Origin of the sequence: uncultured Sulfuricurvum sp. (assembly GCF_937936435.1) — a bacterium.
Taxonomy (GTDB): Bacteria; Campylobacterota; Campylobacteria; order Campylobacterales; family Sulfurimonadaceae; genus Sulfuricurvum.
The window spans coordinates 1-42,417 of sequence record NZ_CALDDG010000021.1; the positions used below are offsets into that span (position 1 = coordinate 1).

The window sequence follows — 42,417 nt, forward strand, 5'->3', positions numbered from 1 at the left end:
ATGTTTCCGTAAAGAGGCGGGAAGCGGCGGACGTGATGTGCGCGGTATGATCCGTCAACACCAGTTCCATAAAGTCGAGCTAGTCGCAATCAGCCGAGCCGATCAAAGCGACGCCGTATTCGAAGAGATGGTTGCTTGCGCCTCTGATCTTCTCGCCGCTCTTGAACTCCCGCATCGTCTTGTCACCCTTTGTACCGGAGATTTAGGTTTCGGTGCGGCACGTACCGTCGATCTGGAAGTATGGTTACCGGGGCAAAATACCTACCGCGAAATCAGTTCGGTCTCCAATACACGGGATTTCCAGGCACGCCGTGCAAAGATCCGCTACAAAGAAGAGGGAAAAAATCTCCTCGCCCACACCCTAAACGGTTCAAGTTTGGCGGTCGGACGGACGATGATAGCTATCATGGAAAATTTCCAGCAAGAAGACGGTTCGATCCGACTTCCCAACGTCTTGAATAAATATCTATAAAATCCAGGTAAAGAGGCTTAATGGCGGAGCAAGAAGAGATAATCATTATTGAAGAATCTGACGCTGCCGGCATTCAGGAAAAGCCCTCTGCAGATGCTGATGCATCAGCCGATAAACCAAGCCGATTTAAGAACAAGCGCTTCATTCTTATCCTTGTCCTAGCCTCGCTTATCGTTATTATTGCCCTTGCAACCGTTGCATGGGTATTGTTCGCGCCCAAAGGTGAAAAAGAGAGCGTCGAACCTCTCAATGCCCCAATCGCCCAAAAGATTAAAGAACCTGAAACCATTATCGAGCCCAGCGAACTCGAAAATATGATCGAACGGGCCAACTATCTCTATTCCAACGGCAATCAAACCGAAGCGCTAAAACTGTACGAAAAAATAGCCCTCTATTCCGAAGCGATCTCTCAGTACAATCTGGGAGTCGTTCAACTCAAAGAAAGTGAATACAAAGGTGCCCTAGAAAACTTCAAACGTTCGATCGACAACAGCGAAAACCGCTGTGTCAGCGCTATAAATGCCGCAGTCTGCTGTTTGCATCTCAATCGGGAAAAAGATTTTAATTACTATATCGATATGGCTCAAGCCTATCTTCCTCAAGAGAGCAGTTCTCCTTTGTATTCGTATTACTACGCTTTGATCAACTACTACAAAGGACGCTATATCGAGGCGCTCAGTGCCTTGAAACACCCCTCTACCGAAGAGTATAAAGGGATACAAAATAAACTGAGAGCCAAAATAGATGCTTTATACGGAAGTTTCGACGATGCCATCAGTAGCCTCGAAAATCCGATGCAGGAAGAAGACTCCTTTACCCTCGGGCTGATGTACGCCAATATCGGTGATTTGACGTTGGCAAAAAAATATTTGAACGATGCAATCATCCAAAACGACACACCTATCCAAGAACAGCTTGCCCTGGCCTTCGTCAATCTCAAATCGGGCTTGCATGAAGATGCGGCCAAACTCATCAAAGATACTACCGACGAATATCCCGATAAAGTCTATACCCCTTATCCGATTAAAGTATTTCTGAAACCTTCTCTCTTCAATCCCGATGACGTCCAACGCATCTATCGTGACCCGAAAAGAGACAAGCACGCCAAAATCTACGAGAGTATTTTTTATTTTGCCCCGTACAAAATTTTCAATGCCGATCAAACCATCAGCTATATCCGCAAAGGAAACGCCAATATCTTCATCGACGATATCGCCAGTGCAAAAGAATATCTCCAAAAAAGTACCCGATCTTCCAGTGTCGACTACGGTATCGCTTTAGCCATCCAAAAAGCATTAAAATTTCGCCTCCGCGATGCGAATGCACAACTTTTGCAATTGCTTAAAACCAATCCGCAACACTCGATCCTCCAATACAATCTGGCACTTACGTATGCGCAGTTGGGAGACATGTCGAAAGCATACGAACACTTTTTGCGCTCCTATCACCTCGATGCCAACAACTACCTTTCCGGTATTTTTGCCGTCATGAGCTCTGAAATGATCGGAAAAAGCAATCCGAAGCTAAGTTCAATCATCAAAGACAACCTCGCCCAAGAGCCGGAAAGCGAAGAGTTTGAACTCTACCGAACATTAATCGATATCACGCAAAACAATATCCCGAGCGCCGGAAAATGGCTCGACACCAACTATAAAGAGCATCCTCTCTATCTTGCGCTCAAAATCGCCCTCGCAACCGAGATGGGAAAAGAGGATATCGCACGCAAAAATGCCGAGCGGTTAACGTACCTCCAACGCGGAGATATCCTCCCGCATCTTATGCTTATCGATACCCTTTACGGCGACCAAAAAATTAAGGTCTTCGCATCCTCTGCGATCAATTACCTGAAAAAGCAATCCTTTCATTACGACGATCTCTATTTCGGACCGCAAATCACCCGTGACAAAATGATTCAAATGGCAATGATGACCGGACAGCTGACTCCGATGATCGAACGGCTCGAGGGGCGCTTGCAGACAAGCAGCGACGATACTTCAGATATCATGGCGGCCTTAGCACAAGCCTATTTCTATAACCAGGATTTTGAAAAGTCTTATACCTTATACAATCAATTGATCGATAATCGCAAACGCCAAGACGAGCGAACATTGTTTATGGGCGCGTGCGCTTCGATCGGTTCGGAACATTACGAAAACGCCATCGCTTTGCTCGAGCTTTCCAAAATCAAGAACCCTAGTTACTTAGAGAGCCGTTACGCACTGAGTTTGTTATATATGCAAATCGAGAACAATCCGGGTGCAATCATACAATTGATGAAAATGGGAAATACCGGTTTTGTTTCCCAATATTTCGACTTTGCAATCAATACAGACAAACTAGCCAATGAACCGAAGAAATATCATCTTCTTTGAGAGATGAGCCGTTTAATCAAATAAAACACGGCCCGAATCGGACCGTACAGCAAATAACCCGCAGCTAAAAGCCCCATCCCTTCGATCGGATAAATAAAAATCCCCATCGAAATCACGATCAAAATGGACAAGAATCGGATAAAATGAAATCCTTTGAAATTAATCGTTTTAAAGCTCGGATAGCGGATATTACTGACCATTAGTATCGATAACAACAGCATAAACGGGAGCATAAAAATTTTCATAAAAAGGTAGTGGGGGTAATGCTGTAGCAAAAGAATCGATATGGCTATCATGATCGCTGCTGTTGGAATAGGCAATCCGATAAATACATTTCGTTCGATTCGAGAAGTCGTGACATTAAATCGTGCAAGCCGTACCGCGCCGAAAATGATAAATAAAGCACTCGCGACGATCCCGATCCGTCCGTAAGTATCTCCGATATAAAGATAAAACAGCAAGGCGGGAGCAACTCCGAAAGCGACAATATCCGCCAGTGAATCGAATTCGACGCCGAAATGGCTTGCCGTGTTAGTCAGACGCGCTACCCGTCCGTCCAATCCGTCAAATATCAAAGCCAAAAAAACGAACCATGCCGCAGGTGTAAACGCATGATCCAAAGACAAAGCTATCGAATAAAATCCGGTAAAAATCGAGGCGGCGGTAAAGAAATTCGGTAACAGATAAGCGATCGGAGGGGGAGACTGACGCATTGTATTCCTTCGTCTGAATGAGGTTCTAGCACGCGAAGCGATGCAAGGCCATCAAGCCGCGTTCAGATAGCCGAGGACACTTTCACCGGCACGGACGGTAGCACCGGCGTTTACCGACACGCGCGTATTTTCCGGTAGATAAAAAATACTGCGCCCTTTTGCGAGAAATCCGTAACGGCTTCCCTCTTTAAGTTTTTGCCCTTTTTCTAATTCAATCCCGATCGGAAAACAGCTTTGCTCACTGAGATGCTCAATAAAAACTTCATCTCCTTTTGACGAACGAAACGAAATGACCGCCTTTTCATTCAAGAGATCCGCCATCGGATTGTAAAGAGGCAACGAAGCGCCATTGCGCATTTTAAAGCCTTCCACGATGCCGTCGAACGGGGAACGGAGGATCGAAACGTCCCACAGTGAATTCATAACCGTAATTTTTTTCATCTTCTGCTCGTCGATCAACGCATCTTCTACCGACAAAACGACACCGTCCACACTGCTGATAATCTGATCGGCTTCATTTTCCGAAGTACTGCGTTCAGGATTGCGAAAAATTACCAGTACAGCCAGCAAGAGAGCACCCGAGATGAATTCAAAAAGATGCAATCCTGTCATCATAAAGAACAGAAAAACCGACGCGATGACTCCGGAGATGAGCCATCCCCGTTTCGATAAGATGAAAGTGTCGCTTTGAACATTCATTTTTGCCCCTTGTACGTTTTAATCGGAGATTACCGTCTCATTCGAACCAAACTCTTTACGCGGCTCCAATTTTGTCTCGATATTATGCTCTGCTTCGTAAGCCGCAATAATCTCACGAACCTGTTCACCCGTAATATTCTCTTTTGCGTACAAAAGTTCGACAATGCTTTCGATCGCACCGCGGTACTCTTCCAAACGGCTTTTGACGGCGATATAGCGTTCCTGCAACGTATCTTTGATAAACGAATCCATACCCTCGGCCATACGGTCGCTGTATTCGCGCCCTTGGGTCATACCGCCGCCTAAGAAAGTGTTACGCTGTTTTTCAAGTACCATCAATCCGGCGACATCGCTCATACCGTACATTTGCACCATGGCTTTAAGGATATCCGTTGTCCGTTCAAGATCGTTTGCCGCTCCGGTCGATATTTCACCGATAAAGACCTCTTCTGCCGCACGTCCGCCGAGTAATACATCCACTTCGGCAATTAGCTCATGGCGCTGCATCAGATATTTATTCTCTTCCGGAGTATTAAGCGTATAGCCTAAAGCCGCAAGACCGCGAGGTACGATAGAAACTTTGGAAACTTTTTTGGCTCCCTTCGTCGTTTCGGCCAATAAAGCATGTCCGCTTTCGTGATACGCGACGATCCGTTTCTCTTTCTCATCGATTCGGCGGCTTTTTTTAGAAAGTCCCGCGATTGCTCTCTCTACCGCTTCGCGCAAATCGGCCTGACGAACGGTTTTTTGGCTTTTACGCCCTGCCAGCAACGCCGCTTCATTCACAATATTTGCCAAATCGGCTCCGGCCAATCCGGCAGTCAGGCGGGCGATCTCTTCTAAATCGACATCGGCATCTTTTTTAATCCCCTTGACGTGAACGTTGAGAATATCGATCCGTCCCTGATAGTCGGGTTTGTCAACCAGTACCTGACGGTCAAAACGTCCCGGACGGAGTAATGCAGGGTCTAAAATCTCAGGGCGGTTGGTCGCGGCGAGGATAATGATCGGGGTATCGGTGCCGAATCCGTCCATCTCGGCAAGGAGTTGATTCAATGTCTGCTCACGCTCGTCATTGCCTCCCATCATACCGCCGGCTGCACGGCTCTTACCGATCGCATCGATCTCGTCGATAAAAATAATCGAAGGGGCATCTTTTTTAGCCTGTTCGAAAAGATCGCGTACACGTGCCGCACCGACACCGACAAACATCTCGATAAAACTCGATCCCGAAACAGAGAAAAACGGTACTTCGGCCTCTCCTGCTACCGCTTTGGCCAAAAGAGTTTTCCCTGTCCCCGGGCTACCGACCAAAAGGACCCCTTTTGGGATTTTTGCACCCAGTTCCACATAGCGATCCGGGAATTTTAGAAAATCGACAATTTCCAAAACTTCTTCTTTCGCCTCTTGCGCTCCGGCGACATCGTCGAATTTTGTTTTCGGTTTTTCGGAATTGATCAGTTTTTTTGAATTACCCATTCCCAAGATACCGCCGCCCATGCTGCGTTGCATGCGTCCGGCGAAAAACATCCATATTGCTATGATTATGAGGAAAGGAAACAGCCATCCGAACATTTCGGTAAACCAGTTGCTTTCGCTGAATCCGTTATAATCGATCTGTTTTTCATCCAGCAAAGGGATTAACGTCGCATCCGGTCCGACAATACGGGTCGTATAGGCGACTTTTCCATTCCCGTCGTTGCCTATCGCACGGATGTAGGTTTGCCCTATAGAGACTTTTTCAACCTGTTTTTCCTGAATCAGTTTTTTCAAGTCCGCATAGGTAATCTCTTGGGTACGAGTGACATTTTGACCGCTGATTTTACCGGCAATATCGCTCTCATCTCCGATAAACGCTTTAAACAAAACGATGACAACCACCGAAAAGATGGCAAAAGTGATTAGAGGGTTTTTGTTAAAAAAATTTCCGTTTTTGTCCGGGTTCGGATTCGACTCGGGTTGGCTCATGTTATTCATTTCCTTTTTTGGTAACTACCAGAGTTACCCATTCGTTTTCTACAATTCGCTCCGTCAATTCAAAACTCTTGTAGGCGCGCAAAACTTTATCCTCATATTTGTCCATAATCCCTGAGAGAATCAAAATCCCTCCGTCACGTAACCGTTTTTTAAGATCACTCGCAATAAAAACCAATACATCGGCTACAATATTGGCGATAATGACATCGTATACAGCATCACTCTCCTGAATCGGCCCTTCCCAGAGGTTTCGGTAAGAAATATCGTTTTGTTCGGCATTGACGAGGGCATTTTCGACCGAGAGAGGATCGGTATCGCATGCATCGACAATAGCCCCTTTTTTGATTGCTGCAATCGCTAAAATACCGCTTCCGCAGCCGACATCCATCACCTCGTCATCGGGCTTAACGTATTTGGCTACGGCTCGAAGGCACGATGCCGTCGTCGGATGATGCCCGGTACCGAATGCGAGAGCGCGATCGATAGCGATATTCAGCATCCCCTCTTTCGGCGCTTCCCATGTGGGATGGATATAAAACGGATCGATCTCTACCGGAGTGATCCCCTGCTGATATTGTGCGATCCAATCGTCGTTTTTTTCTTTGCTTAACGTCAGTTCGACATCAACCACTTCTCCTAATGCGCGTTGTAAGGCCTCTGAAAACTGCTCTATTCCCCAGCTGATTGTTTCGAGGTCTTCTTCGCTTCGGATAATAAACCCATCATCCGTCTCTTCAAACCCTACCGGCAGGATATCAACCAAAAAGTCGCTGAAAAGCTCTAAATGCGATGATGGTTTCACCACCAACATATAATAGAAATCTTGCATTAACCCTCAGTACCGAGAACTGCGGCAAGTTTCTCTTTTAATACCTGAGGAGTAAACGGCTTGACGATGTAGTTATTTACACCCGCTTTGAGTGCGGTGATAACTTCGGCTTTTCCCCCCTCTGTCGTAACCATGATAATCGGCAGATCGGTAAAACGTGCGTCGGCACGTACTTTTTTTACCAATTCGAGCCCGTTCATCTCCGGCATGTTCCAGTCGGTAATCAGCATTCCCATGTCCGGATTTGCATCAAGGACAGTCCATCCCTGCACTCCGTCTTCACCTTCTAGCACATCTTCATAACCGAGTCTGGAGAGTGTGTTTTTAATAATACGGCGCATCGTCGAACTATCATCTACAACCAATAGTTTCAATGTATATCCTTTTATCGATTCTTATATTTCATTTAACGTATAGAATAAATGCCCAATGATAACCTAACCAACTTTGTGAAAAGTTTAAAAAAACTTTTCAAGGTCGATCGTCCCTTCGTAAAACGCTTTTCCGACGATTACGCCGGCAATTTCACCGCTTTGCAACAACCGTTCAATATCACTGTCGTCCTTGACCCCGCCGCTGGCAATCGTAGCGATTCCCGAAGCTCTGGCAATATCTAAAGTAAAATCGACATTTACGCCGGTAAGTGTACCGTCACGTCCGACATCGGTACAAATAATCGCTTCGACACCCGCATCCGCAAACGCACGAGCAAGATCGGTCGCCCTCATGGAGCTCACTTCGCCCCACCCCTCAACGGCGACAAAACCGTCGATCGCATCGATACCGACGACGATCGGATATTTAGCAGCCATCGCTTTGACAAATTCCGGATCTCTTAATGCAATCGATCCTAAAATCAGGCGATCGATTCCTAACTTCAAATAGCGTTGGATCGTTTCCTCATCACGGATTCCTCCGCCCAGCTGAAGCTTCACGTTGCAATTTTCACGGATGGCACGAATTTGTTCGAGATTTTTAGGCTCACCTGCGAAAGCTCCGTTCAAATCGACGAGATGCACCCATGTAGCCCCCATCTTTTCAAACGTTTTTACAAGTTCCCACGGTGTATCGGAGTATATTTTAGCACTCTCCATCGCCCCTTTTGTAAGGCGGACGGCTTTACCGTCTTTGAGATCGATTGCCGGGAAAATAGTCATAAAGGCCCTTTTTTAAAGATTAATAAAATTTTTGAGAATCGAGAGACCGTTTTGATGGCTCTTCTCCGGATGGGGTTGAATCCCCATCACGTTATCATGCGCTACGGCACTGGTAAAACGGTAGCCGTAAATGCTCTCTCCGATACTGTCGTTCTGATCGCTGCACAGTGCATGGTATGAGTGAACGAAATAGAGATAATGAGCTTCATCCAATCCTGCGAACAGAGGATGAGTTTGGGTAAACATCCGATTCCACCCCATGTGAGGTACCTTCAAAGGTGTATGAAATCGACTCGTGTCAAATGCTACGACCCGTCCGTGGATCAGACCGAGCCCTTGGGTAATACCGAACTCTTCGCTCGATTCGAATAGCAGCTGCATGCCCAAACAAATGCCCAAAAGATATTTTCCGCTCACGGCATATTCACGTACCGCTTCATCCATTCCGCGGGATGAGAGATGCTCCATCGCATCGCCGAATGCCCCGACACCGGGGAGGATGATCCGGTCGTACGTTTTCAGTTTATCGGGATCCGATTCAACTGTCACTTTTTCCCCAAGCAGATCAAAAGCGTTTTTGACACTGGCAAGATTCCCCATGTTGTAATCGACAATAGCTATCAATGGCGTTCTCCTAAGTTCGTAAAACGGATGTATACGGCAAGACCGACCAAAAGCAGGGCCACCCCACCAATAATATAAATCGCATTCACCAGCATATGCGGTTCGGTCATCGCAAATTTAAAAACGAGCATCAATGCTTCGATCGAGAGGGCGATAATAATCGAGCCTAAAAAACGGACCATCGTTTTGTGGATACTCGAATCGGGATCGCTTTTCGGACGTCCCAGCACTTCCTCTTCGAAGAGGGTTTTCACCAAATCCAAAATCGCCAGCGAGAGGGTCAGCAAGATGGTCGCTTCGAAAATATCTTTGATTTCAATTTTATCGTACTGTCCCATTCCATAGGACAAAAAGCCTTCTATCCCTTTCACAAACAACAAGAGAGAAACCAATGCGAGAACAAGGGTAAATGCACCGTAAGCAAGTCGGAAAAAACGGCCTGAGAAAGATTCCAATGCCATCGGATGGGCGATTTTAAGCACTTCGCCTAAGGGCATATCCAAACAGGCGACATAAACGATTTCGCCGTTTTCATCAAAAATCGGTTCCGATGCGGTAACGGTCAATTCATCATTCAAAAGCGAAGGATACGGATCGGTAATGGTACAGCGACGTTCGTGCATCGCCCGGTAATAATAGGCGCGAGTCGAACGGCTAACACCGACATCGTCCTCTTTTTTGCCGTTTTTGAGATACGTGGGACCGACCTGATTGCCTTTGGCATCAAGCAGGTAAACCGCTTCCAATCCCTGAAGATCACCCCGTATTTTGAGAAGACGGGCGGTAAGCGATTCTACCGATACCGAGGGAAGATGATTGGGGAGGTTTTTTTGAAACAAATAACAAAAATAGGCACGCGCTTTCGGGCGTATTTCAGCATACTGGCGAATATCTTGAACGACCATTATCTCCCCCTTTTGTCCTCTTAAATTGAGGGGAATTGTAGCTTAGTTGCGCTATAGTTACGCTTATGAAGAGTAAAAAGCTCCGGATAAAGCACCCCGTAGATATCCGCAAGATATATTTGCCTCTGTTGAAAAAGCAAAGGAATGTTTAGCATGATCTCCTATCGCCTGTTTTTAATTTTCGATGCTCTGCTAATGAGCTTTCCACACAGTTGGAGAAAAAATCTTTTTATTTCTCTTGCGAAAATCGCCCGCTTTTTTGCCCCTTCACGCAACCGTGTCATCCGTCAAAATCTGGATTTCGCATTTTCCAAAGGACTCGGTTCCGAGGAATACGCCTATATCGAATCGTACTGTTACCGCAATCTGGCCTTGAATCTGCTGCAAGTTATGGAGAATAGACATTACGTACACGACGACTTCACCCGCCGAGTCGTCTTCGAAAACCGTGAAGCGGTCGATGAACTGCTCTCCCAAGGCAAAGGGATCGTTTTCGTATCGGCCCACTTCGGGAATTGGGAGATGGGGGCAACAGCCCTCTCAGCCCTTGTCACCCCGACAACGTCCATCTACCAAGAATTCAAACATTCCGAATTCGATCCTTATCTGCTCGAATCGCGAACCCGTCACGGTATGGACCTCGCTGAAAAAAACGGGGCCCTGAAACATCTCGCGCGTGCACTCAAAAAAGGCGCTTCCGTCTCTTTGATGATCGATCAGGCCAGTAACCGTACTCACGGAGTAAGCATCACTTTTTTCGGCCATCCGACCTATCAATCCTCTACCCCTGCGATCCTCTCGCGAAAATACAATGCTCCGATCGTTCCGCTCTATATCTTTAGCGAGGATGAAGAACATTTTACGATCCGATTTGACGATCCGATCATCGTTACCGGCGAGGAGGAAGAAGCGATCAAAATTGCGACGCAATTGCAGGCCGATTCGCTCGAAAAAGCGATCCGTTCACGTCCGGAACTATGGTTTTGGTGTCATAAACGGTGGAAAAGCGAATACCGCGGAATTTACGCGGGATAAGCTTTTTTCAACAACTCATACAGCGCTTCGGGTGTTAAATCGCCGTTCTTTTCCCATGCCGACTTCATCACCGTATTATCTTCAAGACCGTTCCAGATTTTAATGTAGTGTCCCTCTTTATAACCGTGATCCTGACGGAATTGGTTCAAAATGTTTTTCCCGACGTACAGACGATAAAGCTGTGTCAGGTTCAACGCCCCCAGATACGCCAATTCGAAAAATTCTTCGATAAGGGCACCGATCATTTCCGGCGATACCGGAATCAAAGAGAGGCGCATAACATTTTCGATTTTCACCATCAACAATTCATCGCTGCCGAAAACGAGATTTTGTTCCGTCGAAAGTTTTTGGTATTCGGGAGTTTGGGACATCCGCAACGCCAACTCTTCAATCGTTTCCGCACCGTTTTTGTAGGTAAACTCTAAAATCAGACTCATCACGAAATGCCATACGTCGACGATTTCGATTTGAAGATTCGCATAGTCCGTTTCCTGGGCAATACTTTTCCAGTGTTTCCATCCGAACGAATCGATCATTTCGGCGGATTCCATATAAATACATCGGCACCAGTTAATCTTTTTCCCTTGTTTGGTGACCCCTTTTTCCCATTCCGGACCGTTTGTCGCGTCATTTAGTTTTTGTTGCAGTTCTAACATACAAAGTAATTTATTCATACAAATCCTTTAAAAAGTTCCTAATTATACGGTAATATTTCATCCATGCAAAAGATCAACTGCCACCGATGTCTCCACTATTTTGTCACTTGGGAAGCACATCAGCCGCACGGATGCAAGGTGTACGGGTTCAAAAGCAAATTTATCCCCTCACAAGTCGTACTCAGTTCCAGCGGCAAACCTTGCACTTTTTTCACCCCTAAAGCGGCCTCTTCCAGCTGAGTTTTTTCCCGAATCCCAAAGTATTATCAGTCAATTTAATCTCGCTCAGACGGATACTCCAAAGAGTCGGATTCATTGCCAGCGCGTACGGAAAATGCTTCATATAGAGGGTTGTTTCCCTTCTCTCTTCGCTAAGCGTCATCTGTGCGCGAAATTGAATCCCCTCTATTTTTCCGACTATTTTAGTTTCCAAGGCTATCGTTCCCGCAACTTCCGTATTGAGCACGACATTTTGCATATGCTGCGTCTGCGGATCGCTTGCAACGATCAAAGCGATATTTTCCGCATCGTATGCATAAAACATCGAACAGCACCATAACCGTTCTCCATACGTCGCCAGAGTGAGGAGGTGATGTTTCCCGATAAAGCGTTCGATGGCAACTAAATTTTCATCCATCTTTGCACCTCTACATAATCCATGCGGCAACAAACGTCATTGCCGCCAATATGCCCAATGCAGCCAGACTTCTCCAACCTACTTTTCGTGATCCGAGCATCAATGCACCCATTCCCTTAAAAAGATTGTTACTTGCTATGGCAATCAAAATCGCACTTATGACCGCGGAGGTATCGATCGGATAGCTGCCGTTTACCAATGAAAGGATGAAAGGATCGATATCGGTGAATCCGATGACTAATGACAAAATATTGAGCCCGGACGTCCCGTAATAGGTGATAAAATAGTGGGTCAACAGCGTCATCACGACAAACATCGCGGCAAACAGCAAAGCGACTTCGAGTTCCAGAGGATTGATATGGTTTTGAACCGCCTCGGATGCATCCGGTTTTTGTTCCGTTTTGATTTTCGATATCGCATATCCCATCAATAATGCGATAAGACTCAAAACGATCAGAGGGAGAAAGAGTTTTTTCATCAATTCAAAATTTAAAAAACCGATAATCGCAATGAGCCGCAGATACATCATTCCTGTCGCAAACACGATGGCAGAGATAAACGTATATTCGTAATCGTCGATATCTTTGGACTGACGGGATAATACGATAGTCGTTGCCGTCGAGGAGTAGATTCCCCCTAAAATACCGTTTAGGATAAACCCTTTTTCTTTGAAAAAATAGCGCTGAAGAATATAACCGATATACGATATCCCCGATACGATAACCATCGCAAGCCAGATTTTGCTAAGCGACACCGGTATCCACGGCGATATCTCGCTCGTCGGCAAAAGAGGCCAAATTACCACGCTAAGCAATACCAATTTCGAAAACGTAATGAGCTCGCTGTTGTCAACCGTTTCCAAAAGCGACTGAATATGGGTTTTGGCATTGACGATAAATACGATCGAAACAAAAATCAGTGCAGTGAACCACAACGGCTGGGTAATGATAATCGGAGCATAGGTATAGACCAACAATGCCGATAGCAGACTGATAATCCCTTTTTGACCGTTTTGAAGTTTGTGATGGTAAAAAAGGGCAAACAGCAAACTCAATACCGCCAAGCCGGAGAGATAAAAACGGTAACTCGGATCAAGAATATAAAGGATATATCCCAACACCCCTATCAACGTATAGGTACGGACAGTTCCGATAAAATAGGGATTATTCAAAGAACGTTTGTATTCGCGCATCTCCAATCCGGTCAGAAAGCTCAACACCAATGTTAAAACAAAACGAAAATACTCCGTCGTGTAAAGATGTGAGAGCATCTCATACATCGTTTCTCCTTTTGAGGGCATCGGATATACGGCCCAGGGCATTTTCCAAAACTTCGGTAGCTACTGCAAAGTTCAATCGCATATATCCCGATCCCTCTTTTCCGAAGCTCAATCCCGGACTGAGTCCTAGATTTGCTTCGCGGACAAAAAACTCTCTGAGTTCACGATCCCCCAATCCCAGCGCCCGGCAGTCCAACCATGCTAGATACGTCGCTTCGCAAGACGACAAAGCGATAAGAGGATGATTGTTTGCCCATTCATTCAGGAGAGTGCGATTTTTATCCAGATGTCCGATCAGCTTTCGGTGCCAGGACGAACCGTGGCGATAAGCCGCTTCAAACGCCGTATGCGACAGTGCCGCTCCATCTCCCCAGTGAACACGTAGACGCTCCGCTTCGTAACGTTCGCGCAATTCCTCCGATGCGATACAGACGGTCGAAATCGAAAATCCCGCCATATTAAACGTTTTTCCCGGCCCGATCAGAGTAATCGTATTTTCCCGCAATGCTTCAGAGAGGGATGCGAAAGGAAAATGGCGATGGGGAGAGTAGACGATATCGCTGTGAATCTCGTCGCTGATAATTACGATACCATGGTTCAGACAAAATTGCCCGAGTTCCATCAATTCGTCACGGCTCCATACTCTGCCGACCGGATTATGAGGGGAACAGAGCAACAACAGTTTTGTCTGCGGTGTGATTTGGGTACGCAAATATTCCAAATCGAATCGGTATACCCCCTCCGCATCTCTGCGGAGAGGATGGAGTATCAACGAACGGCGGTTATCTTTGACCATCGAGTAAAACGGAGGGTAGACCGGGTCCATCACGATCACACCGTCTCCCTCGTTACTGAAAGCGCGAATCGCACATCCGATCGATGCGACGACGGAGGGCGAGTAAGTAAGCCAATCACGTTCGATCCTAAACCCGTGGTGTTCTTTCATCCAGAGAATCTGTGCTTCAAAAGCACTGTCGCTCATCACCTCGTATCCGACAATCGGATGATTCAAACGCTCTTTTACGGCATCAATGACACATTCGGGCGTTGCGATATCCATATCGGCAACCCACATCGGCTCGACATCCTCCGTACCAAACAGCTTCTGCCGAAGTGTATATTTTTCGGCATTGGTCCCACTGCGATCGATTCGGCGAAACTCATCCATACCGTTTTATCCAGTCTGCGTGCATCTTCTCGATACGGGCGTATTTATCCGCCTCGTTTTCACCGCTTCCGACAACGTATCGAAAACCGGCATGCTGGATAAAATGGCGGCGGAACGCATATCGTGACGACGAGACGATCTCGTTGCCCGTCGAAATCCACGATCCCCCTTTCATGAGGTTGTGCTTACCGTCAAACGTCGGCTCAGAGAAGTCGTCATACCATGGATGAGTGACAAATCCCTCAAACGCATCCATCTGTGTTTGCGTCCACTGCCATACATTTCCAACGACGTCATAAAGCTCCCCGTGTTTATACGTATCGACCGGTACGGACGAAGCATAACAAGCTAGGTTGATATTGGAGCGCTGATCGTCAAAAATATTGTGCGCCATATCACCCTCTTCGGCCATTACGGTCCATTCGGCTTCGCTCGGCAGACGATAAATTTCTGTATCGTGAGCACTTTTCCATCGGCAAAAGGCTTCCGCTTCGAGAGCATTGACCTCTACAGGCCAGTTGTACGGCATCGCAATCTCCTGCGTCAATGAGCGATAACGATAGCTACCATCCTCCTGCGGAATCCAAAACGGCGGACATGAGGCATTACGGATCTGTAAATATTTCAACCCCTCCGCATCCCACCATCGCTCATCTTGATACCCGTTTGCCCGAACAAACTCCATGAATTCACCGTTGCTGACCAAGTATTTGGATGCACGAAAATCTTTTACGTCGCACGTCAGGGTTCCGTATTCGTTATCCCATCCGTAAATACCGCCGTCAGCTTCCCCTTTGCCCAGGATTACGTCCCGTCCGATAAAATCGACCAGAATATTTTTGGGCATATCGCCCCGGCTCTCGCACAAAGGGAAATCCTCGTGGGAGAGGATATGTTCCAAAGGCATCTGACGATGGAGAACACTGGAAGTTTCGATATGGATCCGTTCATGCTCAATCCCCATCCAAATCGCCCAGAACGGATCTTCTTTGGCAATCGGCAGATTCATAGGGAGCGTCGAAATCATCCGATCAACCAAAACACGCACTTTTTGGCGATACTCGCGGACTTCATCGATCTTCGGCCATTGCAGCGAATCGCTCGACGCATCCCATGTCATTTCATCGACTCCGACGGCAAACAATGCTTCAAAACGGGGATTAATCCGCTCTGTTAACGCACCCGAAGCGACCAGTTTATTCACATAAAAAATAGCGGTATGACCGTAATAAAAAATCATCGGATGGCGGGTCGGTTCGGATTGGCGGTAAAAAACTTCGTCGGATTTCAGCAGTTCGAAGAGCGATTCAAACAGATCGTAACTCTGATGAAAATAATCTCGCAGCTCTTCACGTTTGACGGACACATCGTCTCCGTCCAATCGTACCGATTTCATCTGTCTGTGCAACACGCTGAATCCTTGTTCCGTTTTTCTGTATTTTACCGCATTTACCCCAACCAAGCCTTCATCTCTTTCAAAATCGGTATTCGGCTTGCCATTTTTTCATCCCTATTCGTCGCACATAGGTGACGGTTTACCCGTATAATAGCCTTGGGAAAAATCGATTCCCAGTTTCTCGACAGCATGATAAACCTCTTCGCAGCTGACGAATTCGGCGATCGTATATGCTCCGATTTTTCGGGCAAAGTCAACGATCGTTTCGACAATAATCCGATAGCGGCTGTTATCGACGATTCCGCTGATAAGCGATCCGTCGATTTTGATGTAATCGACATTCAGTTTTAAAATATGCTCGAAATTCGAATATCCCGTTCCGAAATCGTCAATGGCAATTTTTGCACCGAGGGCTTTCACCTGTTTGATAAATCGCCCCACGGATGCATAATTTTCGATACCTTCGGTCTCCAGTATCTCGAAAATAATCTGTTCGGAGGTTCCCGTATCGATGATAATTTTGATAATCTCTTGAACCGTATAAGGGTCATTGATATCGTCGATGGAGAGATTGACGGAAAAGTGATCGGAACGCGACGAAAAGCATCGGCATGCTTCATGGATCACTTTATGGGTGATCCGCGGATACAGCTTCGTCTTTTTGGCGATAGGGAGAAAATCCATCGGAGGGACAAGATCACCGTTTTCATCGATCATCCGAACCAAAGTCTCGTATTTCGTGATCTCTTTAGTCTTGAAATTGACAATCGGCTGATAATGACAGATAATCCGCTCTTCGGCCAAAGCCCGATGTACCGATCCCGTCATCGCAATATTCTTTTTATAGATATCTTCGATATTCTCTTTCTCTTCGTAAAAAGCGATGGAGAGTTTTTTCTCTTTTGCCATATGCAATGCAATGTCGGCACGTGTTAGCAGTTTTTCGCTTCCGAGTGCCACGCCGACGTTCATTCGTATATTGATCACCTCATCGGCAACGGTAAAGGTCATCTCGTGTAAACGCAAAAGGATTTGGTTGATCTGCTCTTTAAGCGCATTGCGGGATGTCCCCTCTTCATAAAACAAAACGGCGAATTCGTCTCCGCCGATTCGGTACGGGCTCATTCCCATCCGTACCGATTCTTGTGCCAATTGAACCAGGATATCGTCTCCGACGGCAATCCCGAAAAGATCGTTCATCTCCCGGAAACTGTCGATATTGAAAATTGCGCAGGCTTTAGGGAGATTAAGCTGCATATCCAGCAGCATCTTCTGCCGATTCGGCAAACCGGTCAATTGATCAAAATGGTTAAAATATTGCGCCCGATCATCGGCCACTCTCTCCGCGGTATTATCGAACACATACCCTTTTATCGTACTCACCGCTCCGTCTTCACGGTACTCGACAACCGTAAAGTCTTTAACCCATATAAGGGTGCCGTTTTCTCTTAATAGGCGATACTCTTGAACAAATTTGGTGGCCTTCATCTCAAGAAATTCTACTACTTCGCTTTCTACTTTTTTGATATCGTCCGGATGAATAAAAGTAGAAAATTTGGTCGCTTTTTTCATCAGTTTACGGTAGCTGATCCCCAATACCGATTCGATGTTCGGAGAGACAAAACGGATCGGCCACCCCTCTTCGCCGCTCCATTCAAATACTACGACCGGACCGCTTTCGATCAGCCGTTTGGTAATATTGAGCTCATTTTCAAGCCGCTTTTGTTCCGTGATATCGCGAGCGCTCCCGATGATCCTGATCAGATTTCCCTCTTCGTCGTGCAAAGGGGCTTTGTGTACATCAAAGTAGACAAGTTCTCCGCGAATATTGCCGTACTCTTCAAAGCGCATCGGCTTCATCGCCTGCAAAGTCGTTTTATCGGTATTGAAGCATAATTCTCCAAACGTATGCCATTGAAGATTTTCAGGACATCTAGAGCGTTCTCTCGTAGCAAAAAAAAGGTCATTTTTACCGATCGGCTCATGTATGTTTTCTGCCATCAAAAGATTGTCGCAAATCGATTGATTGGCAAATATGTAATTTCCTTCCAGATCTTTGACCCATACCATATCCGGCAAATGGGTAGAGATAAGGCTAAAAAACCGGTGTGATTCAAAAAACGGCGTCATATCCGATAATCCTGATAAAATGATCTACTGCAATTGCCGTGTTATCATACACTAAAAATCTCTTTTCCCACTGTTCTTTCCGCATTTTACTGCTATCTCGACCATCTAAAATTTGCAAAGCAAGAAGATAAATATGAAAACGAATATCAATATTAAGCTTGATATAAGATGATAGCTATTATCATTACTATATATATTGATAATGCAAATCAATACCCTATCCATTATGAAACAAAAGGTGTGACATGAAGAAAACGATCGTAATGAGTTTGGCGGCTGCAGCGACGCTCAGTGCAACAACATTGGATGAGGCGTTTGTCTCCGGAAAAACGAGCGGAGAGATTCGCAGTGCCTATATCAGTAATAGCTATGATGCGGGAGAGAACACATACGGAACCGCGATCGGAGGGATTTTGAAATACGAAACCGCGTCGTGGAATAATCTATCGTTCGGCGTTGCCGCATATATTAGCCAACGAATAGGTTTTATCTCCGGCAATGATGTTCATACAACCACCGAAATATTTGATGAAGAGGGGAAATCGTATGCGTATGTCGGAGAAGCGTATATCGATTACACTACAGATAACTTTACGTTTCGTATAGGACGTCAACAACTGGATACTCCGTTCGCCGACACGGATGATATCCGGATGAATCCCAATACCTTCGAAGCGGCCGTCGTCACCTATAACGGCATCGACGCGACGACGTTGATCGGAGGATATGCTACCCGTTGGAGCGGATACGATTCCGGCGATGACAAATCGACGTTTAAACGTCTAGGCGGCGAAGGGAGCGACGGCACGATCATTCTCGGTATTCAAAACGAGAGTATCGAAAACCTTGCCGTCCAAGGGTGGTATTACGGCGTCGATAAACTGGCCGACCTCTATTACGCCGATGCGGCCTACACCATCGCCTTTAGCGAAGATATCGGATTGGAACTTGCGGCACAGTATGCCCGTTTCAGCGAAGATAATGACGCAACCGGAACTCCGACAGGTATCGACGGGAGCGTTTACGGTCTCGGAGCGAGTCTGAATGTAGGAGCCCTGACGCTGGGTGCCGCCTATAACCGCGGCAGTAATGATGATGGCAAAGCACCTCCGATCGGCTTTGGAGGCGGTCCGTATCTGACGTCGATGGAAGAGTGGACGATTGAGGGGATGGAAGATGTCAAAGCCTATCAGCTCAGTGCCGAGCTCGATTTGAGCGCTACAGGCATCGAAGGATTAAGTCTATGCGCATTGTACGGATCGTTTAAAAGCAATCCTGCAGATGCTAAAGTCGACGAGTTCGATCTCATAGCCACGTACGAAATCAACGAAGCAATCAGTGCCGATATCAGCTATGCCGATATCGATGATCGCAACGGCAATGCCGACGGTGGAAACGATGCGGGATACAGCCGTTTCCTCGCACGTATCAACTACACATTTTAAAGGAATCTTATGATGAATACCATGCTAAAAACCGCTTATATCTCAGTAGCGATGAGCGCCGTTTTGGCCGCAACACCCACCAAAGATGTAAAAACGGCGATCCTCGACAATTATGCGGCGATCGCTACCGCCAATTACACAGATGCGTTAAAAGATGCAAAGTCGATGGAATCGTCAATCAAAGCATTCGTCGCCGCTCCGAGCGAAGCGACTCTCGCCGATGCAAAATCGGCATGGCTTAAAGCACGCGAAAGCTACGGGACGACTGAAGCGTTCCGCCTCTCTAACGGTCCTATCGACGCCGAAGAGGGATGGATAGCCGAAAGCTACGGCGCTCTGGAGGGACAGATCAATGCATGGCCTTTGGATGAAAACATGATCGACTATACGATCGATGCGGACGGGAAAAAAACTTCCGGCAATATCATCGATACCCGCGGCAAATTCAATCCCGGCGGTGAAAACTCAAAAGAGGTAGATGTCACTACGATCAACGCTGAAGCGATCACCGCGTTAAATGAAAACGGTGGAGAAGCGAACGTCGCTACGGGATACCACGCAATCGAATTTCTCCTTTGGGGGCAAGACCAAGACTACAGCAACTTTACCAAAGATGCGATAACGAACGGGCCGATGAGCGCCGGTGAGCGTCCTTTGAGCGACTATACGACGGATGCCGACGCCGACCGCCGAAAAGCCTATCTGGTAGCGGCATCGGAGAAGATCGTCGCCGATTTACAAACGGTCGATGGTGCATGGGACACCGCTATCAGCGCCGATTGTTCGAAAGATGCGACCGGGTGCTACCGTGGAGCGATTTTAGGTCAGCTCAAAGGAAAAGACGCCGCTAAAAACATCCCCGCAAAAGAGGCGCTGAAACAGATCATGGCGGGACTGGGTGTCTTTATCAAATCCGAGCTGGCGAATGAGCGGATCGCGGTGGCGGTACTGACGCCGAGCGAAGAAGACGAGCATTCATGCTTCAGCGACAATACCCATCGCGACATTGCCCAAAACTATCAAGGGTTCAAAAATATCCTCATCGGACAATACGGTTCTATCAAAGGGGTGAGCATGCTCGATGCGCTCGATCCTAAAACCAAAAAAGTGATGACGAACATGATGAGCTCGATCGAAGCCAAAATCGCCAAAATCGACGCAACGGCGAAAACGACCGCCCATTTCGATTATCAGATCCGCAGCGATAATCCGATGTCCGGCGAAATCAAAAAGCTCAAAAATGAGATGCGCCGCCTCGGCGACATGATGGTGTTGGTAGCAAAAGCCAACGGTATCCGCCTCAGTACCGACGACGTTACCGATCCGGAAGAGACGAAACTCTAAATGTTTTTTCGAATAGCCACGGCAATCGCCCTCATGGGGGCGTGCGCTTTAGCCAGTCATGACCATCTGATTCAGACTAAAGCGCTTTTATCGCAAGCCGACGACAACCTCTCCGCCGAAGAGACCGAGCGTTTTATTCTGGGCAAAAGTTTTTTCCGTATCCCGTGGGTCGAAGCCCCCAGCGCTACGACAGCACGCGACGGATTGGGGCCGCTGTTTAGTGCCAACACCTGCATCAGCTGCCATCCCCATAACGGAGCGGGATCGGTCTATACGGCCGACGGAAGGATCAGCCGATCACTGGTTACGCGATTTTCGCTCAAAGGACGAAGCGATCCAAAACGCGGGTTCGTCCCCGATCCCGTCTACGGAGCGCAGTTGAGCATCAACGGTGTCAGAGGGATTCCCTTCGAGGGGAAGCCGACTTTAGTGTATGAGACGGTGATGAGTTCGTATCCTGACGGAACCCGTATCGAATTGCGTCGCCCCCTTCCCGGGGTCAAAGAGCTGAACTACGGAGCGTTACATCCGGATACGACGATCTCCAACCGCCTCGCCCCCGCACTGGTCGGTATGGGCCTGCTGAATCGTATCGGCGATACAGAGATACTCTCCCGCGAAGATCCCGATGACCGGAACCGTGACGGCATCTCGGGTCGGGCAAACCGCGTATACGATCCAATCACGGGCACTACGCTCATAGGACGCTTTACGTGGAAAGCCTCCGCCCCGAGCGTACGCCATCAGGTCGCTTCGGCATTTCACAACGATATGGGGCTGACGACATCGCTTTATCCGATGAAGAACTGCACATCCGTGCAAAAAGAGTGTCTCGACGCTCCGCACGGACGAGATGCCCTCGACGTACCGGACGAGCGGCTGGATGCGGTAAGTTTTTACGTCAGCCGTTTGCGCATTCCCGAACCCGCAATCGGAAATGCAAAAGGGAAGAAACTCTTTGCACAAATCGGATGCGCGGCATGCCATATACCTGCGATGGCAATGGCGGATGGAAACACGATCACTCCCTACAGCGATCTTCTCCTGCACGATATGGGAGAAGCGCTCTCTGACGGACGGCGCGAGTTCGATGCGGATGAACACGAATGGCGAACTCAGCCGCTGTGGGGGATCGGGAAACGAACTACCGTGTTGAATCAGCGCAATTATCTCCACGACGGTCGTGCGAGAACTATCGAAGAAGCGATCCTCTGGCACGGGGGAGAAGCCTCAGCCGCTCGGGAAAGTTTTAAGTCTCTGAGCCGTTTTGATCGACGTGCCGTACTCCAATTTTTAGAAGGTCTGTAAATGAAAAAAATAGTGCTGTTCCTGTTTGCCGTTATATCGCTGTGTGCGGCGGACAAACCGTTTCCTAAAGGAATATACGAAGAGGTGATCCTCGCCGATGCCCGACATGCCGTATCGAGCGCGCAAACGGTGGTTAAGAGTCTCGAAACGGGAAAGATGGATCGTAAAGCGTTCGAAGAGCTTGCACTCGACTGGAAAAAAGTACAAGCGCTCTACATCGCCGGAGAGCTCGATGAATCGTTTGCCGACACCCCTTATGAGATCGATATCTACCACAATGCTAAAGAGGACGTGACGGCTCAGCTCGATCATATCATCCGTTCAAATGAGCCCCTTGAGCGGGCAATGTTCAAAAATTCGTACAAAACCCTCACCGCATTGGAATATCTGATGTTCAAAAAACCCAAAAATCCTGAGCGTGAACAGGCGATGGCATTGATCTCGGCGCGTACGATACAGACCAAACTTTCTTCCATCGCCTCCGTGTACGAAAAAGAGGAAAAAGTTCTGATGGCGGACGAAAGCCGTTTCAACGCCCTGATGATGAATCAGCTGATCGCCAGCTCTTACGAGCTCAAAGAGTGGCGGGTCGGAGAACCGACCGGATGGGCGAAAAAATACAAATCGCAGCGGGATATCCGCCGCGCCGATTTGTATCGCAGCGCTCTCGCCCTCAAAGGAATTCAAACGATCCTCCAAACCCATAAACGGGTGATGGACGCTGTCGGATATGTCGATTTCGGCGATTATGCGATCCGTTCAGGTGCGAAGAGCGAAGTCGTACTCGTGCGAAAAGCGCTCTCTGCGGCGATCAAAGATGCCGCTCTGCTCAACGGCGAGCTTCTCTCTCCCGCTTCCAAAACACTATATACCGATTTGGGACGGCTCCATAACGGCTATTACATCTCGTTAATCGGGGCATTGAAAATGACTTCGAAAATTTTGGATGCCGACGGTGATTGAGATGACTCCGTGGGATTATTTTTTCGATCCTTCCAAACGTCTGTACTGGCTCTATCTCGCGAGCTCGGCGCTGATCGCGGCGGTTTTTCTCCTGCGTAAGCCGAAAATGCTCTCACACGCCTTCTCGGCGATGATATGGTGGCATCCGAGCGCACGTCTCGATTATGGTTATTTTATCGTTTCGCTTCTCTTTAAAACCCTCCTGATCTTCCCTCTGGTGATCAGTGCGGAAGAGGTGACACGGATCGTTTATACCTTTTTGGCGTCGTATTTAGGGTACGTCGATATCGATATGGGATACGGATCGGTAATGGTTCTTTATACGCTGTCGCTCTTTCTCTTCAGCGATTTTACCCGCTACTGGCTCCACCGATGGCTCCATACCGTCCCGTTTTTATGGCGGTTTCATCAGGTTCATCACAGCGCACGGGTTCTCAATCCCCTGACGTTTTATCGGGTTCATCCGGTCGAAAATCTCCTCTTCGGTTTCCGTTACGCTCTCAGTGCCGGAGTCGTAAGCGGTATTTTCATTTTTTTATTCGGGAGTTTGGAGATGATCGACCTGTTGGGAGTCAACGCTTTTATCGTCGCATTTTTGGCTTTGGGATCGAATCTGCGCCATTCCCATGTGGCGTTAGGGTTTCCGAAACGGATAGAGAAATGGGTCTCCTCCCCCGCGCAGCATCAGCTCCATCATGCCCAAAACACGATGAATAAAAACTACGGAGGCGCCCTTTCGCTATGGGATACCCTTTTCGGAACCCTCGCCCTTAGCGCCGACACAAAACGCTCCCGTTTCGGTTTGAGACGGGAGCAAATGGAGGCTTATCGGACGATTTGGGGATTGTTATCCAAACCTTTTATACCAAGGAAAATATCATGAATAGTACTACGGCATCGCGAATGATGCAGCTCGGACTGGGAATCTGCTTTTTATGGTTCGGAATGCTCAAATTTTTTTCGGGTCTCAGCCCCGCGGAGACGCTGGCGGTCATGACGATCGATCGGCTCACTTTTTCAATCATCCCTTCGGAGATAGCGATCAAATTGCTCGCAGTGTGGGAAGTCGCCGTAGGGATCGGATTTTTATTCGGCAAAAAGCTCCGCTGGATCGTCGCCCTCTTTTTGGTCCATATGACGTTTACCTTCGCTCCGCTGATACTGTTTCCTGAGATTTGTTTTACCCAAGCGCCGTTTGCCTTGACGTTGGTCGGACAATACATTGTAAAAAATATCGTTCTGATTATGGGCGGGATTATTATTTATATCTTGGAAACGGAGAAACAACAATGAAAAGCACAATCCTGATCGTACTGATGGGCACGGCGGTTTTTGCCGGAACAGCCGAACAGGCCAAACTCGGAGAACTCCTCTTTTTCGATACCACTCTATCGAAAAATAAGACGCAAAGTTGTTCGACCTGCCATAACCCCCAAAACGGTTTTGTCGATAACCGCGACAACGGTGTCCGTGGTGCCGTATCGCTCGGCGACGACGGTAAAAGCCTCGGAGCCCGCAACGCTCCGACGGCCTCGTATGCCGTTTACTCTCCCCATTTCGGCTTCGATGCCAAGAAAAAGCGGTTCAAAGGGGGACAGTTTCTCGACGGCCGTGAAACCGATCTGACGGCTCAGGCCGGAGGCCCACCGATGAATCCGATCGAAATGGGAATGGGGAGCAAAGCCGAAATCGTAAATCGGCTCAAAATCAATCCGTTGTACGTTTCGACATTCGAGAAACTCTACGGCAAAGGGGTACTGGACAATGCTGAAAAAGGTTACAGTGCCATGTCGCGGGCGATCGCCGCGTATGAATCGACACAGGAGTTTTCCCCGTTCGATTCGAAATACGACCGTTATCTCCGGGGGGAATACACCCTCACCCCCCAAGAAGAGCTTGGAAAATCGCTCTTTTTCTCGAATAACAACACCAACTGCGCCACCTGCCATCAGCTCAGGGGAGAAGACCGTGAAAAAGAGACCTTTAGCAATTACGAGTATCACAACATCGGGGTCCCCTCCAATCCTCTCCTCGTCGAACGCGGAATCGTCAAAGAGGGATTCGTCGATACGGGGCTGGCACAGAATCCGAAATCTACCGGCAAAACCGATGAAGGAAAGTTCAAAGTCCCTACTCTGCGTAACGTCGCCGTTACCGGACCGTATATGCACAACGGCATTTTTAAAGACCTCCGTACCGTCGTGATGTTTTACGACAAATATAACAATCCGCAGCGTACGATCAATCCTGAAACCGGGAAAGCATGGGGAGATGCCGAAATAGCCCATTCGATCAGCACCAAAGAGCTAAAAGCGAAAAAATTGAGCGACACGAAAATCGACGCCCTCGTAGCGTTTATGAAACTGCTCACCGACCAAAAATACGAACATCTGATTCACTAAGGAGATTTATCATGTTAACCAAAATTTTGTTGAGCGCCCTGGCGACCGTCACCCTCTACGCGGCGGAAGTCAACGTCTATTCCCATCGCCATTACCCCTCGGACGAACAATTGTTCAAACGTTTCACCGCCAAAACCGGTATCAAGATTAACCTGATCAAAGCCGGTTCCGACGAGCTGATCTCCCGCCTCGAAAAAGAGGGAAAAAATTCTCCCGCTGACGTGCTGATCACCGTCGATGCGGCGAGGCTTCATATCGCGAAAGAAAAAGGGCTACTTTCCCCCCTCAAATCTGCCGTTTTAGAAGCGAACATCCCGCCCCATCTGCGGGACAAAGAGGGATACTGGTACGCTCTGACCAAACGGGCACGTGTTTTCGTCTACAACAAAGAGACGTTCAATCCCGCCAAGCTCTCCACCTACGAAGCCCTCGCAACACACGAATTTAAAGGAAAAATTCTGGTACAAAGTTCCAATAACGTCTATAATCAGTCGCTTCTGGCCTCATTGATCGTCCACGACGGTGAAACCGAAGCTTCTAAATGGGCGCGGGGGATCGTCGCGAACATGGCACGCAAACCTTCGGGCAAAGACATCGACCAAATCCGCGCCGTCGCCGCAGGAGTAGGCGACGTCGCCATCATCAACACCTACTACCTCGGACAGCTCGTCTCCTCCAAACGACCGAGCGATCAGGCGGCAGGCGAGATGGTCGCCGTCTATTTTCCGAACCAAAAAACGACAGGAACTCATATCAACGTCTCCGGAGCAGGTATTGTCAAATACAGCAAACATCGACCCGAAGCTCAGCAGTTCATCGAGTTTCTCAGCTCTCCCGAAGCGCAGGAAGTATTCGCCGAAGTAAATTTCGAATATCCGGTCAATCCGAAAGTCAAAGCCTCAAAACTTCTCCGTTCCTGGGGAACGTTCAAAGAGGATGACACCGAACTCTATAAGCTTGGTGAACACAATGCCCAAGCGGTCAAAATATTCGATAAAAGCGGATGGAATTAAACGGTGGAACGTTATCTCAACCGCTGGAGTATCCAGACCTATCTCTGGATTCTGACGCTGCTTCTCCCCGCTTTCGTCGTCATCGCCTATGCATTGGGGTCTGAGGGCGAAACACTCCGTCATCTCAAAGAGACGGTTCTCAGCCGTACCATTCTCAATACCCTCTACCTCATCGCCGGAACATCGTCCGTCACTTTGATACTGGGGATCGGAAGCGCCTATCTGACTACCTTTTACACCTTCCGTTTCGAACGCATCATCGCTTTTTTGCTCGCGATGCCGTTCGTCATCCCCGCCTATATCGTAGGGTATATCTACGGCGACCTGTTCGGATTCTTCGGGCCGGTCCATCTGATGCTCCGAAGCTGGGGGATCAAAGAGTATTTCGACGTTCTCAATTTCTACTCCGTCGTCTTGATTCTAGGCCTTTCGCTCTACCCTTACGTCTACCTGATTGTCAAAGCTTCGTTTTCCAAAAGCCGTTCGGCACTCCTCTACCCCGCCCTCAATCTCGGAGCGGGAAAAAGGGCGCTCTTCCGGCGTATCATCCTCCCTCTCTCCCGCGCTTCCGTCGCCGGAGCGCTGACGCTAGTGGTGATGGAGAGCATCAGCGAGTACGGAACCGTCAAATATTACGGCGTCGATACCCTCTCGACTGCGATATTCACGGCATGGTTCGGGCTCGAAGACCCTCAAAGCGCCGCCTATATCGCCTCCATCGCTATGGGATTGGTTTTAAGCGTCCTTTTGCTCGAAAAAATCGCCCGCAGCGGCGCAATCTACAAAAGCGAAAAGCTCTTGGCCGCTCTTCCGAAAGAGAGACTCACAGGAGGCTTCGCGGCGGGGGCTTACCTCTTTATGGCTTTTCCGATCACATTCGGATTTCTTATCCCTCTGGGATGGATCGTGACGTATAGCATCGACTATCTCCCGAGTCTCCTCGACGAAGCATATCTCGCCGTCATGGTGAACACCTTCGTCGTCTCGGGCAGCAGTTCGGCGCTGATCGTCGCCGGCGCGTTGCTGATCGGCTATACCGCGCGCACTTTTCCCTATGGAATCAACCGCTATCTCTCTAAAGCCGCTTCATTGGGCTATGCCCTCCCCGGCGCCGTCATCGCAGTGGGAATCGTCATCATTTTCACGACCTTCGACAAATGGGCGGAACGCTATTGTGGATTCGACTCTACGGTAATGAACGGAACCATCATTGTCCTCGTCTTCGGCTATGTCGCACGTTTTTCGGCAGTGGCAATCAGCACGGTGGACGGCAGTTTCGAGCGGCTGGGGCTTTCGCTCAACAAAGCATCGCGTTCGCTCGGATATACCCACGGACAAACCCTGCGCCGTATTGAGATTCCTCTGATGAGACGTTCCTTGATCTTCGCATTTGCACTCGTCTTCGTCGATACGATCAAAGAACTCCCGCTGACGTTAATTTTGCGTCCGTTCAATTACGAAACACTGTCCACGAAAACCTACGAAATGGCCGAATCGCAGATGGTATATGAAGCGAGTATTTATGCCCTTTCCATCGTCCTCATTTCCCTTATCCCGATCACCCTGACTATTTTAAAAAGCGAGCACTGATGTTGATTATCGACAACCTAACCAAAACGTTTAAATCCAAAACGGTACTTGAAAATATCTCGTTGACCGTCCGTCACGGAGAGATCGTCTCAATCCTCGGACGGAGCGGAAGCGGCAAGAGTACCCTTCTCAATCTCATCGCCGGTTTCGAGCGAAGCGACGAAGGTTCCATCTATCTCGAAGAAAAAGTGCTAAGCGCCAAAGAGTATTTCGTCGATCCTTCCAAACGTTCCATTGGATTTGTATTCCAAAATTACGCCCTTTTCCCCCATCTGAACGTCGCCGACAATATCGCATTCAGCCTCTCCCGCATCCCGAAAGAGGAAAAATCAAAACGGGTCGGAGAACTTCTGCGACTGATCGGCTTGGAGGGCTACGGTTCAAAATATCCCGATACCCTCAGCGGAGGGGAGCAACAGCGGGTTGCTCTGGCACGTGTTCTCGCGATGCGCCCGTCGGTCATTTTGTTCGATGAGCCGTTTTCCAATGTCGATACGGTACTGAAAACATCGATTCGCGACGAGCTCCTCGCGATTTTACGCTCCGGCGGTTCAACCGCCCTATTCGTCACCCACGATCCCCATGAAGCGATGGCGATCAGCGACCGTATCGCCTACATTGACGAAGGAAAAATCGTCCAATTCGATACCCCGGAAATGCTCTATCACGCTCCGGCCAACGAAAACGTCGCCGCATTTTTCGGCCCGATCAACCGTTATGAGGGGGGATTCGTTCGAGTCGAGAAGTGCCGTATCGATTCAGACGGTCCGATCCGTGCGGAGGTCGTCTCATCGCGTTTTATGGGGAATACCTACGAAACACAGGTCCGCTTTACCCAAAAAGAATACGACTGCCGATTTTTGATCTACACCGACCGTCTCTTTACGGTAGGAGAGATCGTGCGAATCGGTTACTAAGAGAGACAGGAAATAATCAGACTTTTTGAAAAAAGCGGCTTTCGCGGTTGATCGTCGCTGCAAATCCGTCCGAACCGATCCGTAAATCATGCATCATCAGATCGAAATGGTTGGAAGGATTTTCATACACGCTCACCGTCATACTCCGGTTAAAATGAACCGTATAGTCGGCTTTTAGACTCAATGCCGATTCAGGATGGACAAAGAGGGCTTTCGAATCAGGGAGGAAATGGACGATTAAACCGGTTTTTCGGCATTGAAACCGATGATTACACAGTTCTGACTCAATTTTGGGAGATATGCTCTCTTCGATTTTCGATAAACTCTCCGATGCGAGCAATTCATCCCCGATGACCGGGGCCGTTCCCAACAAACCGGTAGTGATGAGTGCCGAGGCTAACAAACGTTTTGAGGTAAAGCGGTATGTATTCATCCAAAAGCTCCTATCGGTTCTGCGAAGTCGTTCCTAGCATTGTACACCCTATTGATAAACGATTGTAAACGCTTAAATTGTCGTATCCTCTTCTCTTTTGCGTCGCAAATAATCCCGAAGAATAACCGCATGGTCAAACACCAGCATCTCCAGAGGAAGCCGATCCAACGGGTAGACGAACGCCTCTTTAGCATCGTCTGCACCCGTCGGTATTCCGCGTGCCGTGCAGACATACACGATCGATACCGTATGAAACCTCTCATCGCGTGAGGGGTCGGAATATACCCCCAGCAAAGAGCGGATTTGCACATCGAGAGAGATCTCTTCTTTCATTTCCCGCACAAGCGCATGCTCGACCGTCTCTCCGATATCCACAAACCCTCCCGGCAGGGCAAGTCCCTGAGGAGGATTTTTTCTCTCGATCAAAACGATCCCTTTAAATACCTCTTGTTCGTCATAGATTTCGACGATGCCGTCTACACTTAGATACGGTGTTTGGATCATGATTTACCTTCTCATGTTAGTGGAATACTGCTATTATACGCTAAGTAACCGACAAAATTTTTATACTGATTGTTGCACCGTGTACAAAGGAAGAAGATGTCCCTAAATTATAAGATTGTCTCCCCGATCACCGTTCTTTCAGCCTCTTTTCTGTTTTTAAGCGGCTGTGCCGAGCATTCGATACAGATCAATCCCCAATTATATCAGGAGGATGAGCGGAGGGTTTTTATCCCGTGTGCGATAACCTATGACGGTGATAAAGAGTATTTCCCCTACGGCATCCGCGAAAGCCAATCCGCCAAATGCAAAGCCACCTATCGCTATACGATTAAAAACATAAATACCGATACGGAAGAAAAAGGGTTCTTATACTATATCAATCCCCTTAATATCGCCGATTTCATGATCGACGACAATGCCACCGTAGTCGAAGGCAAACTGACGATGGATGACGGAAACGGAGACCCGAAAACGTTTGCAGCCTCCTGCACTGCCAGCGAAAAACTTTTCCTGTATCATTTCGGCGAAAGCTCGACTCCGGGAAAAGCCTGTCTGGAAGCCGTGCGGGATAATATCGATGCCCAACTCGTTCAATACAAACAAGCAAAAAAATAATATCAGAAGGTATAATTTTCTCTATGAAAGAACATTTTACGAAACAATTAAAACGCGGTACGCTGGTAAAACTTGATGATGGCAATATGGCTGTCATCAGAGACAGCGAACCCTCCGTCAAACGCAAGGCAGAGGTGATGATCGAGGGAAAACCTCAACTCATCCAAATCGAATCGTACCGTATCGTTGCGGTCAACATCAAAGGGCACGGATGGCAGCCCATTACCCATACGGATAAAGAAAAAGAACGGCAATCCGCCCAAACGCAACAATCTTAAATAGTATTTAGGATACAAAACAGGAGGGGAAAAGCCGTCTCCTTCAACTGACTACAGGAGTGACGAAACGTCAGTCAAAGGTACAGGTTCGCATAACTTAAGGAGAGTCAATGAAAATGCGATTGTGTTGTTCAGATACAACCGCCATAGACATTGTGACGCATATCGATAAACCAAAACCCAATCAACGGACAATGGATAGATAACAAATCGTTATTTATCTCTATTTTCTCTGAGTTTATACCAACAGATTTTGTCATAAGATAAAATGATTAATAATTTGATTTGAGGCTGTTTAATTCAAAAAGCTGAAAAAAGAATATTTATATGGTCGGAGCGACGTGACTCGAACACGCGACCTCTACCACCCCAAGGTAGTGCGCTAGCCAAACTGCGCTACGCCCCGACGTAAAAAGCGGAACAAAAGAATAATAAATTGATCTTTAATTCCAACTAAAACCTTGTAAAGCTATACTCACTGTATGAAAACCCTCTCATCATCTCTTTTATCCTCGTGTAAAGGTGTCACAGCCGCTTTTACGACACGTATCGGCGGAGTTTCGTCAGCCCCTTACAGCAGCGCAAATCTGGCATTTCATGTCGGAGATGATCCGAAAAATATTTTGGATAACCATGCTTTATTGGCTGCTCATTTAGGATATGATCGTTCCAAGCTAATCCATATGCGGCAGATCCACTCCGATCGTATCGTGATTGTCGATGAGACACTCAACTTCGATACCCCTCCCGAATGTGACGCTCTGATCACCGACCGTTTAGATACACCGCTGATGATTATGAGTGCGGACTGTACTCCGATTCTTTTGTATGATCCTATCGCTCGTGCCATTGCTGCCGTTCATGCCGGACGCGCCGGGGCGTTGAATGCCATTTTGCCTAAAACGGTTCATCAAATGGAAAAAATTTTCGGCTCAGCAATTTCTAACATTCAAGCCGTTCTGGGACCTTCCATCCACGGATGCTGTTACGAGGTCAACCGCACCATCGCCGAGGAGACAATGGAAAAAGGTTATCCTGAGGCATTACGCTATGAAAAAGAACGGGTGTTTTTGGATGTCAATACGATTTTGCTCTCGCAGTTGGATAAGCTGGGAATGAAGCAGGTGGAAGTCATCGATCATTGCACCTCATGCAACCGTCACGACTACTTTTCATACCGCGCCGATGCGCAGCATACCGGACGGATCGCCGGAGTGATTATTCTACGATAACCTTCGCGGCAAGCTGGGCTGGAAGCAAGCCAAGAGATTCTTCGACCAGTTTGGTGTTACCGTGTTTTATAAATTTGTCTTCGTACTCAAACGTGATTACATTGACATCATAAATCCGTTCCTGCGCCAGCCACTCTATCAGAGCACTGCCGACTCCGCCCATCCGGGAGGAATCGCTAAAAACATACCAACGTTTATGTTTTTGGGCCATACTGCGAAGCATGTCGCTGTCCAACGGCTTCACAAAACGTAAATCAAGCAATGAAGGCTTCTCCTCCATACATTCGATCGTCTGTGCCGCACGCCCGACACCGTTGCCGTAACCGATAAAAAGGATATCCGACTCATTGGCAATCAACAGCTGGGATTTCCCCGTCTCGAACGGAATCGATTCCGGCAAATCGGCATTTAGAAATGCTCCACGCGGATACCGAATCGCACACGGGTGTTCATACGCAGCGGCATATCCGACGATCTGATGAAACGACTTTTCATCCCGCGGCGCACATAGAGTCATATTCGGGATCAGCCGTAAAAAACTGATATCGAAAGCTCCCTGATGGGTTTCGCCGTCCTCGCCGACGATTCCGGCTCTATCCATCGCAAATACGACCGGCAAATCCATCAGACATACGTCGTGAATCACTTGATCATATCCCCGCTGTAAAAAGGTCGAATAGATGGTACAAAACGGCTTAAAGCCCTCTTTCGCCAAAGCTGCCATCGAAGTGACGGCATGCTGTTCGGCAATGGCCACATCCCAAAAACGTTCCGGATACATCTCCATCAGTTCACTCAATCCCGTACCGCTCGGCATAGCGGCAGTCACACCGACAATCTTATCGTTACGGGCGGCATAGTGCATCAAAGCATCGGTATAAATCTGTGTTGCACTTTTAGCCGAACTTTTAGCATTGGCCGTGCCGCTTTTAAGATCAAACGGAGAAACACCGTGCCATTTTTCATGCTTTCCTTCGGCGATTTCGTATCCCTTTCCTTTAATCGTCTGCACATGCACCAATACCGGTTTGCCCATTGTCTTTGCGATTTGAAACGTCTCGATCAGGGATTTAAGGTCATGCCCGTCAATCGGACCGATATATTCGATCCCCATCTCTTCGAACATAATCCCCGGCGTGATCAATTTAAACGACTCTTCAAACCGCTTGGCCAAATAATGGGCCCCGTCTCCGAAGTTATCGACAAATTGTTCCGTCTTCTTTTTGAATCGTTGATAAAAAGGGCTTGCCATCGCCGAACTCAGCATTCGGCTGATCGCTCCGATCGGTTTAGCGATACTCATCTCATTGTCGTTGAGGATAATCACCATCGGATATTTTCGATCTCCCAATTCATTGAGCGCTTCATACGCCATTCCCGCCGACATTGCCCCATCGCCGATCACAACGACCGGAATACGGCTCGACTGCTCTTTTTTCAGAGCAATGGCTTTTGCGGCTCCTACTCCCAAAGAAATCGACGTAGAACTGTGTCCCGCGACGAAATAATCCATCGGTGATTCAGACGGTTTCGTGTACCCGCTCAATCCTCCGAATTGACGCAGTGTCGAGAACTCTTCCCAACGCTCCGTCAATAGCTTATGAGCATACGATTGATGGGAGACGTCAAAAATAAACGGATCTTTTGCCGGATCGAAAACTTTATGCATTGCGACGATAATCTCCGTCGCCCCCAAGGTCGAACTTAGATGCCCCCCGTTTGTACTGACTACCTCTAAAATCCGGTCACGTATTTTTTGACACAAAGATTCGAGTTCCGAAAATGAAAAATTTTTAATATCCATACTGCTCTATTATCCTAACATATATCTGCCGCTTAATTCGTGTTTATTATAAGGACGCTTAATCGCCAAACGGCTTTAAGATTCGAGTAAAAGCGATCGTTTAAGTCTCTCGTAACGCTTTTTTATCTCGGAATCGATGTTTCCGACGTCGCTGATCGCCACGACTCCACCGGGGCTGATCGCTTTGTCGGAGAGAACTTCGACATGTGCCAATGAACCGACTTTTTCAGAGATAAATCCATGATCTGCCGGATTGACGCGAAGCGTGATTTTCGATGCGTCTTTCAGCTCTTCGATCAAATCGGATGAGAGCTTAGCCGCTATTTTCGAACTGTTTTCCTGTGTCTCAATTCCGATAACCTCTTTGGCGATATCCAACGCCGTGAAGGTCAGCTCTTTTTGAATTGATCCGAGCGCGCCGACGAACTCCGCCGCCGCATTTTCGAGTGTTTTCACAGACTGAGACAACTGCTCGTGCGATTGGGCGCTTTGACCGGCATTAGCCGCTTTTTCTTCTGCTTTACCGGCTTCCAGCCCCTCAGCAAACGCTGCTTTTTTTGCCTCATCGAGTGCTTGGGCATGCTCCTCTTGCATCGATTCGATCCGCATTTGCATTTTGATGACGTTCGAACTCATCTCATCCGCTTTTTTGAGCAGCGATTCGATGAATTCGTCTTTCGAAGAAGTACGATTCTCTTTACGACGTTCTACCGGAGGCGGAGAATCTTCTTCCGCCATACTTTGATTCAACTCTTGCGTCGCTTCGGCGATACTTGCACCTGAGAGGGATGAGAGGATTTTAAACTGGTATTTGCTGATAGTATGGGCACCGGAACGATCCTGTTGAATCACCACATCCATCTAGTTTACTCCACCATCTCTTCAGATTCGCCCAACTGCAAGACACCCTGTTCCGCCAAGGCTTGAACGGCATCGACGATTTTACGCTGCGCCCCTTCGACCTCTTTGACTTTAACCGCACCGAGAAACTGCATCTCTTCGATAAAGGCATCTTTGGCACGTTGGGACATATTAGCGTAAAATTTCTCTTTGAGTTCATCCGCCGAGCTTTTAAGAGCCAACATAAGATCGTTTTTATCGACCGACTTGAGAATTTCGCGAACACTGTTACCGTCGAGATCGACGATATCTTCGAAGGTGAACATCATCTCTTTAATTGACGCCGCAAGTTCCTGATCAAGCTGCTCGATCTGCGACAACGTCGATTTGGACGCTTTCGCCCCCAAACGGTTGAATACGTCCGCCACGGCGCGCGGTCCGCCCACTTCGACTTTGTAGGTTGCCAATGCCTCGAGTTTCGACTCTAATACGGCACTGACACGCTTGATAATCGACGGAGAGATATCTCCGAGTTTTGCCATACGCATTGCCACTTCGGCACGTAGATCGTCCGGGAAAATATAAAGCGTTTCCGCTGCAGCCGAAGGGTCCATGTGTGCCAGAATCAAAGCAATGGTTTGCGGATGCTCCGTCATAATAAAGTCGGCAAGCTGCTGCGGTTTGATTTTCGCCAAGTATGCAAAATTCTGCGTATTCTGCATGGTTTTGGAGAGACGTTCCAACACCTTCTTCGCTTCGTCCGGACCTAAAGCTTTATACAAAATCTCGCGTGCGTACTCCATACCGCCGGTATTAAGGTACTGGTTCGACTGAACGATTGCGTAAAATTCTTCAAGAACCGCCGCCCCGAGATTTTTCTCAATCGAACGGTTATTGGCGATATATTTCGAAATTTCGGTAATCGACTCGACGTTCATCCGCGAAAAAATAGTTGCGGTGACGTCTTCTCCGAGTTGGACAAGCAAAATAGCCACTTTTTGCGTCATGCTCATCTCTTCAAACGCTACTTGTTGTGAGGGTGTTAAGTTCATACTCTCCTCCTATCGTTTGTTTGTGCCCTCTGCGGGCATCGATTCTTCATCGATCAAAGCCTGAATCAACGAAGCGATCTCTTCAGGGTGTTCTTCCGCCGTTTCACGCACTTTTTGGAGCAATACATCGTATTTAAGCTCATCTTCGTTGAAACTATCCCCAAGTCCGAGCTGACTTTCGACTTTTTTACGCATTTGTTGTACTTTTTCAACCAAATCTTCGTCCTCGTCATCGGCGATCTCAAGATTCGGTTTCTCAAATTCCTCTTCTTCACGGCTGAATTCCAGCATACGCTCCGCAAAAGGGATAATGATTTTCTTATACGCGATAAAGAGTATAATCGCAACCAAAAGATACTTGAATACCGGAGCAAACGGTGCCAGATAGGTTGAAACGAAGGCAGACGTCTTCGACGCGGCGTTTTGGGGTTCTTTCCCTTCTTTGGAGGTTTGAAACTCGAAATTGCGGACACTTACCTGATCGCCGCGCTGTTCATCCACGCCGATAGCCTGCTTGACCAAAGCATCGATCGCCTGTAATTGCGTTTCGTCCAGGGCCACATATTCGACTTCACCCGTCGGTTCTCCGTCAGGCCCTTTTTTCGGCTCGTACTTTCCGTCTACGACAACCGCGGCACTGATCCGTTTCAAACGGGCAAACTCAAGTTTTGTCGTCGAAACGGTTTTCGACACTTCATAGTTGGTCGTGCCCGTCGTTTTCTCATATTTCTCGCCGCTGCCGTTTGTCCCCAGTCCTTCTACCGGTCCGATATTGCTCACCGCACCCGGGACACCTCCGGTATTTTGCGCCGGAGTTGAGCCTTCACGCTTCTCTTCAAGCGTCTGCTCGCTGCGAACGACGTTTTCGGGATCGTATTTTTCCGATGTCGAACTTTGCTCCGAAAAATCGTAGTCTATCGTTACTTTTGCCACGACACGGTCTTTGCCTCCGATAAACGGAGCCAATACGTTGATAATTTTTTCTTCTTGTTTTTTCTCTTCTTTGGTTTTGTACTGCTGCTGCATCGTAGAGAGTTCGCTCATAGCGGAAGCGGCATCGTCGTCCCCGAGAGTTTCTCCCTCAGAGTCGATCAGTGTCACATTCTCTACCGTCAATTTCGGGACGGCTGATGCAACCAGCTTTTTAATTCCGCGTATCTGCTTAGGGGTAAGCTTACGGTCGGGAAAAAGTTGAACCATTACCGAAGCAGACGGCGGTACCGCTTCAGAGACGAACAGCGTCTCTTTCGGCAAAGCAAGACTGACGCTTGATTTTTCGACCGGTCCCAGAGAGTCGATCGATCGGGCCAACTCCCCTTCCAACGCACGACGGAATTTTACCTCTTGGTCAAAATTGGTTGCACCGAACTCTTGTTTGTCAAAAAGCTCGAAACCGACATGCCCTTCTTTCGGAATTCCCAGCGACGCAATCGTAATCCGCTCTTTATACACGACCTCTTTGGGTACTTCGATGACGTTATCGCGGGGAATCCGATACGGGATTTTATCTTTTTCGAGCTGTTCGACGACCTGCGCCGCATCCTGTGCGCTTAATTGATCGAATAGAACCTGATATCCGTCGTTCGAATCTTTGGAACCTTCGGAAGTATAGACAACCAAAAACACTAAAAAAGCGACTATTCCGGCAACAGCGGCACCGATAATAATTCTTTGTGTCTGCGTCAGTTTTCCGAAAAAGACAACGAGTTGCGAAAAAAGGGCCTTAAAATCCATTGTTACCTAATTTTTATAATAAAGGGTCGGTGAGTTCAAAAAATCGGTCGTTTTGAACCGAAGTACCGATTGTTACGCGAATTGCGTTCAATCCATAGCTGCTTAAATCACGTACAATCATACCCTTTTTTAAGAGTTCTTGCGCTATTTTCGATGAATTTTTTTCTTCAGGAAGCGATAAAGTGACGAAATTGGTATAACTGTCAATCACATCGATCCCCTTTTCATGTGCAAATGTCTCATACCGTTTCATCTGTGCGAAATTGTCCGCAATGCATCCCTCTACGAATGCCTCATCTTCCAATGCGACCGACGCCGCTTCTAAAGACAATGTCGTAATGTTAAACGGCGGACGCACTTTATACAGAGCCGTGATTATATTTTTACAGGCGATCCCGTATCCTACGCGCATCCCGCCCAAACCGTATGCTTTGGAAAAAGTCCCCAGAAAAAGAACATTATCAAACTTTTCGATCAACTCTTTCGGTTCGACCGCATATGCCGGATTTTTAAATCGGGCATATTCCATGTAAGCACCGTCGACAATCACCAAGGTGTCGCTATCCACTTTTTCGATGAACGAAATCATCTCTTCCGCTTTCAGACCGTCACCCGTAGGGTTATTCGGAGTACAAAGGAAAATAATGGAAGGTTTGTGCTCTTGATAAAGAGCATAAAACTCTTCCATCTTATGTTCGCGTGATGCGGTCCGGATAATCTGTGCCCCTACTTGTTTGGCATAAATCTCATACATAGCAAAAGTCACACTGTTCATCAGTACTTTGCCTCCGCCGTGCGCCTTGGCGTGAATAGCAAATTCGATCACCTGATCACTGCCTGCTCCGATAACCAACTCGGTACTTTCAATACCGTATTTAGCGGATAAGGCCGTTTTGAGTTTTACCATCGAATCATCAGGATACAGCGCCATATTATCGATGATAGCACGAACGGCCTCTTTAACTTTCGGTGAACATCCGAAAGGGTTTTCGTTACTCGCCAATTTAACGATCTGATCCGGACTGATTCCGTATTCCCGAACGACAAGTTCGATCGGCTTGCCCGCTTCGTATGTTGTGATGTTCTCTAATGCCTGATTGAATTTCATAACTCCCCTTTAACGTAACTGCCTAACCATGTCACTTCATCTGCATGCTGCTGAATCAATGCCTGAATTTCCGGTTCGTCGATATGACCGAAAAAGTCGATGAAGAACCAATATCCGAATCCGTCGTTATCCCGTGACGGGCGACTTTCGATTTTGCTCAAATTGATATTCGCGTTATTAAAATCTTCCAAAAAGTGGACTAATGCCCCCGCTTTTTGAGCATCTTTCAAACGTACCAAAATAGAAGTTTTGTCTTCGCCGCTGATCCCGTTTTTGAAATCGCTCAAAATAAAAAAGCGCGTTGCATTGTTATGGGCATCTTCGATATTTTCAAACAAGGTCGGTACACCGTACAGTTTTGCCGCGATATGGGAGCAGATTGCTGCCGCTTCGGGATCTTTCGAAGCCAAAATAGCCGCTTTTGCCGTCGATTCAACCGGTATGTGTTCGACCGCATTCAAGCCGTGCTCCGATAAAAACTCACGGCACTGCCCGAATCCTTTGTCTTTGGAATAGATTCGCTTGATCTGATGGATTTTTTCCGACTGGGTCGCAAATGCCATATGTATCGGCATATACAATTCCGCGACGATTTTAACACTGCTTTTTCCCAATAGATCAAGCGTTTCACCGACAACCCCGTCACGTGAATTTTCGATCGGTACGACACCGAATTTCGCACGGGATGCTTCGAGCGTTTTAAAAACCGCTTCGATTGAACCCAAAGAGAGATAATCGCTCATCGCCCCGAAACGTGATTCCGCAGCCTGATGGGTAAAGCTCCCCTCCGGCCCGAGATAGGCAATCCGCTCCGGTAGTTCCAGATTGCGCGATACGGCAAAAATTTCCAGAAAAACTGCCTCGATGGCCTGCGCATTTAACAAACCGCCTGATTCTTTACTCAACAGTGTCAAACGATCAATAATCGCTTTTTCCCGTTCAGGACGATAAATGGCCGTGTTGCTCTGATGCTTGATCTCTCCGACACGCCGAACAACTTCCATCCGCCGATTCAACAGCTCTACGACAGCATTATCAATCTCATCAATCCGTTCTCTGCACTCTTCCAGTGTATTCATAAACTCTCCAGTATCTCCTGCATATCGGCATAAATCGCTGTCGGACGATCTTTTTCTCTCAAAGCGGGAATAATCTCATCCGCATGACGGTATTTTCCGCTTAAAACGAAAACCCCCTTCATCCCTAACGACTGAGCTCCGATCAAATCCCCTTTGACGTCATCGCTGATGATCGTGATATCGGCGAAATCGATCCCTTCTTTTTGAAGATTTAACCGTCTTAATGCTTCGGTAAAGAAAGGGACACTCGGTTTACCGACAACCGTATAGGGAGTAGATGTCGCGAATTCGAGCATTTTTAAAATTGCCCCTACTCCGGGATATCGTTTATGATTCTTCACGTATAGCGTCGTCTCATGCATTCCGATCAGCTTTGCTCCGCCGAGAAGAAACTCGATGATCTGAGAATACTCATCATGATCGAAATTTTCTTTAATAGCGATCAATACCGTATCGGGAGAAGCGTAATCCAGGGTATAACCCATTTTCCGAACAACATTCAAGAAAGCCTCCGAACCGTACGCCGCAATCTTTTCGCTTTTAGCGATATGGGCTTCTAGCAGCATCAAAGGATCAAGATAATGGCTTTGCGGGATATGCAAACCGATCGAATTTAAATACCCCAAGAACTCTTCGCTCGGATTTTTCGTACTGTTAGTAATGACCATATAAGGGATACGATATGTATTAAGATGATTGATAAATGCTATCGCACCGCGTGTAGGGAGCTTGGTATTGTCTTCAATCAATGTCCCCTGCACGTCAATAAAAAACATTTTTATTCCTCTAAATAGTCGCGTTCACACGCGATCACGTCCTCAAAAGTCTCACGACGACGGATCAGACGCTCTTTTCCCGCTTCTACCGCTACCTCGGCAGAACGTCCGCGCGTGTTGTAGTTACTTCCCATTCCAAAACCGTAAGCCCCGGCACTGTGTACGACCAGTAAATCGTTATGATCCAACATAGGCAGAGGATAATTTTTAGCCAGGAAATCGCCGCTTTCACATACCGGACCGACAACATCGGCGATGCTCTCTTCACCCGATTTTTCCATTGCCTCGATACGGTGATACGCTTTGTACAGACTCGGACGGATTAAATCGTTCATTGCCCCGTCGACAACGACAAAGCGCTTGGCACCGTTATTTTTTTCGTACAAAACTTTCGTCAAAAAGTAACCCGCATTTGCCGTAAGGAAACGCCCCGGTTCACAAATAACCGTCACATCCATCCCTTTGAGCGCACCTAATACCGCCTGTGCGTAATCATACGGTTGAATCGTCGTCTCGTCGGCATAGCGTACACCCAAGCCGCCGCCGATATCGAAGAACTTGAGTTCGATATCGATCGCCTGCAAGGATCGCATTAAATCTGCTACGATCACCGCCGCTTCGTAGATCGGTTCCAATTCGGTCAACTGGCTTCCGATATGAAAATGGATACCGACCGGATCAAGATGCTCGGAATTTTTAGCCTGAATATACATTCGCTTGGCGGCAACGATCTCCACCCCGAACTTGTTGTCATGCAAACCGGTAGAGATGTACGGATGGGTTTTCGGATCGATATTCGGATTGACGCGAATGCTGATACGGGCTTTGCAGCCCAATTCTTTCGCGATCATCTCCACACGTCCGAGTTCGGCTTCACTCTCGACATTGATATAGAGAATGTCTTTTTCGATCGCTTCGCGGATTTCCTCATCGCGTTTGCCGACGCCGCTGAAAATAATCCGGTATTTCGGAACCCCCGCCATCAAGGCACGACGCACTTCCCCGATCGATACGCAATCTGCGCCCGATCCCAATGTGGCAAAATGTTTGACGACACTCAAATTCGAGTTGGCTTTGACCGCATACGCTAAAATCGATTTTCGTCCTCGAAAAGCCTCTTTTAACGATTCAAACTGCATTGTCATTGCGTCGAAATCATACACATACAAAGGGGTACCGTATGTTTGTGCCAGTGCTTTAAAATCAATCACCCTTAATCCTCATCGATTAGTTTTAACGCGATTTTACCCTAAATCTCCTTAGGGGATTTCCAACTCTCATCAACATAATTATTCCTAATATCAAAATCGGAACTGCAATACCTATTTCGGGTGTGAGTGTCTTATTATTTGCCAATTCTCCTAACATAAAAAGAACCCCCCATGTCAACAATGTGATCAGAATAGCTCCGAAACTGAACAACGAAAGGTTCAAAAAACGGGAACTGACCGGGGCATATGAAAAAAAGATAATCATTAAAAGAGGGGCGAACCACGGGGTAAGAAAAATCCGGTACATCGCACTGGTGATTTTTGCCACGTCGACATTTTGATTTTCGAGCAAGTTCAGCGCATCCAAGCCGTCTTTAATCGTGAAATTAACCTTCCCTTCATACACTTGATCCAATATCTTCGGTTTGAAATCCTTAAGCAGCTTTAGATCGGTACGATCTTCGCTTACGATACCGGATGCGTTGAGATCCAGTGTTTCGGGAGGACGTATTAAATGCGCCTTTTTAATATTCCAGTATCCTCCGGCATATACTGCTTCCGTCGCACTTAATGCCTCTTTCAAATTTCCTTTATCAAACGTAAAAATCCGTATATCTTCCGCACGTTTGCTCAGCGGATAAAGATTTCCGAAATAGATGTAGTTTCCTTCATGGGAGATCGGAAGAGCACACGTCTGAACTCCAGTCACATTCCTTTATC

Annotated in this window: 41 protein-coding genes and 1 tRNA gene; 17 read left to right on the forward strand and 25 right to left on the reverse strand. The window is 47.6% G+C overall.

Annotation, left to right across the window (positions count from 1 at the left end; all coding sequences use genetic code 11):
- Both Q0389_RS02455 and Q0389_RS02460 read left to right on the forward strand, forming a co-directional pair.
- On the forward strand, window positions 1-472 hold a 472-nt coding region (locus Q0389_RS02455; protein WP_366936851.1), incomplete at its 5' end, for an aminoacyl--tRNA ligase-related protein.
- A gap of 20 nt (window positions 473-492) precedes the next feature.
- A complete protein-coding gene (locus tag Q0389_RS02460; protein ID WP_298691278.1) occupies window positions 493-2,844 on the forward strand; it encodes a tetratricopeptide repeat protein in 2,352 nt (783 codons plus the stop codon).
- Here the strand turns inward: Q0389_RS02460 and pssA are convergent.
- From pssA to Q0389_RS02500, 8 genes are all read right to left on the reverse strand, one after another.
- On the reverse strand, window positions 2,832-3,557 hold the full coding sequence (gene pssA / locus Q0389_RS02465; RefSeq protein WP_298691279.1) for a CDP-diacylglycerol--serine O-phosphatidyltransferase: 726 nt from the start codon (window positions 3,555-3,557) through the stop codon (window positions 2,832-2,834). The two genes, Q0389_RS02460 and pssA, sit on opposite strands and share 13 nt — an antisense overlap.
- A 51-nt stretch (window positions 3,558-3,608) precedes the next feature.
- Window positions 3,609-4,256 carry a phosphatidylserine decarboxylase gene (locus Q0389_RS02470; RefSeq protein WP_298691281.1) on the reverse strand — a complete coding sequence of 216 codons (648 nt, stop codon included), beginning with the start codon at window positions 4,254-4,256 and terminating at the stop codon, window positions 3,609-3,611.
- An 18-nt stretch (window positions 4,257-4,274) separates the two neighbouring features.
- On the reverse strand, window positions 4,275-6,224 hold the full coding sequence (gene ftsH / locus Q0389_RS02475) for an ATP-dependent zinc metalloprotease FtsH (protein ID WP_298691283.1): 1,950 nt from the start codon (window positions 6,222-6,224) through the stop codon (window positions 4,275-4,277).
- A 1-nt stretch (window position 6,225) separates the two neighbouring features.
- Window positions 6,226-7,062, reverse strand: coding sequence for a 50S ribosomal protein L11 methyltransferase (locus Q0389_RS02480; RefSeq protein ID WP_298691285.1), 837 nt, complete (start codon window positions 7,060-7,062; stop codon window positions 6,226-6,228).
- A complete protein-coding gene (locus tag Q0389_RS02485) occupies window positions 7,062-7,436 on the reverse strand; it encodes a chemotaxis response regulator CheY (protein ID WP_298691287.1) in 375 nt (124 codons plus the stop codon). The genes Q0389_RS02480 and Q0389_RS02485 overlap by 1 nt, the downstream gene beginning before the upstream one ends.
- A gap of 84 nt (window positions 7,437-7,520) precedes the next feature.
- On the reverse strand, window positions 7,521-8,219 hold the full coding sequence (gene hisA, locus Q0389_RS02490) for a 1-(5-phosphoribosyl)-5-[(5-phosphoribosylamino)methylideneamino]imidazole-4-carboxamide isomerase (RefSeq protein WP_298691289.1): 699 nt from the start codon (window positions 8,217-8,219) through the stop codon (window positions 7,521-7,523).
- A 12-nt stretch (window positions 8,220-8,231) separates the two neighbouring features.
- A complete protein-coding gene (hisH, locus tag Q0389_RS02495) occupies window positions 8,232-8,843 on the reverse strand; it encodes an imidazole glycerol phosphate synthase subunit HisH (protein WP_298691291.1) in 612 nt (203 codons plus the stop codon).
- Complete coding sequence (locus tag Q0389_RS02500) at window positions 8,840-9,748, reverse strand: PDC sensor domain-containing protein (RefSeq protein WP_298691293.1); 909 nt, start codon at window positions 9,746-9,748, stop codon at window positions 8,840-8,842. The genes hisH and Q0389_RS02500 overlap by 4 nt, the downstream gene beginning before the upstream one ends.
- A 153-nt stretch (window positions 9,749-9,901) precedes the next feature.
- On the opposite strand from Q0389_RS02500, the gene Q0389_RS02505 reads away from it, so the two are divergent.
- Window positions 9,902-10,783, forward strand: coding sequence for a lipid A biosynthesis lauroyl acyltransferase (locus Q0389_RS02505; protein WP_298691295.1), 882 nt, complete (start codon window positions 9,902-9,904; stop codon window positions 10,781-10,783).
- Here the strand turns inward: Q0389_RS02505 and Q0389_RS02510 are convergent.
- Complete coding sequence (locus tag Q0389_RS02510; RefSeq protein ID WP_298691297.1) at window positions 10,771-11,457, reverse strand: dUTP diphosphatase; 687 nt, start codon at window positions 11,455-11,457, stop codon at window positions 10,771-10,773. The genes Q0389_RS02505 and Q0389_RS02510 overlap by 13 nt on opposite strands.
- A 45-nt stretch (window positions 11,458-11,502) precedes the next feature.
- Between Q0389_RS02510 and Q0389_RS02515 the strand changes: the two genes are divergently transcribed.
- Window positions 11,503-11,679 (forward strand): uracil-DNA glycosylase, encoded by a 177-nt coding sequence (locus Q0389_RS02515; RefSeq protein ID WP_298691299.1) that lies wholly within the window; start codon window positions 11,503-11,505, stop codon window positions 11,677-11,679.
- On the opposite strand, the gene Q0389_RS02520 is transcribed toward Q0389_RS02515, so the two are convergent.
- The 5 genes from Q0389_RS02520 to Q0389_RS02540 form a co-directional block, all read right to left on the reverse strand.
- The gene (locus Q0389_RS02520) at window positions 11,657-12,076 is read right to left on the reverse strand and encodes a hypothetical protein (protein WP_298691301.1); all 420 of its coding nucleotides are present in this window, start codon (window positions 12,074-12,076) and stop codon (window positions 11,657-11,659) included. The genes Q0389_RS02515 and Q0389_RS02520 overlap by 23 nt on opposite strands.
- 10 nt (window positions 12,077-12,086) lie before the next feature.
- Window positions 12,087-13,355, reverse strand: coding sequence for a DUF4010 domain-containing protein (locus Q0389_RS02525; protein WP_298691303.1), 1,269 nt, complete (start codon window positions 13,353-13,355; stop codon window positions 12,087-12,089).
- Complete coding sequence (locus tag Q0389_RS02530; protein WP_298691304.1) at window positions 13,348-14,523, reverse strand: pyridoxal phosphate-dependent aminotransferase; 1,176 nt, start codon at window positions 14,521-14,523, stop codon at window positions 13,348-13,350. The genes Q0389_RS02525 and Q0389_RS02530 overlap by 8 nt, the downstream gene beginning before the upstream one ends.
- Window positions 14,516-15,934 carry a 5-histidylcysteine sulfoxide synthase gene (gene ovoA / locus Q0389_RS02535; RefSeq protein ID WP_298691306.1) on the reverse strand — a complete coding sequence of 473 codons (1,419 nt, stop codon included), beginning with the start codon at window positions 15,932-15,934 and terminating at the stop codon, window positions 14,516-14,518. Before ovoA ends, Q0389_RS02530 begins: the two co-directional genes overlap by 8 nt.
- Before the next feature lie 99 nt (window positions 15,935-16,033).
- Window positions 16,034-18,049, reverse strand: a complete 2,016-nt coding sequence (locus Q0389_RS02540; protein WP_298691308.1) for an EAL domain-containing protein — start codon at window positions 18,047-18,049, stop codon at window positions 16,034-16,036.
- 245 nt (window positions 18,050-18,294) lie between these two features.
- Between Q0389_RS02540 and Q0389_RS02545 the strand changes: the two genes are divergently transcribed.
- Genes Q0389_RS02545 through Q0389_RS02590 form a run of 10 tightly spaced genes read left to right on the forward strand, consistent with a single transcriptional unit; the run spans window position 18,295 to window position 29,031 of the window.
- Window positions 18,295-19,494: an OprD family outer membrane porin gene (locus tag Q0389_RS02545; protein WP_298691310.1), complete on the forward strand. Its 1,200-nt coding sequence runs from the start codon at window positions 18,295-18,297 to the stop codon at window positions 19,492-19,494.
- A 12-nt stretch (window positions 19,495-19,506) separates the two neighbouring features.
- Window positions 19,507-20,838 carry an imelysin family protein gene (locus Q0389_RS02550; protein ID WP_298691312.1) on the forward strand — a complete coding sequence of 444 codons (1,332 nt, stop codon included), beginning with the start codon at window positions 19,507-19,509 and terminating at the stop codon, window positions 20,836-20,838.
- On the forward strand, window positions 20,839-22,146 hold the full coding sequence (locus Q0389_RS02555; protein WP_298691314.1) for a di-heme oxidoredictase family protein: 1,308 nt from the start codon (window positions 20,839-20,841) through the stop codon (window positions 22,144-22,146).
- A complete protein-coding gene (locus Q0389_RS02560; protein WP_298691316.1) occupies window positions 22,147-23,109 on the forward strand; it encodes an imelysin family protein in 963 nt (320 codons plus the stop codon).
- The gene (locus Q0389_RS02565; RefSeq protein ID WP_298691318.1) at window positions 23,093-23,992 is read left to right on the forward strand and encodes a sterol desaturase family protein; all 900 of its coding nucleotides are present in this window, start codon (window positions 23,093-23,095) and stop codon (window positions 23,990-23,992) included. The genes Q0389_RS02560 and Q0389_RS02565 overlap by 17 nt, the downstream gene beginning before the upstream one ends.
- Complete coding sequence (locus tag Q0389_RS02570) at window positions 23,989-24,402, forward strand: doxx family protein (RefSeq protein ID WP_298691320.1); 414 nt, start codon at window positions 23,989-23,991, stop codon at window positions 24,400-24,402. The genes Q0389_RS02565 and Q0389_RS02570 overlap by 4 nt, the downstream gene beginning before the upstream one ends.
- Window positions 24,399-25,511 (forward strand): cytochrome c peroxidase, encoded by a 1,113-nt coding sequence (locus Q0389_RS02575; protein WP_298691322.1) that lies wholly within the window; start codon window positions 24,399-24,401, stop codon window positions 25,509-25,511. Before Q0389_RS02570 ends, Q0389_RS02575 begins: the two co-directional genes overlap by 4 nt.
- Before the next feature lie 11 nt (window positions 25,512-25,522).
- Window positions 25,523-26,524 (forward strand): Fe(3+) ABC transporter substrate-binding protein, encoded by a 1,002-nt coding sequence (locus tag Q0389_RS02580; protein WP_298691324.1) that lies wholly within the window; start codon window positions 25,523-25,525, stop codon window positions 26,522-26,524.
- 3 nt (window positions 26,525-26,527) lie between these two features.
- On the forward strand, window positions 26,528-28,114 hold the full coding sequence (locus Q0389_RS02585; protein ID WP_298691325.1) for an iron ABC transporter permease: 1,587 nt from the start codon (window positions 26,528-26,530) through the stop codon (window positions 28,112-28,114).
- The gene (locus tag Q0389_RS02590; RefSeq protein WP_298691327.1) at window positions 28,114-29,031 is read left to right on the forward strand and encodes an ABC transporter ATP-binding protein; all 918 of its coding nucleotides are present in this window, start codon (window positions 28,114-28,116) and stop codon (window positions 29,029-29,031) included. Before Q0389_RS02585 ends, Q0389_RS02590 begins: the two co-directional genes overlap by 1 nt.
- A 16-nt stretch (window positions 29,032-29,047) precedes the next feature.
- Here the strand turns inward: Q0389_RS02590 and Q0389_RS02595 are convergent, their stop codons facing one another.
- On the reverse strand, window positions 29,048-29,464 hold the full coding sequence (locus tag Q0389_RS02595; RefSeq protein WP_298691328.1) for a hypothetical protein: 417 nt from the start codon (window positions 29,462-29,464) through the stop codon (window positions 29,048-29,050).
- Between the two features lie 72 nt (window positions 29,465-29,536).
- Entirely contained in the window at window positions 29,537-29,968 is a 432-nt protein-coding gene (locus Q0389_RS02600) for an NUDIX hydrolase (RefSeq protein WP_298691330.1), read from the reverse strand.
- Between the two features lie 96 nt (window positions 29,969-30,064).
- Here Q0389_RS02600 and Q0389_RS02605 point away from each other — a divergent pair, with 96 nt between their 5' ends.
- A complete protein-coding gene (locus Q0389_RS02605) occupies window positions 30,065-30,583 on the forward strand; it encodes a hypothetical protein (protein ID WP_298691332.1) in 519 nt (172 codons plus the stop codon).
- Between the two features lie 23 nt (window positions 30,584-30,606).
- On the forward strand, window positions 30,607-30,861 hold the full coding sequence (locus Q0389_RS02610; protein ID WP_298691334.1) for a hypothetical protein: 255 nt from the start codon (window positions 30,607-30,609) through the stop codon (window positions 30,859-30,861).
- 328 nt (window positions 30,862-31,189) lie between these two features.
- Here the strand turns inward: Q0389_RS02610 and Q0389_RS02615 are convergent.
- Window positions 31,190-31,267, reverse strand: a tRNA-Pro gene (locus Q0389_RS02615).
- 76 nt (window positions 31,268-31,343) lie between these two features.
- On the opposite strand from Q0389_RS02615, the gene pgeF reads away from it, so the two are divergent.
- On the forward strand, window positions 31,344-32,093 hold the full coding sequence (gene pgeF / locus Q0389_RS02620) for a peptidoglycan editing factor PgeF (protein ID WP_298691336.1): 750 nt from the start codon (window positions 31,344-31,346) through the stop codon (window positions 32,091-32,093).
- Here pgeF and dxs read toward each other — a convergent pair.
- The 8 genes from dxs to lysA form a co-directional block, all read right to left on the reverse strand.
- Window positions 32,080-33,897: a 1-deoxy-D-xylulose-5-phosphate synthase gene (gene dxs, locus Q0389_RS02625; RefSeq protein WP_298691337.1), complete on the reverse strand. Its 1,818-nt coding sequence runs from the start codon at window positions 33,895-33,897 to the stop codon at window positions 32,080-32,082. The two genes, pgeF and dxs, sit on opposite strands and share 14 nt — an antisense overlap.
- 75 nt (window positions 33,898-33,972) lie before the next feature.
- On the reverse strand, window positions 33,973-34,758 hold the full coding sequence (fliH, locus tag Q0389_RS02630) for a flagellar assembly protein FliH (RefSeq protein ID WP_298691339.1): 786 nt from the start codon (window positions 34,756-34,758) through the stop codon (window positions 33,973-33,975).
- Window positions 34,759-34,763: 5 nt separating this feature from the next.
- Window positions 34,764-35,789, reverse strand: a complete 1,026-nt coding sequence (gene fliG, locus Q0389_RS02635; protein ID WP_298691341.1) for a flagellar motor switch protein FliG — start codon at window positions 35,787-35,789, stop codon at window positions 34,764-34,766.
- Window positions 35,790-35,798: 9 nt separating this feature from the next.
- Window positions 35,799-37,523, reverse strand: coding sequence for a flagellar basal-body MS-ring/collar protein FliF (gene fliF, locus Q0389_RS02640; RefSeq protein ID WP_298691343.1), 1,725 nt, complete (start codon window positions 37,521-37,523; stop codon window positions 35,799-35,801).
- A 13-nt stretch (window positions 37,524-37,536) separates the two neighbouring features.
- Window positions 37,537-38,631 (reverse strand): histidinol-phosphate transaminase, encoded by a 1,095-nt coding sequence (hisC, locus tag Q0389_RS02645; RefSeq protein ID WP_298691345.1) that lies wholly within the window; start codon window positions 38,629-38,631, stop codon window positions 37,537-37,539.
- Window positions 38,628-39,710 carry a prephenate dehydratase gene (gene pheA / locus Q0389_RS02650; protein WP_298691347.1) on the reverse strand — a complete coding sequence of 361 codons (1,083 nt, stop codon included), beginning with the start codon at window positions 39,708-39,710 and terminating at the stop codon, window positions 38,628-38,630. The genes hisC and pheA overlap by 4 nt, the downstream gene beginning before the upstream one ends.
- Window positions 39,707-40,486 carry an HAD-IIA family hydrolase gene (locus tag Q0389_RS02655; protein ID WP_298691349.1) on the reverse strand — a complete coding sequence of 260 codons (780 nt, stop codon included), beginning with the start codon at window positions 40,484-40,486 and terminating at the stop codon, window positions 39,707-39,709. Before Q0389_RS02655 ends, pheA begins: the two co-directional genes overlap by 4 nt.
- A gap of 2 nt (window positions 40,487-40,488) precedes the next feature.
- Window positions 40,489-41,697, reverse strand: coding sequence for a diaminopimelate decarboxylase (gene lysA, locus Q0389_RS02660; RefSeq protein ID WP_298691351.1), 1,209 nt, complete (start codon window positions 41,695-41,697; stop codon window positions 40,489-40,491).
- Window positions 41,698-42,417 lie beyond the last annotated feature (720 nt).

Coding starts and splice junctions, on each gene's coding strand:
- fliH (WP_298691339.1), bottom strand. CDS start 34,758: ATGGATGTGGTGATTCAACAGGATCGTTCCGGTGCCCATACTATCAGC.
- Q0389_RS02500 (WP_298691293.1), bottom strand. CDS start 9,748: ATGGTCGTTCAAGATATTCGCCAGTATGCTGAAATACGCCCGAAAGCG.
- Q0389_RS02565 (WP_298691318.1), top strand. CDS start 23,093: ATGCCGACGGTGATTGAGATGACTCCGTGGGATTATTTTTTCGATCCT.
- Q0389_RS02570 (WP_298691320.1), top strand. CDS start 23,989: ATGAATAGTACTACGGCATCGCGAATGATGCAGCTCGGACTGGGAATC.
- Q0389_RS02525 (WP_298691303.1), bottom strand. CDS start 13,355: ATGTATGAGATGCTCTCACATCTTTACACGACGGAGTATTTTCGTTTT.
- Q0389_RS02575 (WP_298691322.1), top strand. CDS start 24,399: ATGAAAAGCACAATCCTGATCGTACTGATGGGCACGGCGGTTTTTGCC.
- Q0389_RS02595 (WP_298691328.1), bottom strand. CDS start 29,464: ATGAATACATACCGCTTTACCTCAAAACGTTTGTTAGCCTCGGCACTC.
- Q0389_RS02555 (WP_298691314.1), top strand. CDS start 20,839: ATGTTTTTTCGAATAGCCACGGCAATCGCCCTCATGGGGGCGTGCGCT.
- fliG (WP_298691341.1), bottom strand. CDS start 35,789: ATGAACTTAACACCCTCACAACAAGTAGCGTTTGAAGAGATGAGCATG.
- Q0389_RS02515 (WP_298691299.1), top strand. CDS start 11,503: ATGCAAAAGATCAACTGCCACCGATGTCTCCACTATTTTGTCACTTGG.
- Q0389_RS02550 (WP_298691312.1), top strand. CDS start 19,507: ATGAATACCATGCTAAAAACCGCTTATATCTCAGTAGCGATGAGCGCC.
- Q0389_RS02610 (WP_298691334.1), top strand. CDS start 30,607: ATGAAAGAACATTTTACGAAACAATTAAAACGCGGTACGCTGGTAAAA.
- Q0389_RS02560 (WP_298691316.1), top strand. CDS start 22,147: ATGAAAAAAATAGTGCTGTTCCTGTTTGCCGTTATATCGCTGTGTGCG.
- Q0389_RS02600 (WP_298691330.1), bottom strand. CDS start 29,968: ATGATCCAAACACCGTATCTAAGTGTAGACGGCATCGTCGAAATCTAT.
- Q0389_RS02520 (WP_298691301.1), bottom strand. CDS start 12,076: ATGGATGAAAATTTAGTTGCCATCGAACGCTTTATCGGGAAACATCAC.
- Q0389_RS02505 (WP_298691295.1), top strand. CDS start 9,902: ATGATCTCCTATCGCCTGTTTTTAATTTTCGATGCTCTGCTAATGAGC.
- Q0389_RS02530 (WP_298691304.1), bottom strand. CDS start 14,523: ATGGATGAGTTTCGCCGAATCGATCGCAGTGGGACCAATGCCGAAAAA.
- hisA (WP_298691289.1), bottom strand. CDS start 8,219: ATGACTATTTTCCCGGCAATCGATCTCAAAGACGGTAAAGCCGTCCGC.
- Q0389_RS02480 (WP_298691285.1), bottom strand. CDS start 7,062: ATGCAAGATTTCTATTATATGTTGGTGGTGAAACCATCATCGCATTTA.
- Q0389_RS02510 (WP_298691297.1), bottom strand. CDS start 11,457: ATGAATAAATTACTTTGTATGTTAGAACTGCAACAAAAACTAAATGAC.
- Q0389_RS02460 (WP_298691278.1), top strand. CDS start 493: ATGGCGGAGCAAGAAGAGATAATCATTATTGAAGAATCTGACGCTGCC.
- pssA (WP_298691279.1), bottom strand. CDS start 3,557: ATGCGTCAGTCTCCCCCTCCGATCGCTTATCTGTTACCGAATTTCTTT.
- dxs (WP_298691337.1), bottom strand. CDS start 33,897: ATGGATATTAAAAATTTTTCATTTTCGGAACTCGAATCTTTGTGTCAA.
- ftsH (WP_298691283.1), bottom strand. CDS start 6,224: ATGAGCCAACCCGAGTCGAATCCGAACCCGGACAAAAACGGAAATTTT.
- Q0389_RS02580 (WP_298691324.1), top strand. CDS start 25,523: ATGTTAACCAAAATTTTGTTGAGCGCCCTGGCGACCGTCACCCTCTAC.
- Q0389_RS02470 (WP_298691281.1), bottom strand. CDS start 4,256: ATGAATGTTCAAAGCGACACTTTCATCTTATCGAAACGGGGATGGCTC.
- fliF (WP_298691343.1), bottom strand. CDS start 37,523: ATGGATTTTAAGGCCCTTTTTTCGCAACTCGTTGTCTTTTTCGGAAAA.
- Q0389_RS02655 (WP_298691349.1), bottom strand. CDS start 40,486: ATGTTTTTTATTGACGTGCAGGGGACATTGATTGAAGACAATACCAAG.
- Q0389_RS02540 (WP_298691308.1), bottom strand. CDS start 18,049: ATGACGCCGTTTTTTGAATCACACCGGTTTTTTAGCCTTATCTCTACC.
- Q0389_RS02545 (WP_298691310.1), top strand. CDS start 18,295: ATGAAGAAAACGATCGTAATGAGTTTGGCGGCTGCAGCGACGCTCAGT.
- Q0389_RS02590 (WP_298691327.1), top strand. CDS start 28,114: ATGTTGATTATCGACAACCTAACCAAAACGTTTAAATCCAAAACGGTA.
- pgeF (WP_298691336.1), top strand. CDS start 31,344: ATGAAAACCCTCTCATCATCTCTTTTATCCTCGTGTAAAGGTGTCACA.
- Q0389_RS02605 (WP_298691332.1), top strand. CDS start 30,065: ATGTCCCTAAATTATAAGATTGTCTCCCCGATCACCGTTCTTTCAGCC.
- hisC (WP_298691345.1), bottom strand. CDS start 38,631: ATGAAATTCAATCAGGCATTAGAGAACATCACAACATACGAAGCGGGC.
- pheA (WP_298691347.1), bottom strand. CDS start 39,710: ATGAATACACTGGAAGAGTGCAGAGAACGGATTGATGAGATTGATAAT.